This window comes from Aliidiomarina sedimenti (genome assembly GCF_003986955.1).
In the GTDB taxonomy this organism is placed as follows: domain Bacteria; phylum Pseudomonadota; class Gammaproteobacteria; order Enterobacterales; family Alteromonadaceae; genus Aliidiomarina; species Aliidiomarina sedimenti.
In genome coordinates, this window is the sequence record NZ_PIPN01000005.1 from 171265 (window position 1) to 228935 (window position 57671).

Consider the following 57671-nt stretch of genomic DNA (forward strand, 5'->3'; position numbering starts at 1 on the left):
TGAGCCCGGCTTCTGCCAGTACCTCATCCACATAAGGCAGTAAGGCCTGTGAATGCTGGCGTGGGAGCTCTGCCCCACGGCTAATCACGTCAGAGCCCTGACCTAAGGCCACCGAGCAATACTCGGTCGCACTATCAATTGCTAAAAAAGGTTTCATTATTGATTATCTTCCTGCTGTTCAGCTCGCGCATCGTCAGACTCACGAGCCAAAAATTCTTTTACCACCGGTAATGATCGTGTCCGCGCCATTGCAGGCAAACTATTTAAAAAAATCCGTCCATACTGCTTAGTTACCAGGCGATTGTCACAAACCACCAGGGCGCCATAATCATATGCATCACGTATTAACCGCCCTGCACCCTGCTTGAGACTAATTACCGCCTGTGGCAGCTGAACCTGATTGAACGGGTTCTGACCGCGCAATTTACAGTCTTCAATCCGAGCCTGCAATAATGGGTCATCCGGCGCTGCAAACGGTAATTTATCAATAATGACCAGGCGCAAGGCATCTCCGCGTACGTCTACACCCTCCCAAAATGAACTGGTGCCGAGCAATACCGCATCCCCGGCGGCGACAAATTGATCAAGCAACTCCCGTTTACTAGTTTGGCCCTGTACGAGTACGGTGCGGTCCAGTTCGACCTGCAGCACCGCTGCGACCTGATTCAGCATGCGATAACTGGTAAACAATAAGAAGGTGCCGCCATGATTGACCGCAATCAACTCACGGGCCAGCTGCAAAATGTGCTGCGCCATCGCCGGATCACTCGGTTGCGGCAAGTACCTTGGCATGTACAGCATCGCCTGACGGGAGAAATCGAACGGGCTCGATAATACTAAGGTTTGTGCGTCCTGCAGGCCCAGCCGACCACTAAAGTGACTGAAGTCTCCGTCCACTGCCAGAGTAGCCGAGGTAAACACCCAACGCGCTTGCTGACGCTGGATAAATTCAGCAAACTTATCTGCGACGCTCAGCGGAGTCTGATGCACAGTTAAATGGCGACTGGTCGTTTCATACCAAAAGCTATACCCGGTGCGAGCAGTATTTGTTAATTGCTGCCAGCGTGTTTTCAGGGCCAGAATGCGCTCGTAACACTGGTCGAGGACTTTGTTGCGCCCCAGCGACGCTTTAACAATGTCATAGGCTCGCTGCAATGTCGTGGTTAAGCGCTCACTATCCGACGCCACAGCGGTTTGCTTATGCGCATCGCGCCAGTTGCCTCGTTCGGGGTCGCGGGCAAACTGCAAACGCAGGTCAAGACCACCTTTCTCCAGTTGGTCAGCAATACTCTCCAGTTGCTTAAGATCTTTCAATTCAGTGCGATAGAGCATCCGCAGATCCTGGCCAAGCTCGGCAAGCTGACGGGTACTCAATGACTCGCTAAAATAGTTGCTGGCAATATCAGGCACCTGATGGGCCTCATCAAAAATAACCATGTCCGCTTGCGGAATTAGCTCGCCAAACCCCGTGTCTTTCAGCACCGCATCGGCAAAAAAGAGATGGTGATTGACCACCACTACATCGGCTTCCAGCGCCTTTTGTCTGGCTTTGACTACATAGCAGTCGTCGTAAGCCGGGCATTCGCGACCCAGACAGTTGTCAGCGGTGCTGGTAATTTGCGGTAAAATAATCGCATCTTCGGGCAGCTCAGTAAGTTCTCCAAGGTCGCCGCTACGGGTTTGATTGGACCATTGTTTTACCACCCTCGCCTGCTGCTGCATCTGGGCCAGGTATTGGGGGTCAAAGCGAGAAGGCTGCTGCACGAACTGCTCCATTCGCTGAATACACAGGTAGTTGTTACGCCCTTTCAATAGCGCCACCACCGCATCGGCCGCCAGTACATCGCGAACTTTGGGTAAGTCACGATGAAACAACTGCTCCTGCAGATTCTTGGTGCCAGTCGACACGATCACTTTTGGCCGCCTGCCGTCCTCTCCTTTCGCCATTAACGCAGGCGCCAGGTAAGCGAAGGTCTTACCGGTTCCGGTTTCAGCTTCCACAATTAATACAGGGTGGGCATCCGCCATTGATGCAATCGCTTCAGCCATCTGCATTTGTGCAGGGCGAGGCTGAAAGCCCTCAATCGCCTTACTGAGTAGCCCGTCATTGGCAAAAACATTACTTATGTTTGCCATGCTGCTCCCTGATCCATCGTTACCATTGTGTACCCCAGCTAGTTGAAGCTGCATTATTTCACAGCATTTGATTTGCTTCATCCGTTTCATTCAGCTGGCTAACTTTCCAACAACCGTAGATTTCAGATACAATGCAGCGCTAACGTTTGGCATAGGAAGAAGTTTTGGTGCAGGTTGTTCGTCAGTCCCTTACAGCGTGGCTTTTGTCGCTTAGTATGCTCGTGGTCAGCCATTCAGTGCAGGCCGTGCAGCCTGAGCCATTGCCAACGAATGATGACAGCTACAGCCTGGCCGAGATCCGGGCGGCCTATTTAATAAGTGTTATGCGCTATGTCAACTGGCCCAATGAAGAGCAGCGCTCCGAACTGACCATTGGGGTGCTGGGGGATGAAAATGTTTTTGAGCTGCTCGCTTCTATTCCGCTTGGAGAGATGCGTGATAAACCCATTCAGGTTCAACTACTGACCCGTAATTCTCAGGTGGCTCAGGTCGACTTAGTCTACGTCGGACCACGCCATAGCGGTGCCAGCGAACTGATTCTCAACCAGGCCATGCGCAACAATGTGCTGGTGATCACTGAAGACCGCCTGGTTCGCCAGAACATGATGATCAATATCAGTGCAGACAATGCCGGTGCAATCAGTTACCAAATCAATGACCAGCGGATTAATTCTGCCGGCCTTGAGGTGAACTCAGGGCTACTGCAAATCAGTGGGCAGGAGCTGAATACCCTTGCTGCACACCACAGGTCGATGCTTGAGATTGCCAGTATTCAAAGCAGCCGTCAGGAGCTGAGTGAACAGAATAACCTGCTCCGCGAGGAACTCCGTCAGTTGCAGGAGCGCATTTCCAGCCTCGAGCAGGCGCTCAGTGAACGTGATCAGGTACTCCGCGTGCAGGAAGGAACCATCGAAGAAAAGCAGGAAGTGATGGACTCGCAGCAGGCTACCCTGAACAACTTGTTGTCAGAACTGGAACAACAACGCGAATTATTGTTTAACCGTGAGGAACAACTTAACCGGATTCAAAACTTACTTGATGACAGTGAACGAACCTTACGTGAGCAGGAACGCTTGCTGGAAACCAAAGAGGCGCAACTGGCGGCTAAAGAGCAGGAAGGCAATGAGCTGGCTCAGCGTATTACGGCCAATCGCGACATTCTTGCTGCCCAACAGCAGCAGTTGCGTGATCAACGCAGTGCCCTGACGGAGCAGGCTGCACTCATCGAGAATCGCGAACGCACTATCGACCGACAGCGGGAATACCTGATTTATATCCTGATTGCATTAGCGGCGGCCTCAATATTAGGTGTCCTCAGCTTAAGCTTGTACGTCAAAAAACGACGCACCGCGACACAACTCATGGATGCCCTTACCGAGCTGCATAACGCTCAGGACAAGCTGGTAGAGTCAGAAAAAATGGCCGCGCTTGGTAACCTGGTCGCTGGTGTTGCCCATGAAGTCAACACGCCGCTGGGTGTTGCATTAACCGCCACCTCGATGTTGAACGATCGCCGCGAAATTCTGCAGCAGAATGTGCGTGAAGGGCGGCTTACGCGGGAGCAACTGGATCGCTTCCTCGGCCAGTCAGAGGAGTCTCTCAGCCTGACCGAGAAAAATCTGAGCCGGGTAGCGCGGTTAATCAGTAACTTCAAACAGGTTGCTGTGGATCAGATGGTGACCGAACGACGCACGATTGATCTCGGCAACTACATTGAAGAAATCATGTCAGCGCTATCCATTGAATTAAAACGTGCCCACATAGACTTCCAGATTGATGTCGATGGCGAAATCGAAATGGACACCATCCCCGGTGCGATGGCGCAAATCCTCACCAACCTGGTTACCAACAGCATACGTCACGGCTATGCTGCCACCTCGACCCAGGAGGCCGGTGACAGCGATATTCGTGGCACTATTACTATTCGTGCGGCGCGGGCAGATGCAGACTATGTACGGCTGAGCTTTTGCGACGATGGCAATGGCATGGATGACGCAACCCTGCAGAAAATCTTTGAGCCGTTCTTTACCACCAAACGCAACCAGGGTGGTACCGGACTGGGGATGCCCATCGTCTACAACTTAGTGCGCCAGCAATTGAAAGGCGATATCACAGTCAGCAGTACACCAGGACAAGGTACATGTTTTGAGCTGCTGTTACCCCGCCGGGTGCGGATAAACTAGGCTGTCGGCATAACGCCACCTAATCAGATAAAGGTATCCAGATGAATACCTTTATGGGTATCGTCATCGTGGTCCGCTAACTTTTTACGTGGGTCTTCAGCCACCGGAGGCTCTTCGGGCGGCTGATGGCTGGCATGATTATCACCACTCGCCTGCTGTTCCGGCTGTTGCTGGTGGTGCTGTCCCCGTTGCTGCTGGGGGTGACGATAACGCTCCAATACCCGGGCACCCTGAGTATCATCAAAGTCTTCATCATCCTGCACCGCCGAGCCAGCTGGTGCGCTTTCAACCCGCTTTACCCGCAAGTTTGGGTCACGCACATCAATCTGCGTATTGCGCGGTAAAAACGGAAACAAAATATCCTGATTTGCCATAGGTGCCCCCCAGCACAGTGCCACATAGGTTCTGTATCGGCCACGTTACACATTCGTCGAGTAGTTTCTCTGACCAATTTTAGTCTTTAGGGTTGCATTTTGCGTACTAGTCAGTAGAATTTAGACAACTTAATCACTTTACTGCCGTCAACCATAGGTTTTTAGCATGAATAGTCTATACAACTCTATTTCTGTACATCACCACCATCATTCTGACTGACGGCCTTCAGAGTGTGGAAGGTCCGTTATACCGGTACCTTCCAGGAATCTAAAAAAGCCCCCGGAAGCGTACCTTTCGGGGGCTTTTTAATTGTATTTGGTACGCGCCTCGCGCTACGCCCAGCAGACACTAAGGAAATGTTATGAGCAAACAACGTCTAACCATCGCCGTGCAAAAGTCCGGCCGCCTCAGCAAAGAATCAATCAAGCTGCTCAGCGCCTGTGGCGTCAAATTCAACATGCATGAAGCCCGCTTAATGGTGCACAGCACCAGCCACCCTATCGACTTATTGCGGGTGCGTGACGATGATATTCCCGGTTTGGTCATGGATGGGGTTGTTGATCTCGGGCTGGTTGGCGAAAACGTGCTGGAAGAAGAATCACTTGAGCGCGAAATGAGACAACAGAGCAATCAGTTTCGTTCTCTGCGCCGACTCGATTTCGGCCACTGCCGCCTAAGTATTGCCTTACCAACCGAGCAAAATTTTAACGGTATTGCGGATCTGGAAGGCCTTAAAATTGCGACGACCTACCCTCGTTTGCTGGAACGCTACCTCAAAGATCAGGGGGTCAACGCGAAACCAGTGATGCTGACTGGTTCGGTTGAAGTTGCACCGCGGGCGGGACTGGCCAATGCGGTCTGTGATCTGGTTTCCACTGGCGCGACCTTAGAAGCCAATGGTCTGCGTGAGCAGCAGGTTATTTTCCGCTCTCAGGTGCAACTGATCCAGCGCGCCGAAGCCCTCGATCCATCTAAACAACAAATGATGGATAAGCTGCTGGCACGTATTGACGGCGTCCAGTTAGCAAAAGAAAGCAAGTACATTATGCTGCACGCGCCGAAAGACAAGCTGCAGCAAGTGGAAGATATACTACCCGGCGCCGAGCGTCCGACTGTCCTGCCGTTATCGCACAGCGACGACGTGGTTGCCGTTCACGTGGTGAGCACCGAGACGTTATTCTGGGAAACTATGGAACAACTGAAAACACTGGGTTGCAGTTCGATTCTGGTACTGCCGATTGAAAAAATGCTGGGGTAGTGACAATGGCAAGTTATACAATCGCCGGCGCTGTGCGCTGGCAATCCTTGAGCGAAGAAGAACGGCGCCGCCGTCTTCAACGCCCGGCACAGCGCGCCAGCGCGCAACTGATGAGACAGGTTCGCGAGATCATTGAGCAGGTTGAGCAGCAAGGCGACTCTGCCCTGCTTGAACTGACTCAGCGTTTCGACAATGTCAGCCTCGACTCGCCTGTGTTAGCTATGGATCAGGTTGAAGCTCTCGCCGGACGGACCGAGCAAAAGGTCAAGCAGGCCATAGATCTGGCCTACGACAATATTCGCCGTTTCCATGCTGAGCAGCGACCGCAAACCGTGGACATCGAAACCATGCCCGGTGTGCGTTGTCAGCAACGCATCGCGCCATTACGCAAGGTTGGCCTGTATATCCCAGGCGGCAGTGCCAGTTTGCCAAGTACAGTGCTGATGTGCGGCGTACCGGCTCAGCTGGCTCAATGCAATGAGCGTATTCTGGTCAGCCCACCAGACAAAAATGGCCTGTTAAGTCCGGCTATTTGCTATGCAGCGCTCAAATGCGGCGTCACTCAGGTGGTTCTGGCAGGCGGTGCGCAGGCCATTGCAGCACTCGCTTTAGGTACTCAACGTATCAATGCGGTGGATAAAATTTTCGGTCCTGGCAACAGTTACGTCACGGCGGCGAAGCAATACGTCAGCCAGCTCGCCGGTGGCCCTGCTATCGATCTGCCCGCAGGCCCCTCTGAGTTGCTGATTATTGCAGATGACACTGCGGATGCTGAATTCATTGCCGCTGATCTGTTGTCGCAGGCGGAACACGGGCCGGACTCTCAGGTTATCCTGCTCAGTCCTTCAGCGAAGGTGGTGGAAGCAACCCGCGCCGCGCTGCAACGTCAGCTAGCCGAGCTACCACGCGCTGAAATCACTGCGCAGGCGCTGGCATCAAGCAGCTTTATCGTGACCGAGGATTTAACCGAAGCCGCTGCCATTTCACAGCGCTACGCGCCGGAACACTTGAGTCTGCAAATCAAAGACGCCGAGGACTGGATTGAGCAAACCGATCAGGCAGGCTCCATTTTTGTTGGCCACTATGCGCCGGAGTCAGGTGGCGATTACGCAACCGGCACCAACCACGTGCTGCCCACTTACGGTTATGCGCGTAACTACAGCAGCCTTGGTTTAGCCGATTTCTATCGCCGTTATACGGTGCAACAGCTAACCCCACAAGGGCTACGTCTGTTGGCACCAGCGATCACGGCGCTGGCTGCCGAAGAAAAGCTCGACGCACACCGCCTCGCCGTCACCCGACGTCTGGACAGTGCGCGTATGCAAGCAGATCTGCAAACTGCTACAGCAAGTACCGAAGGAGAGCGTCAATGAACCTGGCTCAACAATTACTACGCCCTCACCTGCGCGACGTACAGCCCTACGCCTCGGCCCGCCGTAGCATGAGTGGCGGCCGTATCTGGCTAAATGCCAATGAGTCACCCTATAGCGCCGATTACAACGTCGATACTGCAAACCTGAACCGGTATCCGAATTTCCAGTCGGCGGAGCTTAATCAAGCCTACGCGCGCTATGCGGGCATATCACCTGACCAACTGCTTAGTCACCGTGGCAGCGATGAAAGCATCGAGCTTCTGATCCGCAGCTTTTGCGAGCCGGGGCAGGACAAAATCCTTATTTGCCCACCGACCTACGGCATGTACAGCATTTCGGCCGGGCTGAATAATACGCCTGTCATCAAAGTGCCATTGCAGCAAGCCGATACAGTTGATCCCAGCGACGACTGGCAGCTCGACATTGAAGGCATTAAACAACAAAGCGAACAGGTTAAGCTGGTCTTTCTCTGCAATCCATCGAACCCGATTGGTAACCAGTTACGCAGCGCAGATATAGAACACTTGCTTGAGTACTTTGCTGGCCGTGCCCTGGTGGTAGTCGATGAAGCCTACATCGAATATGCCGATGCAGCGTCTTTCGCCACCTTGCTGACGCGGTTCGATAACCTGGTGGTAATGCGCACCCTGTCAAAAGCCTTTGGCCTGGCAGGTATCCGGGTCGGTTTTACGCTGGCTAATAGTGAGGTAATCAATGCGCTGGTGCCAGTGCTTGCCCCCTACCCGCTGCCTGACGTCAGTATCCAGATTGCCACTCAGGCGCTGAGCCCGGACAACCTAATCGAGGTTCGTCAGAACGTGATTGAGGCGCAGGGTGAACGTGAAAGGCTCAGTGCTGCATTGACTGAACTGCCGTATGTGCGCAGCGTGCTGCCAAGTGCGACCAACTTTATTCTGTTCAGGGTTGCAGACGCAGACGCGGTGATGCAGTTTTGCGTCGATGCCGGTATTTTACTGCGCAACCAGTCAAGCCAGCCCGGGCTGTCCAATTGCCTGCGGGTGACGGTCGGTGCACCGGCTGAAAATGAACAACTGATCGAGGTGTTGGCTGAATTTGCCAACACCTCGCGCTAAGGAGTAGACAGATGCTTTCGCAACAAAAAATTCTTTTTATCGACCGTGACGGCACCTTAGTGGAAGAGCCAGCAGTAGATAAACAGCTCGATCGTCTGGATAAACTGGTCTACGAGCCGGGTATGGTGAGTGCGCTGCTGGCATTGCAAGAAGCCGGTTACCGCCTGGTCATGGTGAGTAACCAGGATGGTCTGGGCACTGACAGTTTCCCCCAGGCAGACTTTGACGCCCCGCACCAGGCAATGATGCAGTTATTGCAAAGCCAGGGCATTAAATTTAGTGACGTCCTTATCTGCCCGCATTTTGAAAGTGATAACTGCAGTTGCCGTAAACCAAAGCTGGGCCTGGTGCAGGAATTCCTGCAACAGGGTTTGGTTGATTTCAGCCAAAGCGCGGTGATCGGCGACCGTGAAACCGATCTTCAGCTCGCTGCCGCGATGGGCATTCAGGGCATTCGCTATGACCGCGACAGCAACGGCTGGAGCGATATTGTGAAGGCCCTGACCCTGAAGCCACGTCAGGCCACTGTCGTGCGCACCACCCGCGAGACCGACATTGAAGTGAAAGTTAACCTGGATGAAAAAGCGCCGGTTTCGATTGCCACCGGCATTGGCTTTTTCGACCATATGCTGGAGCAAATTGCCACCCACGGTGGTTTTTCCCTAAGCGTAAAGGTTTCCGGCGATTTACACATTGATGATCACCACAGTGTGGAAGACACCGCGCTGGCACTCGGTGAAGCGCTGCACAAAGCCCTGGCAGACAAACGTGGCATCGGCCGTTTTGGCTTTGTGTTGCCCATGGATGAATGCCGCGCCGAGGCAATACTGGATGTCTCCGGCCGACCTTTCCTGGTTTTTAATGCCGAGTTTACGGATAGCACGGTAGGAACCTTGTCGACTCAGATGGTTGAGCATTTCTTCCGTTCGCTATGTGACACCATGAAAATTAGCCTGCACCTGAGCACCACCGAAGGCAACGCCCACCACCAGGTGGAAAGCCTGTTTAAAGTATTTGGTCGCGCGTTGCGCCAGGCGATTACTAAACAGGGCAATGAGATGCCCTCCAGTAAAGGGGTGCTGGCATGAAGCTGGTTATCGTCAATACTGGCGTTGCCAACCTCGCCTCCGTCAACTTTGCATTCAAACGACTGGGAGTTGAAGCGGTAGTGAGCTCCGACCCGGACGTCATCCGTAGCGCCAGCCATGTTGTATTGCCTGGGGTTGGTACCGCCAGCGCGGCGATGCGTTCGCTTACAGAGTTGCAACTGATTGACGTACTGCGCGAACTCACTCAGCCGGTGCTGGGGATCTGCTTAGGCATGCAGATGCTCACCAACAGTTCCTCCGAACAGTACAGTCAACAGTCCAGTCTACAAAAAGGGAGCGCCCCTTTACCCTGCCTGGGCGTGATTGATACCCAGGTTGAACGGCTGCACAACAAAGACAATCTGCCACTGCCCCATATGGGCTGGAACGCAACCGAAGTGACCGATCACCCACTGTTCAAAGGCTTTGCTGGTGAACAACCTTATTTTTACTATGTCCATACCTATGCAGCACCAGCTGAGCCGCACTGCATTGCCCGCTGTGAATACACTCAGCCTTTTGCGGCGGCTATTGCCCAGGGCAACTTTATGGGCGTACAGTTTCACCCGGAACGCTCCGGCGACGCCGGCGCACGGGTACTACAAAACTTTCTGGAGATCACATGTTAATTCCAGCGCTGGATATTATTGACGGTCAGGTGGTGCGCCTGAAACAAGGCGATTTCGCACGCCAGACCACCTACCATTCTGACCCGATTGAGGTGGCCTGTGACTATGCGCAAGCCGGTGCTGAGTATCTTCATATTGTTGATCTTGATGGAGCCCGTGACCCCGCCAAACGGCAGCTAACGCTGATTAACCGGATGCAGCAGGAAAGCGGTTTGCCCACTCAAACCGGAGGAGGCATTCGCACCACTGAGGACATCCGTAGCTTACTCGCCACCGGCGTTGAGCGCGTGGTAGTCGGTTCGACCGCAGTCAAGGACCCGGCCCTGGCGGCGCAGTGGCTGAATGAGTTTGGTTCAGAGGCCATTGTGCTGGCGTTAGATATCAACATTGATGCCGACGGCCAACGCTGGTTAGCGACACACGGCTGGCAGGAACAAAGCGATGTGCGCATTGAAACACTGCTCGGCGACTTAATTCCTGCAGGCTGTAAACATGTGCTGTGCACCGACATTAGTCGTGACGGCATGCTCTCCGGCCCCAACGTGCATTTATACCGCGACTTAAAAATCGATTTCCCGGAGGTGGTCTGGCAGGCATCCGGGGGGGTTTCCAGCTTGCATGATCTGAAAGACTTACGTGCGGTAAACTGTGACAGTGTCATTTTAGGCAAAGCGCTGTTAACCGGACAATTTACCCTGGCGGAGGCAACCGAATGCTGGCAAAACGCATAATCCCCTGTCTCGATGTACGCGACGGACAGGTAGTCAAAGGGGTTCAGTTTCGTAACCATGAAGTCATCGGTGATATTGTGCCGCTCGCCAAACGCTATGCAGCCGAAGGTGCCGATGAACTGGTCTTCTATGACATTACCGCGTCCTCCGATGAGCGTGTGGTGGACAAATCCTGGGTGGCCCGGGTCGCAGAAGTGATCAATATCCCGTTTGCAGTGGCTGGCGGAATTAAATCAGTCGACCAGGCACGTGAAATCCTGTCGATGGGGGCCGATAAAATATCAATTAACACCCCCGCCCTGCGTGATCCTGATCTGATTAACCGGATGGTCGATGAGTTCGGCCAGCAGTGTATTGTAATTGGTATCGACAGTTTTTATAACGAAACCAGTGGTCACTACGAAGTACATCAGTTTACTGGTGATGAAAAACGCAGTGGTAAAACTGCCTGGCACACCAGTGACTGGGTGCAGGAAGTGATTCGCCGTGGCGCCGGTGAAATTGTTCTTAACTGCATGAATCAGGACGGCGTACGTCAGGGCTATGACGTGGCCCAGCTCAAAGCGATACGCGAACAATGTTCTGTTCCTCTGATCGCCTCAGGCGGTGCCGGCGCGATTGAGCACTTTATTGAGGTTTTTCAGCAGGCGAACGTCGATGGCGCCTTAGCCGCGTCGGTCTTTCACAAAGGCATTATCGACATGGATGAACTGAAAGCGACCTTAGGCGACAATGGCATTATTATTCGTCGCTAAGACATCCGTGGCCAAAACGACTCTGGAAAACAAGGATATTTCATGCAACTAACCACAGATAATCTGAATTCGCTCGACTGGCAAAAAATGAACGATCTGATCCCATGCATGGTGCAGGACGCCAGCAGTGGCCGTTTGTTAATGCAGGGGTATATGAATCAGGACGCCCTCGCCGCGACCCTGCAAAGCCAGCAAGTCACTTTCTTTAGCCGCAGTAAACAGCGTCTTTGGCGCAAGGGCGAAGAAAGTGGCAACACACTGCAACTGGTTGAATTAGTGGCTGACTGTGACAACGACGCCATTCTAGCCCTGGCTCATCCGCAGGGGCCTACCTGCCACCTTGGTACTGAGAGTTGCTGGGTACCACAGCAGCAGCCGATGATTAGCGAACTCAGCGAGTTACAGCGCACTATAGAGCAACGCAAACAGCAGGCCGACGGCAGTCAAAGTTATACCGCCCAACTGCTTGAATCCGGCATTCGGCGCTGTGCACAAAAGGTCGGTGAAGAAGGGGTTGAAGTGGCACTGGCCGCCGTCGCTCAGGACGATGACGCGCTGCTGAATGAAAGTGCTGACTTAATGTATCACCTGATGGTGGTGCTAAGTGCGCGCGATCTCAGCATTGATGACGTGTGCAAAGTGTTGCAGCAACGTAAGGGCTAATCCCCAGCGGCCGCTTGCATCCATTGAATTCAATATTCAAGCCCCGCGCTTGCATTCATTGAATTCAATGTTCAAGCCCCGCGCTCGCATTCATTGCGCGTTCAGTGTTTGCCGGTGGACACGGAATAGTCGGATGGTTAAGAGCACGGCTGCAACGCTAAGGCCACTAATAAAGCCTATCCAGAAGCCCGCCGGACCCATCGCCGGGACCAGCAGGTCGGTGCGGCCCAGCACCACGCCCACGGTCAGGCCAAACGGCCAGTAGGAGACCAGAGTCACCACCATTGCAGCCCGGGTGTCTTTGTAGCCACGCAACGCCCCGATGGAAATCGCCTGGAACGTGTCAGAGACGGTAAAGATCGCGGCTAAACCAAGTAAGGTGCCGGCAAGCTCGATAATCGCGTTGTCCTCAGTATAGAAACCAGCTAAATAACGGCCACCCAGCCACATCCCAAGGCCATTCACCACCGCAAAGCCAACCCCAAGCACCAATGCGACTTTGTAGCTTCGCATCGCGTCCATGACCTGAGCAGAGCCAAGCGCAAAACCAACCCGCAAGGTCACCGCCATGCTCAGACTGAGCGGAAACATATACACCAGCGATGAAATATTCAACGCAATCTGATGGCTCGACACCATAATTGAGCCAAGTGGCGCGATTAAAATCGCCACTGCTGCGAACAGGCTAACTTCGAAGAACAACGACATCGAAATGGGAAAGCCAAGCCGCACAAAATGCCAGATATCATCCCAACTAGGCAGGTAAATCTGACTTAATAGCATCAGTTTGCGATAGCGCTTCGCCACCAGTACATAGCCAAGCAGTGACAGCCCCATGCCCCAGTAAACCAGAGCGGAAGCCACACCAGCGCCTGCCCCGCCCAGCGCTGGAGCGCCAAAACTGCCGTAGATAAAGATATAGTTGGCGGGAATATTGATCAGCAGCCCGATAACGCCGATTACCAGTGACGGCATGGTATGCGAGAGACCTTCGCAAAAGTTGCGCAGCACCATGTAGAGCACAAGCCCCGGGGTGCCCCAGAGAATATAGGTAAGGTAATCAAAGGTTTTACGACGGAAGTCTTCTTCGACGTCCATCATGTTGAGGAACAGCGGCGCCAGGTAAACTAAACCCACCACCAGCAAGGCGCTGATGGCGCAGGTATAAAAGCCCTGCTGCAGCATGTTGGCCATGCGCTTATATTCACCAGCACCATGCGCGTGTGAAATAACCGGTGCCAGAGCCAGCGCGAAGCCAAACACTAACAGGGTCGCAGGGGTCCAGATTGAACCACCCACAGCAACTGCAGCTAAATCAGTTGCACCGACCCGTCCAGCCATCAACGTATCGACGACACTCATCAGCATCTGGGTTAACTGGGCGATCAGGATCGGTCCGGTTAGCAGCGATAATTTGCGAACTTCAGACCACACCCCTGCGGATGCAGCGGGCAGATTCCCGGACGTTTCAGACACAGCGCAGCTCCAATCAGCTCCAAAGTAATAGGCGCGCGCATCATAGCACATTGTCACTGATCAGGGGCATGATCAAAATTCGTCAGGGCTTCAACTTACACTCACGCAGCCCGCGTGCCAGCCGTTCAATATCAGCCTCATTGGAGTGCAGACCGAGCGAAAAACGTAAACACCCATTGCTGGTCAGTTTGTCCGTTAATGGCTGCGCACAGTGTCGACCAGCCCGCGCCGAGACGCCGTCCTGATCCAGACATATCGCCAGCTCACGCGGGTGAACCGCCGGGTTGTGAACACTAATAACCGGGATCCGGCCACCGCTGTGCGGCAACACGGTCAACCAACTGACATCGGCCAGCACCGCTTCCAGCTGCTTAAACAGACCTCTCAGGTATGCACTGCTACCATTCGCCCGTGCGTCCTGAAGAAACTCCACCGCGGTGGCAAGGCCCGCCGCCCCGACCAGGTTTGGAGTACCCGCTTCAAAGCCCTGTACGCCACTGTGAAAGGTGGAATCCTGCTGATACACCTTATCTACCATACCGCCGCCCACCTGATAAGGAGGCATCGCAGCAAGCACGTCGGGGCGCACATACAAGGCACCAATACCCGTTGGCCCATATAATTTATGGCCGGAAAATGCCAGTGCGTCACAGCCCAGCTGGTTCACATCAATCGACATATGAGCAGCGCTTTGCGCGGCATCGACCACACTCAGTACGCCTTGCTCACGCAACTGATGACAGATTTCCGCGATCGGGTTAATAACCCCTAGTACATTGGATGCGTGATTTAACGATACCAGACAGGTTCTTTCATCAACCAACTGCATCAGGTTGTCGACTGTTCCGTCATCTTTCAGGTCAGCGACACGAAACTCCGCGCCGACCTGTTCGCAGACCCGCTGCCAGGGCAACCAGTTGGCATGATGTTCAGATAAGGTCACCACCACATTGTCACCGCGCTGTATACGGGGACGCAACAGTGACTCAGCGAGGAGATTCATACTTTCGGTGGTACCACGGGTAAAAATCAAACTGTCGCTGGTCGCGCCAACAAAGCCGGCCACCTTGGCCCGCCAGCTTTCATACAGTGCGGTGGCATGCTGACTTTGCTCATAACTGCCGCGGTGTACGTTGGCGTGATAATGGTGTTGATAGTCGCAAATGGCCTCAAGCACAACATCCGGCACCTGACAGGAGGCGGCATTGTCAAAATAGGCCCAGTCGGGACGTTGTCTGAATACGCTAAACTGCTCGCGCCACTGGCTCATAATCACCTCATTATTTGTTTGCATCAGGGGGTAGCATCAGCTGCTGGTACCCAAACCACTTAGAAGATACCAATATAACTTATAATGAAATCGAATAAAGCCTTTAGCGCACTTGTTGCTGTAAAAATTTAACCAAACCTGGGGTAATGAGATCGGGTGCAGTCAGAGGTGCCATGTGGCCGGCATCAACAGATTGTGATTCAACCTGGGGCAAACCAGCCAGAATTTCAGCAACCCGACGGCTTGAGGCAGGCGACTGTTGACCATGCATCAAAAAGATCGGGCAATTCAGAGTGGCATAGTCATCGAGCTGAGCTGGTTCACCCAGTAAGGCCGCGAAATCAGCCTCAACCTTCGGCTGCTTTTGTACCATCCCAGCCTGTACCCGCGCAGGTAAAGCCGCAAAATACCCCGGGTGATTCCAGTAGTCGACAAACGCCTGTGCGGCTTCGGCTTCAGATGTGGTGTCCATCTGCTCAGCAATCGCGATAATTTCGGCCCGCGCAGGGTCTGCGGCGGGTAACAGGTGAAAGGCGACTGGTTCATACAACGCAATACTACTAAGCCGTATCCCCCGCTGTTGTAACTCGCGGCCGAGGCGAAGCGCGAGAGCCCCGCCGTACGAGTGACCGACCAAATGAACCGGTCCGTTCTCAAGCGTCGCCAACAAGGGTTCCAATGCAACCAGTTCATGGTCAAAACAAAATGCAGAGGGAGCCCCCGTAGGTAAAGGGTTAGCACCATAACCAATTAAATCAGGCGTATGAAGATGGGCGTCAGGAAGGAATTCAGTGAGCTGCTTAGTCAGCGGGCGCCATTGGGCGCCGCTGCTTTGTGAGCTGTGTAAACAAATGATATGCATGAGATTAGCAGATTTTATCTGTCGCGCCTTACAGGCTTGCGAGTACGCTACCGAGTAAAAAGCCCGCGCTGATAATCAGCATCGCAAAGGTTCCGAGCACGCCAATGGTACGGTAAATGCTGACCCCGATACTCTTGGTCAATCCGATTGCATGGAATATACGCGCCACAAACAAAAGGCCACCGAGGGCAAACATGAGGCCTTCGGATGCGTTATTCAGTTCCATTAAAGCAAGCAGGATAAGACCCAGCGGTACGTACTCTGCAAAATTGCCATGTACACGGACCGCAGCTTTCAACGGCAGACTCTCGCCCGTGCCAAGACCGACCCGCTCTTTCCAGCGTAAACGAATAATCCGGATCGCCAGAACAATGTACAACAGCGTTAACAGCGCTGCGAACAGGCTGGTTAATGGCAAGGTATTCACGATAAAACGTCCTTCAATTCATTACTGATTTCATTCACATCGCGGGTACCGTCAACACTATGGTATTTAACAACACCTTGTTCTGCCAGATTCTGGTAATAGCTCACCAGTGGTTCTGTCTGCTCATGATAAACACTGAGACGGTGACGAACGGTTTCTTCTTTATCGTCATTCCGAACGATAAGATCTTCACCGGTGACATCGTCTTTACCATCTTCTTTTGGCGGATTATAACTAACGTGATAAACACGGCCAGACCCGGGGTGCACACGACGGCCCGCCATACGCTCGACAATAACGTCGTCCGGTACATCGAACTCAAGCACATAGTCAATTTCTATGCCCGCTTCCTGCATCGCGTCTGCCTGAGGGATTGTCCGTGGAAACCCGTCCAGCAAGAAACCGTTCTTGCAGTCTTCCTGAGCAACACGCTCCTGCACCAGGCCGATCATGATATCGTCAGAAACCAGTTTGCCTTCGTCCATGACTTGCTTGGCCTGCTTGCCAAGTTCGGTACCTTCTTTGATCGCCGCACGTAGCATGTCGCCGGTGGAGATTTGCGGGATATTGAAGGTGTTCATCAGAAATTGCGCCTGGGTGCCTTTACCAGCCCCTGGAGCGCCTAGCAGAATAATCCGCATGTCGTGTCCTCAATGACTTTTTTAAAAAATGTAATACGAATGGGACAAACTTTACCTCTCAGGCCGAAAAGATACAAGGCTCGCGATGCGAGCCTTGTACCATAGTCGTAGTTGAGGTTACTTGTTAGTCAGCGCTAACATCATCTCATTGAGCTTGCGCACGTAGGTGCCAGGATCTTTAAGACTACCGCGTTCAGCCAGTGTGGCCTGCTGCAATAACAGATCAGCCCAGTCGCTAAAGCGCTGTTCGTCGCTTTCTTCGGCAATGCGTTTAACCAAAGCATGCTCCGGATTAACCTCAAAAATATACTTGGTTTCCGGCACTTTCTGTCCCGCTGCTTCCATCAGCTTAGCCATCTGCGTGCTCATATCGTTCTCATCGGTCACAATACAGGCTGGTGAATCAGTCAGACGATGGGTAACACGCACGTTCTTAACCTGCTCGCCCAACGCCTTCTCGAACCGTTCTACGGTACCAGCAAATGCCTTTTCCGACTCTTCCTGTGCTTTCTTCGCTTCCTCGTTATCCATGTCGCCTAAATCAAGGTCGCCACGGGTCACTGACTGGAAGCTCTTGCCTTCATACTCGTGTAAATGGTTCATCAACCACTCATCAATACGATCGGACATCAGCAGCACTTCGATCCCTTTCTTGCGGAAAATTTCCAGCGCAGGGTTGTTCTTCGCTGCTTCGTAGCTGTCCGCCACGATGTAGTAAATTTTTTCCTGATTCTCAGCCATGCGGCCAATGTAGTCATCCAGACCCACCCGCTGCTTGGCGCTGTCTTCATGAGTAGACGTAAAGCGCAGCAAGGACGCAACTTTTTCACCGTTGCCCTGGTCTTCCGCCGGGCCTTCTTTCAGCACCTGACCAAAGTTATCCCAGAACTCTCCGTATTGGTCCGCATCACGTTTCGCCAGTTTCGACAGCATGCTTAGCACTTTCTTGGTGCTTGCAGAGCGCATTGAACGGGTGACCCGGTTGTCCTGCAGGATTTCACGCGAGACATTGAGAGGCAGATCATTGGAGTCAATCAGGCCTTTTACAAAACGCAGGTAAGTCGGCATGAATTGCTCAGCATCATCCATAATGAAGACGCGCTGAACATAGAGCTTAATGCCTTTCTGGCTATCCCGGTTCCATAAATCCCACGGCGCGCGTTTCGGGATATAAAGCAGGCTGGTGTATTCGTGCTTACCTTCAACTTTGTTGTGGCTCCACAGCAATGGATCTTCAAAGTCATGCGCGACGGTTTTGTAAAACTCTTTGTAGTCCTCGTCACTAATACTGTCTTTATCGCGGGTCCAGAGCGCCTGACCCGAATTAATGGTTTCCCACTGACCTGGTTGCGCTTCCACTTTCTCGCCGTCCGGACCTTCACTTTCTTCAGTCGGCTCTTTCCACATCTGTACCGGAATACTCAGGTGGTCCGAATAGGTATTAATAATTTGACGCAACTTCCACTCGTCTGCGTATTCTTTTGCATCGTCTTTCAAATGCAGAATAATGTCGCTTCCACGGGTCGTTTTCTCGATATCCGCAACGGTGAACTCACCGTCACCATCTGACTTCCATTCGACGCCGTGAGTGGTATCTGCACCTGCTGCGCGGGTGCGCACGGTCACGGAGTCAGCAACGATAAAGGCTGAATAAAAACCAACACCAAACTGGCCAATCAGTTTAGAATCTTTACTCTGATCACCTGATAACTGGCTGATAAATTCTTTGGTGCCTGATTTCGCAATGGTGCCCAGGTTGGCCATCACTTCGTCACGGGTCATACCAATACCATTGTCGCTGACAGTGATGGTATTAGCGTCCTTGTTTACACTAACCCGAACGTGCAGGTCCGCATCGTTTTCGAATAACGCATTGTCTTCCAGTGCTTTAAAACGCAGTTTATCGGCTGCATCTGAGGCGTTGGAAACCAGCTCGCGGAGAAAAATTTCCTTGTTTGAATACAAAGAATGGATCATCAAATGAAGCAGTTGCTTCACTTCAGTTTGAAAGCCATGCTTTTCAGCCTGGGTAGTGTCAGACATCGGTGTTCTCCCAACTCTTATCAGTTATACGCAAAATAAAAGGTTAACCAAGAGATGGGGATACCCATACCAATTTCAAGGGCAAATGAGGATTTTCCTGCGTCAGGTAGGGCCAGCCTTAGACCTGTTTACGGCCAGAGAAGGCATGACTAAGGGTGGTATGGTCGACGTACTCAAGTTCACCACCGACCGGGACACCATGAGCAATACGCGAAGCCCTGACGTTGTTACTACGGGCAAGGTCGGCAATATAGTGCGCGGTTGCATCGCCTTCCACCGTCGGATTGGTAGCAAGAATGACTTCTTCTATACCACCTGCGGCAAACCGGGTAGCCAGTTTATCTAAGCCGATATCATTCGGTCCAATTCCATCCAGGGGTGACAAATGGCCCATTAAGACAAAATACTGACCTTGATACTGCGACGTCTGCTCGACCGCGATCACATCGGCTGGCGACTCGACAATGCAGAGAATACCGCTTTCAATTCGTTGCGGGTCACTGCATATTTGACAGCGTACCCCTTCAGTCAGCGTGCGACAGGTATCGCAGCGGCCAACCACCTCAACCGCATGGGTGAGCGCCTCAGCAAGCTGACTGGCGCCATCGCGTTTTTGCTCCAATAACTGAAAGGCCATGCGCTGAGCCGATTTCTGGCCAACGCCGGGCAACACTTTCAGCGCGCGAATCAAATTCGCGATAGCGGGACTAAGTTGCATAAAGTATCTGCTGGCTTATCTGCTGGCTTAGAAAGGCAGCTTCATGCCCGGCGGTAAACCCATACCGCCAGCCAAACCAGACATGTGCTCTTTGTTGGCTTCTTCGACCCGGCGCACGGCATCATTGGTCGCTGCCGCAATCAGATCTTCGAGCATTTCCTTTTCTTCTTCATCACCCACCAGCGACGGATCAATCTCAACCCGTTTCACATTGTGATTACCATACATGGTGACTTTTACCATGCCAGCGCCGGCTTCGCCGACCACTTCCATTTTCGCAAGCTCTTCCTGCATCTGCTGCATCTTTTCCTGCATCTGCTGCGCCTGCTTCATCATGTTTCCTAAACCGCCTTTAAGCATGGGGTATCTCTCTCTTTGCTAAATTAAACTGGTTTTACCGAGCTTTCATCCAGCTCGGCATTAAAACGTTGCACCAGGTCCTGGATACGTTCGTCATTGCGAACCAGATCCAGCGCTGCCTGAGCGCGTTGTGTATCTATCAACTGCTGAATCAAAAATGGCGTCGCCTCGGGTGTCGCGTAGTCAATGCTCAACGCCACATCGCCGACCAACTGACGCAGTCGGCTTTCAAGTTCGCTTAATAGCTGCTGCGAACAGAGCACTTGTTGCTGGCTATCAACAATAAGTTGGTAGCCGTCACCCTGTTTTTCAAGGACTGAATGCAATAATACCTGGCGCAGCCGCCCTGTCGCCTGCATTCCATCCACCGACGCACTCCAGGCGTCGATCTCAGCAGCAGTGCGAACGTCAGCGGTTACTTCTGGCGCTTTTTTTTTTGCTAACAACTGCTCGCGCGTTGCCATTAAACTTGCGATTCCACTGTCTGGATTCGGCTGTGGCTCTGGCACCGGCGCTTGTCTGGGCTCTGGTTCCGGCTCTGGTTCTATCTGATGCTCAGGTTCCGGATCCGGATCGGGCTCCGGGTGAATCTCTGCCGCTCCCGGGTTCAAACCCTGCTGCGCCGCTTGCTGCATAACAGACGCCTGTTCCTGAGCCAGCGCAGACGCTTCATCGGGGCTCAGAAAGTCTTCGTCCGCGTCATCGTCAGCCAGCTGAGGCTCATAGTCTGAGGTATCGTGCCGCGTCGCCTGCTTATCAGCAGACGTTTGGGTCGCAGCAGGCTCAGCCACTATCGCTTGCGCCGGATTGGCCTGTGCCGCATTGAGGCTTGCAACACTGGCCTCTGCAAGCGGCATCTCCTGCATAGTTGCAGGGCGAAACGCGAGCAGCCGTAACAGCGTCATTTCGACAGCACTAAATGCGTCCACCGCATGAGGCAATTCACGGCGCCCTTCGAGGACGATGCGATACATGACCTGAACCAACTCTGGTGATAGTGTCGCTGACAGCGACTGAATACTTTGCTGGTCACGAAACAGCTCGACCTCGGCAAAAGCCGGGCTAATCTGCAGCAATGCCAGCTGGTGCAGTAAATTTTGCAGTTCAGGCAATACCACTGCAATATCCGGCACTTTATCCTGCATTTCGCGCAGTGTTTGCAATACTCTCGCGTGGTCGCCGCTTACGATAAGCTGAAGCAATTGTACGATCCGCTGCCCTTCGATATGACCGAGCATGGCCCGCACTGAATCGAGCTCCACGCTCTGGTTGCCCTGAGCAATCGCCTGATCGGTTAAACTCAACGCATCACGCATACTGCCGCGGGCAGCACGTGCCAGAAGCTGAATCGCTTCGGCGTCGAACGACAACGACTCAGCCTGCAAGATATGGATCAATTGAGCAGAAATTTCTTCACGGGTTAGCGCCCGCAGATGAAACTGAAGACAGCGTGATAACACCGTGACCGGCAGCTTCTCAGGATCTGTGGTAGCCAGTAAAAATTTGACGTGTTCAGGCGGCTCTTCAAGGGTTTTCAAAAGAGCATTAAAGGAATGACGAGACAGCATATGGACTTCGTCAATCAGGTACACTTTATAACGGCCGCGGGTAGGACGATACTGCACGTTATCGAGCAGTTCCCGGGTGTCTTCCACTTTAGTCCGTGATGCCGCATCGATTTCAAGCAGATCGACGTAGCGCCCCTGATCGATTTCCTGACAGGTATCACATTCGCCACAGGGCGTTGCACTGATGCCCTGCTCGCAATTCAGGCTCTTTGCCAGAATCCTTGCGATGGTTGTTTTACCTACCCCTCGGGTACCGGTCAGCAAGTAAGCATGGTGCAAACGCTGATTGGTCAGCGCGTTGCTCAGAGCCTGCAATACATGCTGCTGCCCGACCACCTGAGCAAAGCTGTGTGGTCGCCATTTTCGAGCCAGTACCTGATAGTTCATGAATGTGCCCCTGCGCTTGCTAAATCGTCGTTTCCGGATGCGCTAGTAGTCTAATCGTACGCGCAAATGGCGTAGCATGGAACACCTGATTGCTCAATTCGCTGGCGACCCGGCAAGCCTGTCAGTTCAATCAGAAAGGCAGCCTCGATGACCTCAGCCTGAGTACGTTGTACCAACTCAGCGGCAGCACACATGGTGCCGCCGGTAGCAAGCAGGTCATCCACCAGCAGCACCTTGTCAGTGCTGCTGAGTGCGTCCTTATGCAACTCAAGGGTGTCATTGCCATATTCCAGGCTATAGGCCTGTGAATGCACGGCGCGAGGCAATTTGCCCTGTTTACGCACCAAAGTCACTCCACAATTGAGTCGATCAGCCAGTGCCGCTGCAAAAATAAACCCGCGCGCTTCAATGCCGGCAATTTGCGTTAGTCCTTTGTCCTGATAACGTTCCGTCAGTAGATCAAGGATCAGATGCAACGCCTTTGCATCAGCCAGAGTACTAGTGATATCACGAAAAATAATACCGGGCTTCGGGTAATCCTGAATACTGGTTACTGTGTCGCGAATATACGCAATCCGAGGTTCAAGCGACATAACGAGGTGCCAGACGTTTGAGTTCTTCGAGCAGGGTTTCACGACTCAGCGGTTTCGCCAGTACACGGGTTGCCCCTAACCGGGATGCTTTTTCAGCTACCTGACGGGGATCTTCAGTGGTCATAAACAGCAATGGAGTTTGCCCATAAGCATCCAGCTCCCGCAGGTTACGCAGCAGACTTAATCCGTCCATCAGCGGCATCTTATGGTCAAGCAGAACAATATCATAGGTGCTCTTCTTAGCATCTGTCAGCCCGCCCAGACCATCTTTCGCCCGCGTCACCTGAAATGGCGTATCGGCGAGGATCTCCGTGATCTGCTGAGCAGTGCGGTCGTTATCTTCAACCAATAAAATTTGCAGGGCCATGCATACCTCGGGTAAAAAATTCGACGCAGATCTTACAAGATCCAGACGCAACTTAAAAGCAATCGAACTCAGTTTAGACCAGCTCTCTGCCAACGAATTGTAAAAACGCAAAAGCCCGGGATTTTCCCAGGCTTTTTAAGCAAAAAACGTCAGGTGCAGCGCACCAGAACTTATCAGTATGGTACTGATCGCTTTAAACGAAGAACTGAAGAACGGCAATCACTACCGGCAACAATGCAACCAGTACAAATGCACCCGCTCCCAGCAGCAAATGCCAGTTAGTGCTTTCTTCACGATAATTTTCGTTGTCAGCCATGGCTAACTCCTTTGCTCAGTCACTTTAGTTGGATGGATTTTACTGCATCCACCAGCAACTGAAAAGGCATCTTTCCCACCTCTTTGCGATAGGACAAAAAAAGCCCCGCTGATGCGGGGCTTGTCCTACCAAATTATCCAGGGAGGGATAGCTTAGAAGTTGAAAGTAACTCCAGCGAAGACGCGGCGACCAACAAGGTCATACAGCGCGTTGCCTGTAAAGCCTGGTGGAACCTTATCCAGCACGTTACGGATACCAGCATTAAATGTCAGGTTTTCACCGAAGTAGTAGGTGCCTGAAATATCATGCGTGGTAATTGACCCGATGTAAGCCGGACTGACGTTCTCATAGCTTTCGAGACGTGGGGTCACGTTAAACAACGCTGAGCGGTCAATAAAGCGCATCGTCCAGTTTGCTGACCAGTCGTCTAAACGATAGGTATTGGTCAAACGGAACTGCCAGCTTGGATCACCCACCTGACCGTCGTTGACGTTATCCAGCTCTGGTTGGTCCTGGAAGTCATAACGTACCCACTTGTCCAGATGGTTAACAAACAGTGAGCTTGAAAGTGAACCAGGTAAGTCCCAGCGCGCCAGATCGGTGCGGTATCTTACGTCTAACTCAATACCACGGGTTTCGATTGCCGCTGCGTTCAGATAACCCGAGGTTACTGCAGTTAACTGCAAGTCATCGCCACGGGTAACCTGAGGACAGAAGTCAGTCGATAAACCACCTTCTGAGTCCACGCAGTTATTGATAATGTCCTGCGGCTGAATGAAGGTAATCGCGTCTTCAATCTGAATATCATAGATGTCCAGTGTCAGGCTCAGACCTTCGACGTAGGACGGTGTCCAGACAACACCTGCGGTCCATGAGTCAGAAGTTTCAACAGTCAGGTCAGGGTTACCACCTGATACCAGGTCGATACTCGCATTGGTAACTGACTCGAAATCAGCAGGAATACCCAGCTCGGCACAGTTGGCCGGACGGTTCGGGTTCATATCCTGACGCGTTTGGTCACATGGGTCTGTTACGTTAACAAAACCTGGTGATTGCGGATCGAATGCTTCGGTGATATTCGGAGCACGAACCGCTTGACCGATGGTACCACGCAGACGTACATCCGGAATCGGCGCATACATAAATCCGACTTTCCACGCATCAGCAGAACCAGCATGCGAGTAATCCGCAGCACGATATGCAAGATCCACAGTCAGCTCTTCAACGCCCCGTATTCCGGCAAGAATTGGCAAGTTAACTTCGACAAAACCTTCCGTCACGTCATAACTACCAAATGCATCAGGTGTCGCAGCACTGCCGCTCAAGCCTGCTTTGGTAAAGGCGTCAGTGGTAGTCGCAGAGGTCTCTTCGCGCCATTCAGCACCAAATGCCAGGTCGATAGCACCGCCTTGTAATTCAAAGAAGTTGGCGGTGTCGGTTACAAAGCTGGCACCAACGTATTCTTGGGTAATTACGTCCTGACGGTTTGAGTCATGCGAAATGAACGCAATAGCTTCTGGGGTCGCATTATCACCAAATGGGTTATAAGGTACACATTCGCCACCTGCGTTGACCAGACCGGCGTCCGGGTCACGACATACGATATTACCGTCACCATCGCGAATAGTATCGATAGCCGCGTTAACGTTGCTGACACCCGCTGCGTTACGGATAATTTCGTTTTGCGTGGTACGGCTGTTACGAGTCTCGCCATAGCCGTAATACACATCGTACTGAAGGAAGCTACGATTCAGATCAAAAATACCATCAACACCCATTACCGTACGGAACGTCTGGCGGCGGTTGTCTGCAGTACGAGGACCCCAGTCGTCAAACCACTTCCACAGCGGCACTTCTTCAATGCCTGCACCCTGGAATACCGCGCGCAGGTCTTCTGGCAAATATGGGTTGTCGTCGACGTTGATGACCATGCCCTGTTCAAACATCGGCTGGAACTGCTGAGTTACGTCCCCTTCAACGTATTTGAAGTCGGCGTAAAAACGGGCATTGTCATTCATCTCAAAGTTTAACGATGAACCTGCAGTAACCCGGTTCAGACCTGGCTGGAAGTTTACCCAGTCGTCTGGGTAGCCACAGGTTTCACAGCCATCAGGGAACCAGCCAAATAGCGCTGAGTTACTGCCCTGACGCTCAGGCTGCTCCTGCCAGCTACCATCCGGAAAGAAGCCGTAAAACGGCCCTAATGGAATAACACCAGTACCAGAAAGATATTCAGTACCTGTACCCGGAGCGTAAAAGCGATCAGGAATACCATCTAAACGACCAGTATCCTCTGGATTCAAAACCGTTCCCCAGTTATCAAACTGGCGAATATCTGATGACATGGTTTCCTGAATACGGTTCAGGCCTAAATTGAAGGTCGCGTTACCACGGCCGTTCATAAAGTCGCCGCCACCGACCAGGCTGAATTCGTGAGTCCGCGCGCCAACACCTTCAGTTGAGGTGGTACCACGGGCATTGAATTCAACGCCTTCGAAGTCACGACGGGTAATCACGTTAATTACACCAGAAACCGCGTCTGAACCATAAATGGCCGATGCACCACCGGTCATAATTTCAATACGTTCAATCATGGCAGACGGAATAGTTGATAAATCCACCTGCGCCGAACCCGGATCCCCGGCTACATGGCGCTTACCATTTACCAGTACCAGTGTACGAGCGGCACCCAGACGACGTAAGTCGGCCGAACTAATACCAGCTGAGGCATTACTTTCGCGGTTACCGATTAATGTGTCAGTAGCACCAATTGCTGGTAATTCAGCAAGAATCTGACCTAAGTCAGGCGAGCCAAAATTAGCCAGCTCTTCCCGACCGATTGACACCACAGGTGCTGCTTGCGACAACTCTGGACGAGCGATGCGCGACCCTGTGACCTGAATTCGTTCTGTGCGATCTTGAGCTTCTTGTTCTTCAGCTTCCTGTTGTGCAAATGCAGCAGGCGCAGCCAGCAAACCTGCCCCCAAAGACACAACTAAAGCGCTCCGGATAGAGCTCGCTAAGAATGATTTGCGACTCATAAGTCTTCCCTTGTGTGTATGAATAATTGTTGTAGTAAGAAGTGAACCGGGTTACTTGTATACATTATTGTTTACGCTACCCGCACCGCTTCACGTTTAATTTTTAACACTTAAAAAACATTTACGCAACATTAACGCGTCATATTATTCTGAGATCAGTATAAATATGTTTCCATAATTAACAAATTGAACTATTTGTTGCAGAAAGTAAGATTGTTGCTATCCGGATACAGAAAACTTGTACAAAAAAAGGCGCCCGGAGGCGCCTTTTTAGATTCTGAGATTAAATCAGAGTTGGTTTAGAACGAGTAGCCTACACGCACATAACCAAAACGGCCGATGTTATCGTAATAAGCAGCTCCGGCCGTAGTACCTGTTGAGTTGCGTGGCATATCGCGGTCAAACAGGTTATCCAGACCTAATGTCAGACGTACCCCATTATTGAAAAAGTACGAGCCTGTCAAATCAGTTACTGCGTACGAACCATAATCCATGAAGTTGCTTGGATTTGGGTTCTGTGACAGCTGGGTTGGGTTATACAGGTTTACACCGTTACTAAAACGAGTGCGGGTGCCGACCGACCAGTTGTCACGTGAATAATCCAGGGTAAAACGTAACTGCAGGTCCGCGTCACCCAACACACCGGCATAATCCGTGTAGTCGTCTGGCTCGTTCTGGAACGGGTAGCTCTTTGCATCGACCAGGTAAGTACCCAGTAATGCGGTGCGGAAGCGCCCTTCCAGCGCGTCAAAGTCATAACCAAATTCGAAATCAACACCGCGATTGAAGCTGCGCGCAATATTCAGCGATAAATTTTCAATCTGCGTAATCTGGCCCTGATTTGGTCCGTCCTGCTCGCGGGTAATACGAGCACAATACTGGTTGTTAATGCTGCCCGCATCCAGGCACTCAGTCAGAATACGTTGTGCCTCCAACGATGAAATCGTATCAGTGATATCGATTTCCCAGTAATCCAGTGTGGCAGAGAAGCCTGCCAGCCAATCTGGCTGATACACCACACCCACCGTATACGAACGTGACTCTTCTGGTTGCAGATCAGGGTTACCACCTGAACGACCTTCCAGACGCGCACTGTCGTAGTTGTCGTCAAACCCTTCCGGTACTCCCAGAGCCTCACAGGCAGCGCGACGTTGAGCGGCGGTTTCTGCGGTTACATTGGCAAGTTCAGATGCTTTGCACGGGTCATCAACACTATAGAATGTCTGGCTCTGGGCCGAGAACAACTCGTTAATGTTAGGGGCACGCAAGGCTTCAGATGCAGTAAAGCGCGCACGTAGCTCGTCGGTGATGCTCCAGTCCAGACCTACTTTCCAACTGGTGGCATTGCCCACAGTCGAGTAATCGGCCAGACGAACTGCAGTATCCAGTAGCAGATCACGCACCAGGAATACGTCTGCCACCAGCGGGATGGAGAGCTCAGCGTACACTTCAGTAACGTCGAATTCACCGTCGACTTCACCTAAGGCATTGAAAAAGGTCGCACCCGTGGCTGCGAACGCGTCTTCGTTGGTCACTGCACTTTCTTCACGATACTCAGCACCACCGGCAAAACCAACATACCCTGCTGGTAAGGTGTATAAGTACGGATTCTGTACGTTAAAGGTTGCGACGCGCTGTTCGACTTCAGCGGTACCCGTTGAGGTGGTGGTGATGTAGTCGGCTGCTTCCTCAGAAATACCTTCGCGGCCCATGATGTTGATCGGCACACAGCCTTCAGCGCCACTGGCACAGACAATTTCACCGGCGTCGTTATAGACTGCGTCGATCGCATTTTCGTAGTTTTCAATGATAACGTTAGCGCCGTTAACACGTTCAATGTCCGTACGACCCCAGACCAGAGATGCATCATAGCTCCAGTCGTCGGTGAAGTGACCTTCAACGGCCGCCACAAATCGCATGGTTTCACGCGTATTGTCTTCAACACGACGACCCAGGTCGTTGTGGAACTTGTTGACGTTCAGGTATTGCTGCCCTGCATCGTCCATCATCCCACGCAACTCATCATTGATGAAAGCGTTGTTGCGGGCGAGACGGTAAGGGCCGGCTTCCGGGTTATACCCATAGTGAAAGAACGGCTGACCAATATTCTGCCCTTCAGTGCGGACATACTTGGCTTCTACAAATGCAGTCAGGTCCTGATTAACTTCATAGTTACTCTTAACATTAACTCCAACCCGCTCAAATTGCGGTTGTAACTCGGAATATTGACGCAGGTTGATATAGTCACAGGGTTCCTGACAGTAGCTATATCCCGGATCGACCAGACCGCCCATAGTGTTCTTACGGAAGCTGCCATCGTCTTCAAATACATACCAGTTATCAGGGTTACCAGCATCACCAACAAAGAACGCGCCCGCTTCTGACATATCGTAATAGCCTGCGTTCGGCACCGTATAGCGGTCAGGAAAATCTGGGTTGGTTGCTTCACTGTCTGGTCGTGGACCATCCGGCATATACTGATGCCCAATGGTAGCCCAGGAGGTGTTGGCATAGTGATGATCCATTGCATTCAATGAATCCTGCGCATTGTACTCTAGCGAGGCCGCAACGTTACCGCGGTTATCAGCGAAATTTGTACCATATGACAGCGTGAAACGTTCGTTATTGTAGCCGTGATTTTCGGCCCGGCCTTTGGTCACTGTGGCATCGAAACCTTCGATATCACGCTTGAGGATAAAGTTAACTACGCCTGTTACAGCATCCGCACCGTAGACGGCAGATGCACCACCGGTAATAATCTCAACACGTTCAATCCAGGTACTTGGAATGGTATTGGTGTCAACCGCCGCTGAGCTTGCTGACCCTGCAACATGACGACGCCCGTCCACTAACACCAGTGTACGGCTGGTACCCATACCACGAAGGTCGAGCAGGCTGGCACCGGCGGTACCAATGAAACGCCCGGAATTCGCCAGAGTGTAGGTATTCGCCATTGCTGGTAAACGGGACAGCACTTCACCAATGTTCATAGCCCCGGATTCAAGCAGTTCATCGCCTGAAATGACCGTAACCGGCGCTGGTGCAACGGCACCCTCGCGAATAATGCGTGAACCGGTAACCTGAATACGTTCAGTTCCATCGGCGACCGCATTGGTATTTGTGTCCTGCGCAACCGCCATCCCCGGTAACGCGATACTTAGCGCACTACCCGCGAAGAAAACGCGGCGTACACTATTGCTAAGAGAGTTATTTTTAAACATGACTTGTATACTTCCTAACTACAATTTTTATTATGTCAGTTGATAAACCACTGATATGGACTCAAAAGAGTCAATGAAAAGGAACCACGCATCCTATAACAAGCCATTATCTATGATCAATGGCTTATGCTGATTGAATTATGATAACCATCATAGACGAATAAAATTCTATTTATTTATCAAACAGTTGCAAAATTAAGGAAATCGAAGGGATGCGCTGAAATGCGGAAAATATAGGATAGGAATAAAAAAGCCCGCCAAAATGGCGGGCTTTGATAGTTGTATAATTACAAAACGTTAGATGTCGACGCCACGGCGTTCGGCAGCCTCACGAATGTAATTTGCCCAACTTTCAGCGTTGCGACGTTGATCAGCGTATCGTGCAGCGCGTTCTGCAGCACGAACCGCGTCAGAATAACGCTCTGTGTAGAAGTAAGCTTCAGCCAGCGACATGTAAATACGACCAAGGCCGTCGTCGTCTGATTCAGCAGTTTCCAACGCAGCGTTAAACGCGCGCGCAGCTTCTGAATAGTTATCCGCTAGCAGCAACGAGTTGCCGCGGCGACGGTGATAGTCATGACGGTCTTCACGTGACTCAGCATTCTCGGCAGCTAACACGTACATCTCGTTCGCCTGCTCAAACTCACGGGCGCTGTGGTATGCACTTGCCGCAATCGAGTAATTACGAGCGGTCTTTTCAATATCATCAGATTCCAGATGACGACGTAACACTTCCGCCGCACGATAAGGGATCATGTTGTTACTGAACATCTGTGCCAACGCACGAAAGTCATTCTGCTGCGACAGGAAACCAGCGCGGTACGCCAGATCCATCGTTGCAAGTGCTTCGTCAGAGCGTTCCTGCTGGAAGTACAACATTCCCAGCTGCGCCCACCAGCGTTCTTCAGTTGGTATCGTCTGCACCGCTTCTTCAAGAACCTCTATCGACTCGTCCATACGCTGCAGCTCATATAAAGAGGCGAACTGTAAAATGAACGGATTACGATTTGGTTCCATCTGATAATGACGGGCCTTACGAGCCAACGGAACAACCTGCTCGTAATTCTCCACTTGCATATGCGCATTTGCCATGCGAACAAACACATCTGGATCCATACGGCCAGTGAACTGAATCCAACGACGATAGTTTTCTATTGCCTGCTGAAAGTTCTCTTCCTGAAGGTGCAAGTTAGCGACCAATAGCATCGCAGCTTCCTGGTCATTAAAGCCCAGGATATCAGGCTGAATTGCCTGCTCAAGACGATCAATTGCATCCTGAGCTCGCTCGCCAGCAGCATAAAGGTTACCCAAGAAGCGATTCACATAGGCAGTGTCATATTCAGTCCGGGTATTTATCCCTTCCAGAATTTCTATTGCCCCTGGAATATCTTCTTCTTCATACAGTTCAAATGCCTGCATGATACGGCGACCAACTGCCTCACTTGCGGCCTGGTTTCGACGGCTGTCGCGCGCTTGCTCGACCTGCTCAGGCGACGGAATACGGAAACCAACATCAATGTCATCAGTTCGACGCTGACGCTGAATAAAAGATTCCTGAGCCGCTCGTGCTTCAGCTCTTGCTTGCGCTTCTGCTTCAGCATCACCTTCTTGCAACGCGTATGCACCAGAGGATACGAAGCCAAGGCTTAATGCTACTGCCCCGGCAAGTAATGTCTGTTTAAAATTCATTACTTACTCCCCCATTGTGAAGTCAAGTTGAACCGTCATGCCTTCCTGACGCTGTGGCACGCCGTCAACAACTTGCGGCGCATAACGCCAGCGAGCCAATGCCCGGCGAGCTTCCTGGTCAAACACACGGCGTGGTTCGGATTCAATGATTTCGATATCAGTGACTCCACCGGTTTCGTCAATAGTGAACCGCAGGCGTACCCAACCTTCAATACCATCACGCGCTGCGGCGGCTGGATAACGAGGTTCAATACGAACGATTGGCTGTGCATCACCATCACGACCTAGCCCACCACCTGGACCTTGCAGGCCAGTATCGGTTCCACCTACATCTACACCACCCATGTCCATATTGAACCCAACAGAGTCGTCAGATGTATCTGGCTCACTGTCCGGCTGTTCAGGTGGAGCCTCAGGCGGTTCCGGAGGAGGCGGCGGAGTACGGCGACGCGTATCCACGTCCTGCTCTGGTGGCTCAGAGACAATATCGATCCGGGTGGGTGGCTCAGGGGCTTCAGCACGCTGAGCCCCACCACTGATCAAGAAAGCCATAAAGACAAACAGAGCAAACGTGACTGCGGCGCCTAGTAATATTGATACTATTACGCGCACCATATTAGTCGTTCTCCGCTGCTATCGAAATTTGAGCAATGCCAGCTTCTTTAACTTGGTCCATCACCTCTACTACAACACCATGACGCGCCCCTTCATCAGCCTGAATAACCACCATATCGGTTGGTTGTTCCGCCAGAAGGCGCTCAAGGTTAGCTGCAACACGTTCGACGTCGACCATTCGACGGTCCATCCACACTTCACCATTCTCACGAATAGCGATGAAGATATTTGCCGAGGGTTTGTCTGAAGCTTGAGAGGCTTCCGGACGGTTTACGTCAATACCGGCTTCCTTCACAAACGAAGTTGTTACGATAAAGAAGATCAGCATGATGAATACGATGTCCAGCATCGGAGTCATATCCGCTTCGGCTTCTTCTTCAACGCGTAAACGATTACGTGCCATAATTCTTCTCTCTTAGTGATGTGGCAAGCTGTCTAGCAGTTTGTCCTGCTCGCGACGAATACGTGCATCGAGACGAGAAGCAAAGAACATTCCGGACAATGCCGCCACCATTCCAGCCATTGTTGGGATGGTTGCCATTGAAATACCGCCGGCCATCAAACGAGGGTTACCCGTTCCCTGTACCGCCATAACTTCAAATACTGCAATCATACCTGTTACCGTGCCTAACAGTCCGATCATCGGACACATTACGATCATGGTTTTCAACAACAGCATGCGTTCGTTCAGTTTTACTGAAACCTCGGAAACCCAGGCCTCACGGATTTTATGTGCATACCAGGATGTCGTATCTTTCCGCTCATCCCACTGCTTGATGATGCGTTCCCGATCCTTCGGGAACACACCAAACAGGTACCAGTAGCGCTCAATCATTACAATCCACATAACTAAGAGCGCTATAAAGACGAGGTATAAAACATCGCCACCTGTCGCAATAAAATCCCTGACAGTTTCCCAAAGCCCCATCAGGTAGAATTGCATGCTTACTCTCCCTTCTCCGCGTGAGAAGCAATGATTCCAGCAGCTTGCTCATCAAGAATCTGAACAATCGACTTAGCGCGGCCAGCAACAATGCTGTGCACAACAATCAATGGCAACGCTGCAATCAGACCCAAGGCTGTTGTAACCAACGCCATTGAGATATCACCTGCCATGATACGCGGGTCACCGGTACCGAACAGAGTAATTGACTGGAAGGTTCCGATCATACCGATAACGGTACCCAACAGACCCATCAACGGTGAAATTGCCGCCAGCACTTTAATAATGCCTACGCCGGAATCAATCTTCGGTGTTTCACGTAAGATTGCTTCGTCGAGCTTAAGTTCAAGCGTTTCGACGTCAACATTCTTGTTGTCGTTATAAACCGTGAGGATACGACCCAGTGGGTTGTTACCCGGGTTCTGAGGGTTCTTCAGCTGTGAACGAATCTGTGCACCAGCCATGGTTAAGGTTACCAGTTTATAGATAGCGATCAGTAGACCCACTATTAATACAACAGTAATCGCATAACCAACGGTGTCACCTTCGTGATAACGCTCAGACAGAGTCGCTTTTTGCGTCAACAGGCTTAAGATACCGCCACGAGCAGGGTCAAGATAGACGCCAGCATAGCCTTCAGAGGTATTCTCGAAATCACTTGCAGCATCCAGGATATAGCCGTCTGGTTGACGACCCAATGGTTGAATCTGCTCAAGGTCTTCGTTGTAAAGTAAGTATTCACCATCTGAAATCAGGTTAAACGCACCAACACGGACGATTTCGCGTGTTTCAGTACCACCTTCAAGCAAAGTAACTTCACCTTCAAAACGGCTTACGCGACCAGATTCACGCATTTCAGTCAGTAACGCGATCCACAGATCTTCCAGTTCGCTGATGTTTGGCAGTTCCTGAGCTTCCGCCAGGCTTTCCAGTACATCTTCACGACCACGATATTCTGCGCTCACTACTGAAGTCGAAATACGACCAATGGTGTCAGACGCTGCACCACGAATAACACCGAAGATTTCACCTAAGGTGCCAACCATGTTATCGAGTTCAGTTTCTTTGTTCGCAATGTCGATTTCGTTTTGAGCGAATTCTTCCTGCAAACGTTGACCGCGCTCTTCTTCTTCCTGCATCTCTGCTTCAGCCTGACTCAGCATTTGCTGACGGTCGGCACGCTCGTCCATAAAGCGACGTTCGCGCTCTTGGTCGATTTGCTGAGCTGAGGCACGGTTTTCCTGCACAATGCGCAGTAAATCGTCTAACGAAGTTGCGTCCTGCGCACTTGCAGAGAACGCAAACCCGGCAACCAGAGATAAACCGGCCGCAGCGGATACTAATTGCTTAACTACCTGTTTCATTCTGCATTCTCCGGAGCTGGTACGGGTAAGCGCACGATGTCGACTTGTGTCTGGTTACGCGCCATACGAATTGCTTGAGTCAGCGGGTTCAGATAACTGCTGTCTAACTCAACCCATTCACGAGCGTCGTTGTCCCAACGCCATGCATTACGCTGATCCAGTGACTGTGCGAGGAAAGTAACACGGCCGAGGTGGAAGAAATCAACCGATATAGTTTCACCGTCAACTTCCAGATCACCCTGATACGCATTCAACGCAACACCGTAGTCCATTTCAGCCTGATAGGCTTCCATGATCTGACGGAATTTCTCAGAGTCAGTCACATTAGACTGAGTCATGATGCCACGCAGGCGTTCAACGCGATTCGCGCGATTTTCGCTACGAATTGGAACATCCAGTTGCACAAACTCGTCCAGTGAGTCAATCATACGGTACATCAGAGGAACCACGCCACGACGAGTCTCTTCGATGCCGTCGATTTGACGTTGCAACGACTCCATAGTCTCGTTCTGGTCGTTCACCAAACGCTGTACGTGGTCATTGTAGACACGTAAAGCTTCAGTTTGGCTAACTACAGCGCGATAGTCGGCAAGCAGCTCACGGCTCTGTTCGAACAGCGAATCAATGCGCTCTTGAGACTGAGCAGAGCTGCGATGAGTTTCAGTTTGCTCCGCTTGCAGGCGAGACAAGTCAACGTTGGCAGCAACTGTAGCGCTGCCCGCGACTGCCATAATACCTACTACGGCGGCGGCAATTTTGCTTCTATTGATTACTTTGGTCATAGTTCCCAACCAATTTGACTTAACTTTATGCTTCAGGAGCGAAACGCAAAACACCATTGTTCGGTGCTTGCGAGCCATCCGAAGCCCAGTTTGTGTGAGTGATGAAATATACGTTTTTCTACACTTGCAGCTGCCCTTAGGCGAAAGGGCAATAACTGAATACTCCCATGACATGCTAATACTGTCAACAGGGGATTCGGGCCCCGTTCAGAGCGAACCTGAGCCATAATTAACCTATTTTTAACAGCTTCAGTGTACCTACTTTATATAGCAGAGATTGGCTGTGCTGGGTACTTTCGATTCAAAATACCAACCGTTTCCACAAACTTGCTGATAGCCGCTTTTTCGCTGTCTCGCAAAAACGGATTCCAGATATCCGCAAGTAACACGTAACGACTTTCGTCACTTCGGTTCCATGCTTCATGTAAGTAATTGTCATCAAAGGCAAATACTTTACCAGGCTGCCAATTCAACTGCTCAATATCGACCACATTTAAGGCGCAATTTGGCGGGATTTGTAACCCCATATGTAAGACTGAACGGCTGTTAGTAATACCGCGATGAGGCAGCAAATGAGCACCTGGTTGTAACACCGAAAAGCAAACCTCAGGACTATGATCATTTATATGAACTAACGGTAAGTTACTTAACACCTCTGATGTCTTCGGACACTGACTATGGGTATCGTCATAGCGTTGTCCATGGCGGTAGAAAAACTTCGCATCCCAGTCCCCGCCTTCGGTCAAACCGTGTTTGTCTTCATCACGATAATTCTCAATATGAATATTTTGTGAAATAAGCGCATCCAGTTCACTTTTAATGGTTTCAAACTGAGATTCGTAATAGTCAATAAAATCGAGGTCACTACGATCGAACACTGGCTTGGCCGGCAGGCCCGGGATATAGAGAAAGCCAGGCTGTTGCCGTGGATCTTCATAAACCTTCGGGATCTCGCCGCTGTACATGCGGATACCTTTGCTTACGCGTTCTATCTCATCGGCCCCAAACTCCTTTTCAAGATCGTTTATCCAGCCGCCCATCACATCCCGTCGATGTTGCTCCGCATAGTCAATCGCCCGCGCGACCAAAGCATGGGCCCAGGGAGCGGTTGACTCACGATTAAGCCAGAAACCTTCGCCATTTGCCGTGCGTAAAGCAAACACATAATGTTTGAAGGCGCCCTCAACATTTTTACGGCTGTCGTAATAACGTCCCAGCATCAGATGGGTATTGTACGCGCAGGGAACTTCATCAACGACCCGGGTATAGAGCGCCTGCGGGTCCATACTCGATTCGATTAGTTCGTACAAACGCCCAAGCATTAACAGTAACCGCTCGTCTTTTGCGTTTCGTGTCAGTAAACGCTCAGTCACCATCAGCGCAGCGGCATAGTCTTTCGCATGTAATAATTGTTTGAGGCCTTCCTCGGTGGGTGGCTGTTGTTGTGTTGTCATAAGGTTACCTTGTACTACCTGGCAAGGAGGAATTTAATGATTCAAAGTATCTGCATTCAATCATCCGGGGATCAGGTCAAATGCGACCGTAATTCGAAAATTGTTATCGGTAAATGCTTGCGTGCCGTGCCACATATATGAAGGGAAAAATACCACGTGGCCTGCACGCGGCCGAACCATGAAGTCGGCCGTATCGGTAATAGTCTGGACAGATTCTATCTGGCCAAATTTAATCCAGCCCTGCCCTTCTTTTTCAACGGCATTCGGGATTTGCACGTAATAGCACCCGCTTATCCAGCCTTCATTGTGAAAATGGTTCTGGTGGAATCCCTGCTCACGCAATTTCACCGACCAGGCCCCGGTAAACAAAATGTCTTTCGCCTTACGGCTCAAAAATGGATGCTCAGAATCATCAGCGAGGCTTTCGATGTAATGCGTCAGTTGCTGCCGAATAGCATTTTCCAGTGCTTCTACATCCGCTACCCCCTGGCGAAACAGATGGCCCTGAGTTTGCGATCCTGACCGGAGTGACTGATTCAAAGGGTGATTTTTATCACGGTGCAGGCTATCAAGCTGGCTAATCAATGACTGATGAAAGTCGTCCAGCGAGTCATAGCCGGGAGGGCATTCGATCGGCATTACCCGCACGAAACGGTCGAAATCATATAATCGACGATACTCATCGTCACACTGACTGAACTTAAGCGCAGTTGCCAGCAAAGCCCAGTCTCCTTGTTCGACCCGCTTGCCCGGCGACGCCTTTACCCGGTCACGGGCTAACGTCAGCGCCGTATCAGTCTCTCCGTTTGCCAGTAACACCTTGATACGCAGTTCACCAATCGCGTAACTGGCTAACCAGGCTGGTGGCAGTTTGGCCAACCAGCTCTGTGCATCGACAGGCCGGCCCTGTTGATAACAAAGCAATGCCGCACAATACTGATAATAAGGACTCGAGGCGTGCTCCATGCCGCGCCCGGCATAGTTTGTCAGTACCTGTTGCGCCTGTTCGAGTAAGTTGAGACTGGTTAATTTCTGGATATACTCGACCAGAATGGTTTCGTGCCCAGGCACCTGTAAAGCAGCATCATAAGGTCCGGACCAGTCGCTTTCGTTCTGTAGCCAGCGAGTTTCCGCCCATAGTTGCAGCGCTTTGCGATTGAGAGGTTCTTTCTTTAACAGCTGTTTTAACGCAACCAGCGCAAGCTTGATGTCCTTGTCGGTTCCCCGTAGAAGCCTTACCTGGGTTAGCAGTTCAGCCGACCGCTGATGTGCCGGGTGAGCCCGTTGAACCTTGCTTAACGCATCGATACAGGGCGTCCACTGTTGGCGTTGGAAATAAATCAGAGCGAGGTTAAAACGGTAACTCAGCGCCCGGGGGTCTTGTATACGCAAATGCGACAGAGCAAGATTGAATAACTCTTCCGCCGCTTCCAACTGACCCACCCGGTAGGCACAATCCGCCGCCTGACCGGTAATATTCATTCGGGTCAGCTCTTCATAAGTAAGAACGCTGAATTTAGCCCAGGCCTGCGCAAACTGTTGTTGCTGATGAAAATAGCACGCCTGTTGTGCACTTTGCTGAATAGTAGATGTAGCTAATTGCATACGAATGGCACCACGCGAATCAACAAACCGATACAAATAGTCAAAACTTAATTAACAAATTGTATCAAAATTCGTTGCCACCATCCTAATTAAGATCAATCTTTATTAAAAATAACCAACATTAATGCATAAAAAAAAGCCAGTCAGCAAGCTGACTGGCTTTTCATTCTTAGCAAACTACATCGAAATATAGCTTTGCCCTAAGGCTGCTTAGAAACGGTAGTTTACACGACCGTACATGTAGCGACCTGCAGTGTCATACGACGAGTTCAGGGTGTTCATGTCCTGGTTCGCGGTAACATATGGAGGCTGCTTGTCGAACAGGTTACGAATACCAACAGTTACTGTCAGGCCTTCGTTCACATAGTAGCTACCCTGAAGGTCATGGTAGAAGTAGCTGCCAACAGAGTCAGACAGGTTCCACTCACCTGGACGCAGGTCATCAACACCAGACTGATAACGAGTGATTAAGCTCGCGTCCCAGTTGTCCATCGCATAACCAACGTGGAAGTTAGCACGGATGTCGAAGAACGCCGCACGACGGCCACCGAAGTTTGGATCCGCTGCATACTTACCAGCCAGGTCCAGTACGTCAGTACCGGCTTGAGACTGGTATTTGTACTCGTTCAGGTAGGTACCGTCAAAGCGCAAGCGCAGTTGACCGCCAGCCAGTTCAGTTGCCCAGTTCGCATCGAAATCGATACCAGAGGTTTCGAAGGTTGCGATGTTAGCAGTGGTCAACAGGATACCAGAAACGATACCGTCGTTAGCACGGTAGTCAGAACCTGGAAGCGACGGACGACCGATGATTGGATGGCCAGGGCCTTCAATCAGATCACACGACGGGCTAGAGAAGTTTTCACTTGCATAGCAATCCTGAACAATTGTGGTTGAGTCAGCTGAACCCAGACCATCTTCAATTTCGATGTTGAAGTAATCAACCGCTAAACTGAAGTTCTGAATATTGCTAGGCGACCAGACAAAACCGGCTGTGAAGCTGGTAGAGGTTTCTGGTACCAGATCCGGGTTACCACCACTGATAGACGCTGACTGGTTGTTCGGTAAATCAAAGTCCTGTGCCAGTCCTTCAGCAGCACAGTTCGCACGAATATTGTCGTTTGAGCTGCTTCCCCAGTTCAGACACGGATCCGTGTATGAAGTATTGGTTTCTGCCTGTGGAGCAAACAAGTCTGAGATACCTGGCGCACGGAAACCGTCCGCATAAGTAGCACGAATCAGAATATCCTGAACCGGCACATACTCGATACCAAATTTGGTCGTAGTGTCAGAATCAAGGAAGTCATAATCGGTGTAACGAACTGCAGCTGACAGGTCCAAACGTTCAACGCCCGGCATACCAGCTAATAACGGAACCGCTAACTCACCATAGACCTCGTCTACCACATACTGGCCTTCACTTGGCGCAGCGACTACTGAGTAGATTTCACCAATGGTAGCACCACCGTCTGGCGTACTTTGGTACTCTTCCCAGCGACGCTCATAACCAGTTGCCCAGCCAATTGGACCAGCTTGCAGGCCAAAGCTACCGGTATCACCAGTTAAGTTCGCCATGAACTGTTTGGTGGTACCTTTAATGAGTGGCGAGTTCGGAATTGATGCGAACGCGATCATCTCTGGCGTCAGTGAATCTTCTTCCAGCGGGTTCCAGTAGCCAGTGCCACCAGTTGCCGTAGTACACTCCGCGTCATCTAAGCAGGCTTCAGGGTCCAGCATCATGTTGTAACGGTTCGGGTTGGCACGGCCAATATCCAGACGCGAGTCAACATAGCGTGCGTAGTTGAATGAAGCATCCCACGCCCAACCGTTGTCCAGGTAGCCTTCAAGGCCCATCACCATGCGGTAGTCTGAGAAGTCCTGCTGGAAGTTACGACCACCAGTTTCATACAGACGACGCGCTACAGAAATGTCCTCACCGATAGGGTTATCAGGGTGATCAGCAACCATGGTTGCACCCCAGAACGTACCATCTGCTGCCATTAACTGGTCTGACTGACGGTTAGTGAAACCACCTTCCAAAAATGCAGTAATGTCCTGAGTCAGGTCATAGTTTGCTGCGGCGTTAATTGAGAATACTTTTTGTGGAGTAACCATGTACGAAGCAGGTGCGTAGTTGTACGCATCGCCTTCAGCTGCACTGAACTGACGAACCTGACCCGTCTCTTGGTCAACTACATATGGGCCGCCAGTTGCATACGGAGAGCCTTCTTCTAATGAAGACCAGCTACCATAACGGTTCGCAGTTGAACCTGCGATGATACGCTCAGTGCCTACACGGTTAGGAACCGGGTCACCATCATCATCCAGCACCGGATCGCCATTTTCGTCAGTTTCAAAGCCATCGTTCACTGCAACTTCAGCAAATGGGTTACGTGAGAAGTCACGGTCGCCCTGCCAGATTGGCTTACGCTCAGAGTACTCAAGTGACAACACAGTGTTACCACGGTTGCTTGAGTTACCAATGGTGAAACCAACACGAGAAGTCTCGCCGTCGCCTTCGCCAGTTACGTCGTACTGAGCTACAACCTCAGCGCCTTCGAAATCACGACGGGTGATGAAGTTAACCACACCAGCGATTGCGTCAGAACCATAGATAGTTGATGCACCGTCACGCAGTACTTCAACACGCTCAATGAACGACATTGGAATTGAGTTCAAGTCGCCTGATGCATAACGACGACCGTTAATAAGAATCAGAGTACGTGAAGAACCCAGACCACGCAGTGACGCAGATGCGAAACCTGCAGAGCCGTTGTTGGTTGCACGACCGTTCATACCACCACTCATGGATGGGATGCTGTGAATAAATGCTTCTACAGTAACGTGACCTGAAGCTGCCAGATCTTCAGCACTGAATACTGTAATTGGGTTAGCTGATTCGATATCAGTACGTTGAATGCGTGAACCAGTTACCTGGATACGCTCAACATCTGCACCCTCTTCTTGTGCAATAGCCGAACCTACGAACGCCGTTGAAGAAGCGCCGAATAGCAGCGCGTAGCGCACAGAGCTGGCTAATTTATTATTTCTGTACATAGTCGTTCTCCCTGGAACTTTATGGTTTTAATTTTCGAATGTTTGCAATTTCCCCTGCGCTCATTCTGGTGCCAATTATTCTGGCTGCAGATAGAGCTAGCAAGCCTTGCCAACATTACAGCTAGGTAATTTTTGACCTGCTCGTTCCATCCTAATTAATGTTAGAGACTAAATCAACAACGATTTTAACAAGTTCCCTTTACGTCTTTACCTTTGACTAACACAAAACCAACTATTTTAACCGTTTTTAATCAAAAGCTTAGAGCTAAACCCCACTATTGATGCGGGTTCAGGGTCGGTTAACCCTTACAAAAAATATTGCATTTGACATAAGAACTGCATGAGAAATGAACAACGCTGGAGCGAAAACTTATGGCTAAACCTGTTATCTATATTAAAAATTATAACGACAACAAACGAGTTATTAGAAAAAAACGGCGGTTTTCATGCTAAATTGACATCTTCCCAGGATTAAATAACGTCGGTTTTTTATGTCACCACCTGCACATTCATTTCAAACGGTACTTGAGCAATTGCTAACCCGCCTTCGTAACGAAGGCCGGCAACTACCTAAAACATTGCCCAGGGCCTGGTTTAGTGATGAGCTTTTTCACTGTCGCAGTGAATACAGCGCCGATTATTTACGTGAAATTGAAGAGAATGCCCGCACCCTGGATAAACTGTCACCCCAGGCAAGTAGCTACGGCTACCTGAGCCAACGCGTAGAAGCCCAGCTACTGGCTTATACCCAGGCTATTCTGCGCGCCCGAAAGCCAGCCGCAAACTCCCGTCCGGCGACTGCACGAAGCGGCCCATCAGCTAAACAGGACAGCGCCCGTAAGACCCTGAGCACGCTCCATCAGGAGCTCGCTGAACATCACGAGTACGAGCGCCGGCTGCAGGATAACTTACGCGAAGCACAGCAAAAGGCTGTCGCAGGAACCGGCAAGCATGACGTCATTATCAAATGTCAGCAGCGCTTATTGCGCTGCCAACGGGCGATTGCCGCGATTGAAAAGAAGATAGAAAGTAACTAGGCAGAGCCGATACCTGGCTTAGCCCCGACGCAATGCATGCTTCACTTCATCAGGCAGCGGCGGTAAAGCGGATTTAGGCAGCAAATAGGTTGCCAGGTTAAGCAGGTCGGTAAAGATGCGATTGCGTTCAGTCGTTTTACGCAGATAATCATGCCCGGAGGAACCGCCGGTGCCTATCTTTGAACCCAACATACGCTGCACCATCATTGCATGGCGATAGCGCCAAATGGTCATATTGTCGTCCATATCGGCGAGACAATTAAGAACCTGAAACGGCAGGTTGAATACAGGCTCCTCGCGGTAAAGATTAATAAACAAAGCACCCTGCAACGCGCGTTGTGACAATCGCACCCGCCCTTCATCCTGCATTTTTTGATACAGCGTCTGGTCGAAAAGTGCGGCGAAATTTTCGCGCGTGCCCTCCAGCTCTGTCAGTTCAGCCTGCAGTTCATCCGCACTAAGTAAGTCGTTGTTTCGCAGAATCGCTTCGTCTTTTGCCAGATTATCTTCGATGGTCTGCTTAAAATGGTCCGCAAAAGCAAAGTTATCGAGGCGTAAAAATGGCATGCGCGCTAACCAGTCATCGACACATTCAAACAGTCCGGGTTGTTGCTCCAGCCCAGTCAGGTAGGCTCGATCGGCATCATTAATTCGATTGTAGAATGACTGCTGGTCAAACTTAATCCGACTGTCCCGTTTGAGGCCGAGACTGATCTCAATTTCTTTAAACTGGATACTCTGAAAGCCCGACGCTGGCACCAGATAATCACGAAACTCAAGAAAATCCTGTGGTGTCATGGTTTCCATTACGCCAATCTGCTGATTCAACAACTGCTGGATTTTACCAATCCGGTTTAAACGGTGAACCACCGTCATCAGTGACTCATCCGCGATATGGTCGGCACGGAAAATACTCAGTACAGAGCGCAGTTCATGTAAAACCTGCTTAAACCAAAGCTCATATGCCTGGTGCACAATAATGAATAAGGTTTCATCATGAGCGGGTGGCCCGTAGTGTTCGCTCTGTAAATGTTGCGCGTCAAGCAGCTTGTCCAGCTGCAGGTAATCGCCATAATAGACTGCGTCTTTATTCTTTTTCATCGTTAGTTAACCGCATCAGATGTATATACAGCACATTTAAACAGCCCTGCCCACACTTCGCAAGGTGGCACTGCGTAGCGCGCTGAATTTCTTTACCTATACTCAGGGGTAGTATAGGTTAAGGACAGCCATAGCCTGGCCTCAGGCACACTGGCAGAAACCATATAAGGGGAACTATCATGAAATGGGACGACGACATCCATAATTATTATGAAAAGCTGGTAGTAGAACATATCGATGCACTGGAGCTGGATAAGCGACACGACAGTAGCTTTTTAGCTGACCTCTGCTGCATGGTTCTGAACCAGTTACCGAGTCGTTATATTCGCCATGAAGTGGATATGGAATTCTATCTGTCAGATCAGGAACGTCAGGATATGCAAAACAAAGTTGAGCGTGCCATTGAGAGAGAGTACGGGGAACTAAAAGAAAAGTTAAAAGGGCAGAAAAGCGCCTAGAAGAAAAAGGTGGTGACCCCACCAGCCACACCCCGGCACACACATCCCTGACTACGGCTGCTCCCTTCCGGGCCTGACCGGGTTCGCCAGTTCGTGTTGCGAGGGGACCCGTGGGGCCACCGCTGCGCATTATCTATGATGCCCCCTGCAAATGCAAGGCAAGTCCCCTGGTTTACAGCCGGAATGCCTTCATTTGCTTGCTTTTCAAGCAATTTAACGAGCTTTGTTGGTGGTCGCCTTGCCTGCCGCTTTTTCAGCAATTACCCGCTGCGCTTCATCGCTTGCTAATGCCTGCATAAACACTTCCAGTTCACGGTCAATGCGTGCAGACGTACTCTCAACCGGCTGCTTTAATAGGGCTTTGCTGCGACGCAGTGCTTGCGGCGGCTTGGCTGCCAGTTTAGCGGCTACTTCAGCAGTCACTTCCTGCAGTCTGGAGTTCGTCACCACCCCATTTACTAAGCCCATTTGCAGCGCTTGTTCCGCGTTGAAGGGTTCGCCGATTAACAGCAGTTCCGCCGCTTTAGGGTAGCCAACGGTTTGCGGCAGCAACAGACTCGAGCCAGCTTCCGGTACCAGCGCCAGATCGACGAAAGGCAAGGCAAATACAGCATCCTCGGCGGCGTAAATCAGATCGCAATGGAGTAACAGCGTGGTCCCGATGCCTATCGCCATACCCTGCACCGAAGCCACTAAGGGCACCGTTAACTGAGGTAAACGTTTCAGCAACTGAAAAACCGGGGCTTGGGGGGTTAGCTCACCGTGACGAAGAAAGTCACCAAGATCATTACCAGCGCAGAATGTATCACCTTCGGCGCTGAACACCACGGCATGAATACTGTCATCAGCCTCCGCGTCATTAAGCCCATCGAGTAAGGCCTGGTACATGTCCTGAGTCAGGGCATTTTTTTTGTTGACGCGGTCAAGACGCAAATGGAGGATCGCGCCCTCACGTCGGGTAATAACAAAGTCGCTCATGAGAATCCTATAAGGTTACTGGTTGTACCTGTTAACCCTACCAGTAAACAGCATCTATGGAAACCAGCGCTTTGTACGGGTGCAATGATACTGCTTAGTGCTGTTCGAGGTAGTCAAATATCGCGTTGGCGCGATTGATACACTGCTGTACCCGGCGGGTCGCTTCACAGGCCGGTTCGCTTAGGTCGGGGTTGCCAGCGACATTCGGCAAGCTGGTGCAAAGGCGCTGTTCGACCTGGCCCTGGACTCTGATCCTAAAGTGCTGATACGCCTCATCAACCAATTCTACACGCAGCCCGTCGTCGCCCCGATTGGTTAATGCCCTCAGCCCTTCGTTCATTTGCTCTGTGACTGGCGCTCTGTGCCATTGCGGCGCCGGGCCTTCATCCATTAAATACCGCTCCAGTTCGGTTTCCAGCGTATCGATCTCTGCCAGACAATTGTCGGCGGCAGCACCTAACCCCTGTAACAGCGCCTGGGTATTGGTCTGCTGACGGCTGGCCCCAGCGAAATAATCCCGTTCACTCAATGCAGTAAGCCTGGTCATATCCATAGTGGCGATGATCGCTGCAAACACTAATTGCTGGGCGTAGTGTCGGCCTTCGTACTGGTCCAGCGTCTCCATTTGCTGACGTACAAATGCAGTCTGCTGGGCCAGATCCTGAGCCGGGATCCAGCCAATTTGTAAGGTCGGCGGAAAATAGGCCTCGACCCAGTACTCTCCGGATTCCTGCAACATAACCACATCCACCAGATACACCCGTTCGTCTTCACTCAGCCCTTCCAGTACCGCCGCATCCAGATCAGGCTCAGCCAAGATTACCGACCCGGAGGACTGTACATATAAAGGTTGTGCCTGGTTTACACGTGGCCAGTTTACCTCTTCAGCAAAACTCTGTTGTTGCTGAGCACGTTTGATCTCATAGCGCAAATACGCAGCATCGTCCGCCAGCTCGCCCTGGGGACTATGCAGTGCCAGCAGTCGGTTAAGTGCTTCGCGCGACCCGGAGTCCTGATACCCTTGTTCATACCAGTGCACTGCAAGCTCATACTCATTAACACCTTCCAGTTGCCTGGCCAGGCGGAGACGAGTTTCTTCGCTACCGTCATCGAGCTGAGTCAGCATGGTCGAAAAGGAGGTGTTGCAGTCACTGCCGCGTAATTCAAGCGCATGCTGAAACGACGAAGGCGTTGCACATGCAACGCCTTTACTTGCGGTACTCGTACAGCCGCTGACCAATGCCACGGCTGCTAAAAGCAGCGTTGCCATCGGCATGGCCTTGGGTAAACCAGCCATTTTTTTCTCAGTCCTTGCGGTTACGTTTTGCCAGGGCTTCTTTTGCACCTTTATGCAGTGGCAAAATTAAGTCCAGTGCTGATTGACCGTTACCTTCCAGAGTTTTCTGGTTATTGCGCAGGGGCTTAACCCGTTTGCCCCATTTAATAATACCGGCGCCGCAGGTAAGTCCACCACCGAATACCGCCGACACAATCGTGTCACCTGGCTTGACCATGCCATTTTCTACTGCTTCAGCAAAAGCAATGGGCAAGGTCGCAGACGAGGTATTGCCGTACTTTTGAATATTCAGCATGGTCTTGCCTTCCGGCACTTTGCACATCTTGGCAAGGAAGTCGATCAAGCGTTTATTGGCCTGATGCGGAATCAATGCATCGACATCGTCCATGGTCATACCGGTTTGCTGAAAGACATCTTCCACCGCCGCGCTCATACCTTTCACCGCGCGTTTGAAGATTTCCTGCCCTTCGAAGTTAAAGTCCATCACACCGTCAAAATTGTAACGGTCAAAACTTAACCCAAAATCGAGCGCCAGCACGTCACGTGCGTCGGAGTCACAGCTTATCTTCGAAGCCAGTAAGCCACATTCTTCATCACTCGCTTCAAGCACCATAGCGCCGGCACCGTCGCCAAAAAGCACGGCGCTTTCGCGTTTGGTCCAGTCCAGAATCCGGGTCAGTCGCTCAGCACCGATAATCAGCACTTTTTTATGCATACCCGTGCGAATACCGGCTGTCGCATTATGCATGGCATAGAAAAAACTGCTGCATGCTGCATTTAAATCATAGGCCGCCGCGCCTGTGGCACCCAGTGCTTTCTGTACTTTCGACGCTACGTTAGGAATGATTTCATCCGCGGTGCAGGTGCCGACGATAATCAAATCCAATTCAGAGGGGTCCAGATCGGCACAGGCTAAAGCATTTTCTGCCGCGATCTGAGCCAGTTTCGATGTCCCTACTGCACTCACCCGCCGTTCAGCGATGCCGGTGCGACTCTGAATCCATTCATCGGACGTATCGAGGAACGTTGCCAGATCGTCATTGGTCATGACGGCTGGTGGAACGCACTTACCCCAACCTGTTATTTCTGCGTACTTCTCTAATTTCATCTGTGAGACCTTAATATTCTTTTCTGCTTGCGGCTCGGCGCTTTTAGCGTCGCACTCAACGCAACTTTTTGCACCCAGGAGGTGACTGTAACTTCTCAATCGTATACCTTAACAGCATTGAAACCCAGGTATTTTGTCCCCGCCCTGATCTAAGCAGCGGGTAACAGACCTTGGGGTACAACAATAAGCAACGAGGGAAAGAATGATTAAACGACTTATTACTGTTACCAGGAATGCTACCAGAACTGCGACCCTGGCTGTCTGCACTATATTTACTTTAGCAGCCTGCCAAAGTGCGCCAGACCCTGTCGTTTTAAACCCACAGGTGGATACCACAGCGTCCGGAGCCAGTATCGCACTGAACATACGAGACCAGCGAGCCCATAATCACGTTCTTCGCTTAGAACATAGTGATCAGACCGCAGATTTTGCCACGGCTGACCCAAGTTTGGCTAGTCTGATCAGTGATCGCGTTGCGCAGCGCTGGGCACTCGACGACGCCTCGGGTACACAACTGCAGGTAACCATTGAGGAAGCTGTTTTTGTGGTGAAACAAGGTTCACTGCGCCATGACACAGAACATCGTGTACGTCTGCAAGCCACATTAACCACTGCCGACGGTGAAGTCGAAAAGACATTTTCCGGCAGTCGTGAGTCCAATGGGCCATTGCGCGCCGACGTGAAGAAGATCGAGGGCGAATTTGCCGCCTTACTGGCCAGCGTTCTGAATGACCTGGTCAAGGATGACACCCTGAATCAGCACATTGTCGGTGAGGCAGAGTAAGCCATGCAACCTATAATCAGCGCCTGGGCTCGCCGGGCATCCCGCCTCATGCTTGCTTGCGCATTGTTGTTTAGCGCCAGCATTCAGGCCCAGGATATTCAACCCGATAACCTTTTTCCCCAGGTCAGAATGGTAACTGATCAAGGGGACATGGTGATCGAGCTAAACCGTATGCGCGCGCCAATAACCGTTGATAACTTTTTGCGCTATGTGGTCGCTGGAGCCTACGACAACACCCAGTTCCACCGAGTGGTGGCAGACTTTGTGGTTCAGGGTGGTGGCTATAAGCCTGACTTCGAGCCCATCGACACCGATGAGCCTATCTTCAACGAGTCTGGCAATGGTCTGACGAATGACTTCGGTACGATTGCGATGGCCCGGGAACGCGGTCCGCACACAGCAAAGAGCCAGTTCTACTTTAACGTAACCGACAACGAGAGCCTGAATCCAAGCGCACGCCGGTGGGGTTACGCCGTGTTCGGTCGTATTGTTGAAAATGACGAGTTACTCAGCAGCTTAGCGGCAGTAGAAACCCACACCCATTCGGAAACAGGGTATCAAGACGTGCCAGTGCAGCCACTGGTGCTAAAACGGGTCGAGTTGCTGCCCCGTTCATCGCGTTAAGGGCGCCATGATTTCCGCTCAACCGAAAGGCTGGCGCGAAGCTCTGGCGTTTTATACCCAACGTCGACTGCTTATTATCTTTCTGTTCGGGGTCGCCAGCGGCTACCCCTGGCTGATGATTGGTTCGTCCATGTCAGCCTGGCTCAACGAAATTGGCATCAACCGTACCAGTATTGGTTACTTCGGTGCTGTGTTTGCGGCCTATTCAGTCAACTTCCTGTGGTCACCACTAATTGACCGCGTTCGCCTGCCCTTCATGCATAAATGGTTAGGTCAGCGGCGCAGCTGGATTCTGCTCTGTCAGCTGGGGATTGCCTTTGGCTGTTTTCACCTTGCCAGCGTGGATTTAGCAGAAGGGCTGCGTTACGCCGCCATGGTCGCACTTTTTATCGCCGTCTGTTCTTCCACTCAGGATATAGGCATTGATGCCTACCGTATCGATTCAATCGGTGAGAACGAGGCCCGGGTGCAGTCCGCTGCTGCCGCTATGGCAACCGCCGGCTGGTGGACAGGGTATGGCGCCATCGGCGCGATTCCGTTTTTTCTCTCGGATCTACCAGGCTGGGACTGGCCCCTTATCTATCAGGGCATGGCGGCGTTCATGCTGGTATTAACCGCGGGTGTCTGGCTTGCCCGCGAACCGCAAACCGCGCGGCGGGCCCTGCAGATTGAGTCCGAGCACAAATATCAGCGAATCGCCCGCGCCCGGCCCGGCAAAACATTAGCGCTGACCCTGCTAAGCGCGCTATTTATCACCTCAGCATTGCTTGCCTGGAACTTTCTGCCGGGCGTTCTTTCTGCCATTAGCGCCTGGGCGTTGTGGCAACTCGGATTATTGACCCTGATTATTCGCCTGTTGGTTCAATTACATTTAGAGCAGGCGCCAGCTGGTGAGCCATTATCGAATTCAGTTAACAACAGGGCTGCCCCAGCAGTTAAACGATCTCACCGTATGATCGCCTGGATTATGGTAACCACGATCGAGCCCATTTATGAGTTCTTTAACCGCAATGGCGTGCGCATGGCGCTTACCGTGCTGTTATTCATTACCTTGTTCAAAGTGGGCGAAGCCTTCCTCGGCCGCATGTCGATCGTCTTTTATCAGGAAATTGGCTTTACCAATACCGATATCGCGATCTTTTCCAAATTGATGAACTGGTGGGTGACCATTTTGTTTGCGCTGATTGGCAGTTACGTCAATATGCGTCTGGGAATTATCAAAGGGCTTATCATTGGCGGCAGCGCGATGGCCTTAAGCAATCTTTTATTTGCCGCTCTTGCTGTCGTCGGGCCTGATAAATCGCTGTTCGTCGTTGCGGTCATTTCCGACGGGTTTACCTCCGCCTGGTCGACGGTCGCCTTCGTTGCATTTATTAGTCTGCTCGCCAACCGCGCCTTTACCGCCACTCAGTATGCGTTAATGGCCTCCCTCGGTACATTGGGCCGCACTCTGCTTGGGACATACAGTGGTGCTATGGTCGACTGGCTTAACGGCAACTGGGCGGTTTTCTTCCTCCTGACCACTGTGATGGTTATCCCCAGCCTGTTGCTGCTTTGGACTATCCGCCATCGAATCTATGCCTTAGAAAACGAGAACAATCAGCGCCAGGCAACTGCAGACTTTGAACGCGACCAGGCAGCAGCGGCGAAAAGGGACCGACAATGAACTGGCTAGTCGTCGGTCACGGTGCGCTGGCCAGCCTGTGGGCTCATCACCTGCACGCAAACGGTGAAAGCGTAAGCCTTATTACACGGGAGCCCAACACGGCGTCATCGGAGGAGGACTTTGTTCTCGAAACAAACAGCGAGCAGCAACATCAGCGCCTCGCTACAACCCCCTGGGGTCAACTGGATAACGCCACGCTCCAAGGTGCACAGCTGCTTATCATGGTCAAGGCCTGGCAACTGGACGCTGTTCTGCAGCAGCTGGCTGATGTGTTAGCGCAAGGTCACGCCAGACCCAATGCGGTTATCCTTAGCCACAACGGCCTGGGTGCCGCCGAGGCGTTGGTACAGCGCCACCCGGAATGGCCGCTATACGATCTGGTGACTACCCAGGGGGCCTGGCGCAAAAACCCCAGACACACGGTTCATGCCGGCCAGGGGGAATCTGTGATTGGCCCGCGGCAAACCGCTACAAATAATGCCTGCGCGGCTCCGCCAGCATGGTTTACCCCGCTCGCCAACGCGCTTCCACCATTAAACTGGGAGCCGGATATCCTGCTGCGACGGTGGCAGAAACTAGCCATCAACTGCGCCATCAACCCACTGGCTAGCCTCGCCGGAAGTAGCAATCAGGTATTACAAGACAGTCAATATAATGCAGACATTCAGGCGATTTGCGCGGAGGTGGCCGCGGTGGCTGACGTTGTACTTGGTCAGGGCCGCTTAATAGCGGCAGAACTTGAGGCGCGGGTCTATGCGGTAATTACAGCGACGGCAAATAACACCTGTTCGATGTTACAGGACCTGAAGCAGGGCAACCCAACTGAAATCGACTACCTCAACGGGTACATCGTTCAGTTAGGTGTAGCCTATGGCATTCCTACCCCAGTCAATCAGCGTTTATATGGTGCTGTCAAAGCGCTTCAGGTTTAATGCTGATCTTCAATGAACTCAGTCACTTCAAGGCCAAAACCAGAGAGCGCTGAATAACGTTTCGGCGAGCTCAGCAGACGCATTTTATGCACACCCATATCAGCCAGGATCTGTGACCCGACCCCGACATTACGCGACTGCTGGCTAAGCATCGCACTTGGCTTAGGCTCACCTTTGTCTTCACGTTCGAAATGGCGAACCTGTTCAATCAGGTCCAGTGGCGTTTGCTGCCGACCCAACAAGACCAGTACCCCACCTTCGTCGGCGATTTTACGCATCGCCCGGTACAACGGCCAGCTGCGACGTGTAGCGCGTTCAGTGGCCAGTAAATCATTAAAAGTATCCTGCAGGTGGACACGCACCAGAACCGGCTCATCCGCTTTCACTTCACCACTACGCAATGCAAAATGGACCTGACCATCCACGGTGTCCTGGTATGTAACCAGGTCAAAGTCGCCATAGGCGGTCGGTAACTTACACTCGCCAACACGTTCGACGGTGCGTTCTTTAATTGAACGGTATTCGATTAGATCAGCGATGGTGCCTATCTTGATGCCATGTTCTTTGGCGAAAATTTCAAGATCCGGACGACGGGCCATGCTGCCGTCTTCTTTAAGTATCTCGACAATCACAGCGGCTGGTTCAAAGCCTGCCAGACGAGCCAGATCGCAGCCTGCTTCGGTATGACCAGCACGGTTCAGCACACCACCATCTTTTGCCTTAAGTGGGAAAATATGGCCCGGCATCACCAGGTCACTTGGTTGCGCGTCTTTTGCAACCGCTGCCTGCACGGTGCGTGCGCGATCGGCAGCAGAAATGCCGGTGGTAACCCCTTCGGCCGCTTCAATCGAGACCGTAAAATTGGTCGCATAAGGGGCGTTGTTCTGATTCACCATAAGCGGTAAGCGCAATTGCTGACAACGTTGTTCAGACAGCGTCAGGCAAATCAAGCCACGCCCATAACGGGCCATAAAATTAATCGCATCCGGATTCACGCATTCGGCGGCCATAATCAGGTCGCCTTCGTTTTCCCGGTCTTCATCGTCCATCAAAATCACCATCTTGCCGGCTTGAATGTCAGCAATGATTTCTTCTGTCGTGTTCAGTGTGCTCATAATTTACCTGTCAGTTTGTCGGCAGGCTAGGTCGCCTGCCCGTTGCTATGGTTGCCAAGCCGCTCACTTACGTGGGCGCAGCACCAGCTTAATGTCTTCGCCTACCTGCTGCACCGAGTGAAACTGCCATTCCGGCAAATCTGTCATCCGGGTAAACTCAGGAAGGTCTATCAGGCCCTTTGCATCCGGGCCCATTAATTTCGGAGCCTGGTAGACGATCAGTTCATCCACCAGGCCTTGTTGCAGTAACGCACCACTCAATCGCGCACCCGCTTCCACCCAAACGTCATTTATATCGCGTTGAGCAAGCGTCTTCATAAGCGCCGTTAGATCTATACGTGACGCGTTGCTTTTTGTATCGCCTTCGACACTCAGCACCTCGCCGTGAACTGGCAAAGGCGTCTTTGGCAAGCCATGAGGGCGAGCCAGCCAGACCGGACTGGCTGCTGACCAGAGCTTGAATGAGTCTCCGATAGCGCCGCTGTTGTCGACTACAATCCGCACCGGCTGACGTATGTCTATATCGTCGCTTAGCTCGGTGGGATACTCGTCCCGGGTCAGACGCACGTTTAATAACGGGTCATCGGCCAGCACGGTTCCCGCGCCGGTTAACACTGCCGAGCTTAACGCCCGGCCCAGTTGTACATCCTGCCGTGCTGCCACGCCGGTGATCCACTGGCTGTGGCCGTTACTAAGCGCGGTACGTCCGTCTACCGAGGCGGCCAGCTTGACCCGCACATACGGCAAGCCCTGCTCTGCGCGCTTAATAAAGCCTAAATTCAACTCGCGTGCTTCAGCCTGCATCAGGCCTACATCGACAGCAATGCCCGCTTCACGTAAACGCTGAATGCCACTTCCGGCAACCTGGTGATAGGGATCTTCCATCGCGACCACAACCCGCGCGACTCCCGCTTTGATCAAGGCATCAGCACAGGGCGGTGTGCGCCCGTAGTGACTGCAGGGTTCTAAGGTGACATAGGCTGTGCTTCCGGCGGCTCTGGAGCCAGCTTGGGCCAGGGCATGAACCTCCGCATGGGGCGTGCCGGCCTGAGCATGAAAGCCACGACCCAGTATGTGTTCATTGGCATTCACGCTTTCGTTACTGTGTTCTGTTGCGCTCTTTGCTGCAACAAGAACACAGCCGACATTGGGATTTGGCGAGGTGGTAAAGCGGCCAACGGCGGCCAGCCGCAGCGCTTCCTGCATACAGGAATAATCAAAGGGTGAGAATTCAGCAGCGGTCTCAGTCATCGAGGCGGGCGATCTCCTCGCCAAACTCACGGATATCCTCAAACGAGCGATACACAGACGCAAAACGAATATAGGCGACTTTATCCAGCGTTTTCAGTTGCTCCATAACCAGATTGCCAATCACATTGCTGCTGATTTCGCGCTCACCGGTTGCGCGCAGACCGGACTTAACGCGGCTGATCAGTTGCTCCATTGCCTCCAGACTAACCGGACGCTTTTCCAGCGAACGGAGCAACCCGTTGCGCAGCTTTTCTTCGTTAAATGGCTCGCGGGCACCATCGCTTTTGATCACCCGCGGCATGATAAGCTCAGCACTTTCAAAGGTCGTGAAACGCTCTTTGCAGGCATTGCACTCGCGGCGTCGGCGAACCGACATGCCGTCGCCCACTAACCGGGAGTCAATGACTTTAGTATCCTGCGTGTTACAAAATGGACAGTGCATTTGCTGCTTTCATTACCTGTATGTAAGAACCTGTATGTAAGAACCTGTATGTAAGACGGGCAGGCAACGCCTGCCCGATGGTAGTTAACCGTAGACCGGAAACTTAGCGCACAGTGCTTTGACCTGCTCGCGCACGTTGTTTTCGACCGAATCATCACCCAGGTTGTCGAGTACATCACAGATCCAGCTCGCTACCTGCTTAGCCTCATCAACCTTGAAACCACGACGGGTTATCGCTGGCGTACCCAGGCGCAGACCTGATGTAACAAAGGGTGAACGCGGATCATTGGGCACCGAGTTTTTATTCACGGTAATGAAGGCGCGTCCAAGCGCAGCATCAGCGTCTTTACCTGAGATATCTTTATCAATTAAATCAACCAGGAACAGGTGGTTCTTAGTGCCACCTGAAACAATTTTATAGCCGCGCTGCTGGAGAACTTCAACCATCGCATTGGCGTTATCCAGTACTTGCTGCTGGTAGGCCTTGAATTCAGGTTGCAATGCTTCTTTGAACGCCACCGCTTTAGCCGCAATCACGTGCATCAGCGGACCGCCCTGATTCCCCGGGAACACTGAGCTGTTAAGCTTTTTATGCAGATCCGGATCATCTTTGCCAGACAGGATCAGACCACTACGTGGGCCAGCCAGCGTTTTATGGGTCGTTGTGGTCACTACATCGGCAATAGGCACCGGGTTCGGATACAGACCAGCCGCTACCAGACCCGCCACATGCGCCATGTCAACCAACAGGTAAGCACCTACTTCGTCTGCGATATCGCGGAATTTCTGCCAGTCGATCACGCCTGAGAAAGCCGAGAAACCAGCAATAATCATTTTTGGCTTGTGCTCACGCGCCAGCTCGGCAACCTGTTCGTAATGAATATCACCGCTCTCAGGATGCAGCCCGTACTGAACAGCATTGTAGGTTTTACCGGAGAAGTTTACATGCGACCCGTGCGTCAGGTGCCCGCCGTGATCCAGGCTCATGCCTAACACGGTATCGCCTGCATTCAACAATGCCATGAAGGCGGCGGCATTTGCCTGCGACCCCGCATGCGGCTGCACGTTGGCATAGGTTGCGCCAAACAGCTCTTTCGCACGTTCAATCGCCAGGTTTTCAGCGATATCAACAAATTCACAGCCGCCATAATAGCGTTTGCCCGGATACCCTTCCGCATATTTGTTGGTTAGCTGAGAGCCTTGGGCTTCAAGCACACGAGGGCTGGTATAGTTTTCTGAGGCAATCAGTTCGATATGCTCTTCCTGACGTTTTTCCTCAGCCTGCATGGCGTCCCATAACTCGGCATCAAAATCAGCAATATTCAAATCACGGCTTAACATGGTTACTCCTGGCTGCATTGGAAGCGGCTACGCCTTAGGCGAAACCGCGTAAGCTAAATGAACAGGCGAGCATTATAGCGGTTAATAGCGCCAGGTAAAACCTAAACGCAGCTGGCGACCGGGTTCAAACCAGTCGCGTCGTTCCGCATAACGCTGGTTGCCCAGGTTACTCGCGTGCAGGCTAAGCTCAGCACCCGGTCTCAGCAGCCAGGCCAGTTCGGCGTCCAGGCTCAGGTATCCCGGCAAGGCCTCCCCCTCGCTGGTATACAAGCGGTTCCGGCCATGCCCGCTGAGCGACCAGCGCAGTCGCTGCCCTTGCTGAGTAAGGCGAAGCTGAGCATGGTGACCTGCGCGGTAGGCTAATCGCTGGTTGCTGTCATCGTCACGTGCCCGCTGCCAGGTTAAATGCCCGTGCAGCGACACCGACTCACTCAGTTGCCAGTCACCCGCCGCGGTTACGCCGCGGCTGCTGGCCCGGTCAATGTTCTGTGGCGCCCATAATCCGTTGTCCCCCGGCGCCCAGGCAATTAAACGGCGCCAGCGTTGATAAAAGGGTTGTAAGCGAAACTGAACGCCTTGCTTTACCCTGGTTTTCAGGGTGACCTGAACGGACTGGCTCTTTTCACGCGCTAAATCAGGATTCCCGGCACCTGGCCAGTAGAGGTCATTAAACCCTGGTTCGCGGTAGCCGTTCGCCAGCGCAACGGCACCGCTCCAATGCTGGGTAAGCTGGGCCTTGACCTTTGCCTGAGCAGTTACCACCCAGCTCCCTGACCCCATTCGTTCAACTCGCCAGGCAAAACCAGAGCCTTGACTACTTTGCCATTGGCTAAACAGTGCCAGCCGGGAACGTTGGCTGCGCTGGTAGTCCACCACATTGCTCTGCGCCCGCTCGCGCTGCCATTCAAACCCTCTGCTGATGGTACTTCCAGCCGTGGTTTGTAACTCAGTCAGATAGGCCGCGCGCCAGCGTTTAGTGGAGAAGAGATCGCCCGCACCGGACCAGCTTGCAGCTGAGCTTAGGTGATCGCTGCTGATTGCTTGATCAGTGAAGTGTGACAGGCTCAAACGTCGTTGACGGTTGCCCTGCTCACGAACATGCTCAACCTGGGTCAATGACTGCTCGTTGTCGAGCCACGGCTGGCATCTGAGCGGGGCAAAGGTGACTGCATCGACGCAGTCCTGCTGATAGTCCGCGTCTGTATACTGGCGCTGGTGGCGAACACGTAACGCATTGCCACTGTTCAGCAAACGCTCAAAGTTAATGCTATAAGTCCCAGCCTGGTAGCCGGCTACCGTGCTCCGCTCCGATGACGCCCCTACAAGCGGCGGACTGCGCCGCTGCAGAGCGTAACGCTCGTCACGCAACGCGGCGCTGACCGCGAACTGACTGCGCCCCAGTTGCTGTGACAGACGCAGATACCCGTGACCACCGGCGGTGTCGCCGTCGCCCCTGAGCTGACTTGCTGCGATAACGTTGTCACCATCCGCGCGGGTACGGATATGAACCACCCCGCTCATCGCGCCACTGCCATAAGCGGCAGCCGCCGCGCCCGATATGACTTCCACCGACGCCACCTCGGCAGGGTCGAGAAACTGCAGCAATGGGGTGCCCAGGGTGGTGCTGGTTAACGGCACTCCGTCGAGCAATACCAGCACCTGGCTACTACCACTACCCTGCATCGATAAACTAAGAGCCCCGCCGGGGCCCCCGGTTTGGCGAACCTGCAAACCAGGCGCATGGCGCAGTATATCCGCCATCGTCTCACCGGAGCGATACCCGGATGCCACATTCAGCACCACAGCATCATGCTGCGCCGCCCGCCCGTGGACCTCGATTCGCTCAATATCCGCCGCCGCAAGCGCCAGCAGCATCGCCCACATCACAACCTCATTTAGGTGATTGGCTTGTATTTGATGCGGTGAGGTTCCATTGCATCGGCGCCGAGCTTGTCCTTCATGTAAGCTTCGTAGTCGGTGTAGTTACCTTCGTAGAAGTTAACCTGACCTTCATCACGGTAGTCCAGAATATGGGTCGCGATACGGTCAAGGAACCAACGGTCATGCGAGATCACCATGGCGGCACCGGGGAATTCCAGCAGCGCGTTTTCAAGCGCACGCAGGGTTTCGACGTCAAGGTCATTGGTGGGCTCATCGAGTAACAATAAGTTGCCGCCAGCTTTAAGTAATTTCGCCAGGTGGACGCGGTTACGTTCACCACCGGACAACTCGCCAATACGTTTTTGCTGGTCGTTGCCTTTAAAGTTGAAACGCCCACAATAGGCCCGACTGGGGACTTCATAGCCACCGATAGAAAGAATATCCATCCCTTCGGAGATTTCTTCCCACACGGTTTTCTTGTCATCCATGCTGTCGCGGAACTGATCCACGCTGGCCAGCTTAACGGTTTCACCCACTTCAATGTGGCCGGAATCCGGCTGATCGGCGCCTGAGAT

General features: G+C 52.0%; 51 protein-coding genes, 1 other RNA gene and 1 other annotated feature (2 of these 53 only partly in view). Of the genes, 15 read left to right on the forward strand and 37 right to left on the reverse strand.

From position 1 onward, the window contains the following. Both tsaB and CWE12_RS11535 read right to left on the reverse strand, forming a co-directional pair. Positions 1 to 157, reverse strand: partial view of a tRNA (adenosine(37)-N6)-threonylcarbamoyltransferase complex dimerization subunit type 1 TsaB gene (gene tsaB, locus CWE12_RS11530; protein ID WP_126789853.1) — the beginning only. Its footprint begins 560 nt before the window's first position; only the first 157 of its 717 coding nucleotides appear in the window; it begins with the start codon at positions 155 to 157; its stop codon lies beyond the left edge, outside the window. Continuing rightward, entirely contained in the window at positions 157 to 2136 is a 1980-nt protein-coding gene (locus CWE12_RS11535; RefSeq protein ID WP_126789854.1) for a DNA repair helicase YoaA, read from the reverse strand. The genes tsaB and CWE12_RS11535 overlap by 1 nt, the downstream gene beginning before the upstream one ends. Positions 2137 to 2303: 167 nt before the next feature. Between CWE12_RS11535 and CWE12_RS11540 the strand changes: the two genes are divergently transcribed. Further along, complete coding sequence (locus CWE12_RS11540) at positions 2304 to 4319, forward strand: YfiR/HmsC family protein (RefSeq protein WP_126789855.1); 2016 nt, start codon at positions 2304 to 2306, stop codon at positions 4317 to 4319. Between the two features lie 23 nt (positions 4320 to 4342). Here the strand turns inward: CWE12_RS11540 and CWE12_RS11545 are convergent, their stop codons facing one another. Continuing rightward, positions 4343 to 4693: a hypothetical protein gene (locus CWE12_RS11545; RefSeq protein ID WP_126789856.1), complete on the reverse strand. Its 351-nt coding sequence runs from the start codon at positions 4691 to 4693 to the stop codon at positions 4343 to 4345. Positions 4694 to 4888: 195 nt separating this feature from the next. Then, positions 4889 to 5004: a sequence feature (His leader region), on the forward strand. Between the two features lie 51 nt (positions 5005 to 5055). Here CWE12_RS11545 and hisG point away from each other — a divergent pair. The 8 genes from hisG to hisIE are packed head-to-tail and all read left to right on the forward strand — an operon-like array spanning position 5056 to position 12285. Further along, positions 5056 to 5952, forward strand: a complete 897-nt coding sequence (gene hisG / locus CWE12_RS11550) for an ATP phosphoribosyltransferase (RefSeq protein WP_126789857.1) — start codon at positions 5056 to 5058, stop codon at positions 5950 to 5952. A gap of 5 nt (positions 5953 to 5957) precedes the next feature. After that, on the forward strand, positions 5958 to 7325 hold the full coding sequence (gene hisD / locus CWE12_RS11555; RefSeq protein WP_126789858.1) for a histidinol dehydrogenase: 1368 nt from the start codon (positions 5958 to 5960) through the stop codon (positions 7323 to 7325). Continuing rightward, positions 7322 to 8419, forward strand: a complete 1098-nt coding sequence (gene hisC, locus CWE12_RS11560; RefSeq protein ID WP_126789859.1) for a histidinol-phosphate transaminase — start codon at positions 7322 to 7324, stop codon at positions 8417 to 8419. Before hisD ends, hisC begins: the two co-directional genes overlap by 4 nt. 11 nt (positions 8420 to 8430) lie before the next feature. Further along, positions 8431 to 9507, forward strand: a complete 1077-nt coding sequence (gene hisB, locus CWE12_RS11565) for a bifunctional histidinol-phosphatase/imidazoleglycerol-phosphate dehydratase HisB (RefSeq protein WP_126789860.1) — start codon at positions 8431 to 8433, stop codon at positions 9505 to 9507. Further along, on the forward strand, positions 9504 to 10136 hold the full coding sequence (gene hisH / locus CWE12_RS11570; protein WP_126789861.1) for an imidazole glycerol phosphate synthase subunit HisH: 633 nt from the start codon (positions 9504 to 9506) through the stop codon (positions 10134 to 10136). Before hisB ends, hisH begins: the two co-directional genes overlap by 4 nt. Continuing rightward, complete coding sequence (hisA, locus tag CWE12_RS11575; protein ID WP_126789862.1) at positions 10130 to 10867, forward strand: 1-(5-phosphoribosyl)-5-[(5-phosphoribosylamino)methylideneamino]imidazole-4-carboxamide isomerase; 738 nt, start codon at positions 10130 to 10132, stop codon at positions 10865 to 10867. The genes hisH and hisA overlap by 7 nt, the downstream gene beginning before the upstream one ends. Further along, a complete protein-coding gene (hisF, locus tag CWE12_RS11580; protein ID WP_126789863.1) occupies positions 10849 to 11622 on the forward strand; it encodes an imidazole glycerol phosphate synthase subunit HisF in 774 nt (257 codons plus the stop codon). Before hisA ends, hisF begins: the two co-directional genes overlap by 19 nt. Before the next feature lie 42 nt (positions 11623 to 11664). After that, positions 11665 to 12285: a bifunctional phosphoribosyl-AMP cyclohydrolase/phosphoribosyl-ATP diphosphatase HisIE gene (gene hisIE, locus CWE12_RS11585; RefSeq protein ID WP_126789864.1), complete on the forward strand. Its 621-nt coding sequence runs from the start codon at positions 11665 to 11667 to the stop codon at positions 12283 to 12285. 90 nt (positions 12286 to 12375) lie between these two features. On the opposite strand, the gene CWE12_RS11590 is transcribed toward hisIE, so the two are convergent. From CWE12_RS11590 to CWE12_RS11695, 23 genes are all read right to left on the reverse strand, one after another. Further along, positions 12376 to 13719, reverse strand: a complete 1344-nt coding sequence (locus CWE12_RS11590) for an MATE family efflux transporter (RefSeq protein WP_241972362.1) — start codon at positions 13717 to 13719, stop codon at positions 12376 to 12378. A 124-nt stretch (positions 13720 to 13843) separates the two neighbouring features. Further along, positions 13844 to 15031, reverse strand: coding sequence for an aminotransferase class V-fold PLP-dependent enzyme (locus CWE12_RS11595; RefSeq protein WP_157981971.1), 1188 nt, complete (start codon positions 15029 to 15031; stop codon positions 13844 to 13846). A gap of 103 nt (positions 15032 to 15134) precedes the next feature. Continuing rightward, positions 15135 to 15893, reverse strand: coding sequence for an alpha/beta fold hydrolase (locus CWE12_RS11600; protein ID WP_126789867.1), 759 nt, complete (start codon positions 15891 to 15893; stop codon positions 15135 to 15137). A 28-nt stretch (positions 15894 to 15921) separates the two neighbouring features. Then, positions 15922 to 16320 (reverse strand): MAPEG family protein, encoded by a 399-nt coding sequence (locus CWE12_RS11605; protein ID WP_241972346.1) that lies wholly within the window; start codon positions 16318 to 16320, stop codon positions 15922 to 15924. Continuing rightward, the gene (adk, locus tag CWE12_RS11610; RefSeq protein ID WP_126789869.1) at positions 16317 to 16961 is read right to left on the reverse strand and encodes an adenylate kinase; all 645 of its coding nucleotides are present in this window, start codon (positions 16959 to 16961) and stop codon (positions 16317 to 16319) included. Before adk ends, CWE12_RS11605 begins: the two co-directional genes overlap by 4 nt. A 117-nt stretch (positions 16962 to 17078) precedes the next feature. Continuing rightward, positions 17079 to 19004 (reverse strand): molecular chaperone HtpG, encoded by a 1926-nt coding sequence (htpG, locus tag CWE12_RS11615; RefSeq protein WP_126789870.1) that lies wholly within the window; start codon positions 19002 to 19004, stop codon positions 17079 to 17081. 118 nt (positions 19005 to 19122) lie between these two features. After that, positions 19123 to 19722, reverse strand: a complete 600-nt coding sequence (recR, locus tag CWE12_RS11620; protein WP_126789871.1) for a recombination mediator RecR — start codon at positions 19720 to 19722, stop codon at positions 19123 to 19125. A 27-nt stretch (positions 19723 to 19749) separates the two neighbouring features. Further along, entirely contained in the window at positions 19750 to 20082 is a 333-nt protein-coding gene (locus CWE12_RS11625; RefSeq protein ID WP_126789872.1) for a YbaB/EbfC family nucleoid-associated protein, read from the reverse strand. 23 nt (positions 20083 to 20105) lie between these two features. After that, on the reverse strand, positions 20106 to 22037 hold the full coding sequence (gene dnaX / locus CWE12_RS11630; protein WP_126789873.1) for a DNA polymerase III subunit gamma/tau: 1932 nt from the start codon (positions 22035 to 22037) through the stop codon (positions 20106 to 20108). A 50-nt stretch (positions 22038 to 22087) separates the two neighbouring features. Further along, positions 22088 to 22630: an adenine phosphoribosyltransferase gene (locus CWE12_RS11635; protein ID WP_126789874.1), complete on the reverse strand. Its 543-nt coding sequence runs from the start codon at positions 22628 to 22630 to the stop codon at positions 22088 to 22090. Then, positions 22620 to 22997 carry a response regulator gene (locus CWE12_RS11640; RefSeq protein ID WP_126789875.1) on the reverse strand — a complete coding sequence of 126 codons (378 nt, stop codon included), beginning with the start codon at positions 22995 to 22997 and terminating at the stop codon, positions 22620 to 22622. Before CWE12_RS11640 ends, CWE12_RS11635 begins: the two co-directional genes overlap by 11 nt. 193 nt (positions 22998 to 23190) lie before the next feature. Beyond that, on the reverse strand, positions 23191 to 23313 hold the full coding sequence (locus CWE12_RS13720) for a hypothetical protein (RefSeq protein WP_275540983.1): 123 nt from the start codon (positions 23311 to 23313) through the stop codon (positions 23191 to 23193). Between the two features lie 152 nt (positions 23314 to 23465). Further along, the gene (locus CWE12_RS11645; protein WP_126789876.1) at positions 23466 to 26354 is read right to left on the reverse strand and encodes a TonB-dependent receptor domain-containing protein; all 2889 of its coding nucleotides are present in this window, start codon (positions 26352 to 26354) and stop codon (positions 23466 to 23468) included. Positions 26355 to 26653: 299 nt separating this feature from the next. Further along, entirely contained in the window at positions 26654 to 29575 is a 2922-nt protein-coding gene (locus tag CWE12_RS11650; RefSeq protein ID WP_126789877.1) for a TonB-dependent receptor domain-containing protein, read from the reverse strand. Between the two features lie 297 nt (positions 29576 to 29872). Continuing rightward, entirely contained in the window at positions 29873 to 31264 is a 1392-nt protein-coding gene (locus CWE12_RS11655; RefSeq protein WP_126789878.1) for a tetratricopeptide repeat protein, read from the reverse strand. A 3-nt stretch (positions 31265 to 31267) separates the two neighbouring features. Then, positions 31268 to 31879 (reverse strand): energy transducer TonB, encoded by a 612-nt coding sequence (locus CWE12_RS11660; protein WP_126789879.1) that lies wholly within the window; start codon positions 31877 to 31879, stop codon positions 31268 to 31270. Between the two features lies 1 nt (position 31880). Then, positions 31881 to 32282, reverse strand: coding sequence for an ExbD/TolR family protein (locus tag CWE12_RS11665; protein WP_126789880.1), 402 nt, complete (start codon positions 32280 to 32282; stop codon positions 31881 to 31883). A 12-nt stretch (positions 32283 to 32294) separates the two neighbouring features. Next, positions 32295 to 32822 carry a MotA/TolQ/ExbB proton channel family protein gene (locus CWE12_RS11670; protein WP_126789881.1) on the reverse strand — a complete coding sequence of 176 codons (528 nt, stop codon included), beginning with the start codon at positions 32820 to 32822 and terminating at the stop codon, positions 32295 to 32297. A 2-nt stretch (positions 32823 to 32824) separates the two neighbouring features. Beyond that, entirely contained in the window at positions 32825 to 34186 is a 1362-nt protein-coding gene (locus CWE12_RS11675) for a MotA/TolQ/ExbB proton channel family protein (RefSeq protein WP_126789882.1), read from the reverse strand. Then, positions 34183 to 34968: a DUF3450 domain-containing protein gene (locus CWE12_RS11680; RefSeq protein WP_126789883.1), complete on the reverse strand. Its 786-nt coding sequence runs from the start codon at positions 34966 to 34968 to the stop codon at positions 34183 to 34185. Before CWE12_RS11680 ends, CWE12_RS11675 begins: the two co-directional genes overlap by 4 nt. Positions 34969 to 35231: 263 nt before the next feature. Then, the gene (locus CWE12_RS11685; protein WP_126789884.1) at positions 35232 to 36422 is read right to left on the reverse strand and encodes an aspartyl/asparaginyl beta-hydroxylase domain-containing protein; all 1191 of its coding nucleotides are present in this window, start codon (positions 36420 to 36422) and stop codon (positions 35232 to 35234) included. 60 nt (positions 36423 to 36482) lie between these two features. Next, a complete protein-coding gene (locus tag CWE12_RS11690; RefSeq protein ID WP_126789885.1) occupies positions 36483 to 38027 on the reverse strand; it encodes a 2OG-Fe(II) oxygenase family protein in 1545 nt (514 codons plus the stop codon). A 210-nt stretch (positions 38028 to 38237) separates the two neighbouring features. Next, positions 38238 to 41081: a TonB-dependent receptor domain-containing protein gene (locus CWE12_RS11695; protein ID WP_126789886.1), complete on the reverse strand. Its 2844-nt coding sequence runs from the start codon at positions 41079 to 41081 to the stop codon at positions 38238 to 38240. A 491-nt stretch (positions 41082 to 41572) separates the two neighbouring features. On the opposite strand from CWE12_RS11695, the gene priC reads away from it, so the two are divergent. Beyond that, positions 41573 to 42118 carry a primosomal replication protein PriC gene (gene priC / locus CWE12_RS11700; protein ID WP_126789887.1) on the forward strand — a complete coding sequence of 182 codons (546 nt, stop codon included), beginning with the start codon at positions 41573 to 41575 and terminating at the stop codon, positions 42116 to 42118. An 18-nt stretch (positions 42119 to 42136) separates the two neighbouring features. Here priC and CWE12_RS11705 read toward each other — a convergent pair whose 3' ends face one another. After that, positions 42137 to 43219 carry a tryptophan 2,3-dioxygenase family protein gene (locus CWE12_RS11705; protein WP_126789888.1) on the reverse strand — a complete coding sequence of 361 codons (1083 nt, stop codon included), beginning with the start codon at positions 43217 to 43219 and terminating at the stop codon, positions 42137 to 42139. Between the two features lie 179 nt (positions 43220 to 43398). On the opposite strand from CWE12_RS11705, the gene CWE12_RS11710 reads away from it, so the two are divergent. Beyond that, entirely contained in the window at positions 43399 to 43677 is a 279-nt protein-coding gene (locus tag CWE12_RS11710; protein ID WP_126789889.1) for a late competence development ComFB family protein, read from the forward strand. A 16-nt stretch (positions 43678 to 43693) separates the two neighbouring features. Here CWE12_RS11710 and ffs read toward each other — a convergent pair. The 4 genes from ffs to CWE12_RS11730 all read right to left on the reverse strand — a co-directional run bounded on the left by ffs (position 43694) and on the right by CWE12_RS11730 (position 47060). After that, positions 43694 to 43790, reverse strand: an RNA gene (ffs, locus tag CWE12_RS11715) — signal recognition particle sRNA small type. 100 nt (positions 43791 to 43890) lie between these two features. Next, positions 43891 to 44655, reverse strand: coding sequence for an enoyl-CoA hydratase-related protein (locus CWE12_RS11720; RefSeq protein ID WP_126789890.1), 765 nt, complete (start codon positions 44653 to 44655; stop codon positions 43891 to 43893). Between the two features lie 94 nt (positions 44656 to 44749). After that, entirely contained in the window at positions 44750 to 45952 is a 1203-nt protein-coding gene (locus tag CWE12_RS11725; RefSeq protein ID WP_126789891.1) for a hypothetical protein, read from the reverse strand. A gap of 7 nt (positions 45953 to 45959) precedes the next feature. Beyond that, positions 45960 to 47060 (reverse strand): ketoacyl-ACP synthase III, encoded by a 1101-nt coding sequence (locus CWE12_RS11730; protein WP_126789892.1) that lies wholly within the window; start codon positions 47058 to 47060, stop codon positions 45960 to 45962. 202 nt (positions 47061 to 47262) lie between these two features. On the opposite strand from CWE12_RS11730, the gene CWE12_RS11735 reads away from it, so the two are divergent. From CWE12_RS11735 to CWE12_RS11750, 4 genes are read left to right on the forward strand one after another with little or no spacing between them, the layout of a single operon-like run. After that, positions 47263 to 47844 (forward strand): YajG family lipoprotein, encoded by a 582-nt coding sequence (locus CWE12_RS11735; RefSeq protein ID WP_126789893.1) that lies wholly within the window; start codon positions 47263 to 47265, stop codon positions 47842 to 47844. Positions 47845 to 47847: 3 nt separating this feature from the next. Beyond that, positions 47848 to 48468 carry a peptidylprolyl isomerase gene (locus tag CWE12_RS11740; protein ID WP_420836640.1) on the forward strand — a complete coding sequence of 207 codons (621 nt, stop codon included), beginning with the start codon at positions 47848 to 47850 and terminating at the stop codon, positions 48466 to 48468. A 7-nt stretch (positions 48469 to 48475) separates the two neighbouring features. After that, positions 48476 to 50134, forward strand: coding sequence for an AmpG family muropeptide MFS transporter (locus CWE12_RS11745; protein WP_126789894.1), 1659 nt, complete (start codon positions 48476 to 48478; stop codon positions 50132 to 50134). Then, complete coding sequence (locus CWE12_RS11750) at positions 50131 to 51066, forward strand: ketopantoate reductase family protein (protein WP_126789895.1); 936 nt, start codon at positions 50131 to 50133, stop codon at positions 51064 to 51066. The genes CWE12_RS11745 and CWE12_RS11750 overlap by 4 nt, the downstream gene beginning before the upstream one ends. Here CWE12_RS11750 and ribBA read toward each other — a convergent pair. The 6 genes from ribBA to ettA all read right to left on the reverse strand — a co-directional run. Then, positions 51063 to 52181, reverse strand: a complete 1119-nt coding sequence (gene ribBA, locus CWE12_RS11755; protein ID WP_126789896.1) for a bifunctional 3,4-dihydroxy-2-butanone-4-phosphate synthase/GTP cyclohydrolase II — start codon at positions 52179 to 52181, stop codon at positions 51063 to 51065. The genes CWE12_RS11750 and ribBA overlap by 4 nt on opposite strands. A 63-nt stretch (positions 52182 to 52244) precedes the next feature. Next, entirely contained in the window at positions 52245 to 53432 is a 1188-nt protein-coding gene (gene ribD / locus CWE12_RS11760; protein WP_198675747.1) for a bifunctional diaminohydroxyphosphoribosylaminopyrimidine deaminase/5-amino-6-(5-phosphoribosylamino)uracil reductase RibD, read from the reverse strand. Continuing rightward, the gene (nrdR, locus tag CWE12_RS11765; protein WP_126789897.1) at positions 53425 to 53874 is read right to left on the reverse strand and encodes a transcriptional regulator NrdR; all 450 of its coding nucleotides are present in this window, start codon (positions 53872 to 53874) and stop codon (positions 53425 to 53427) included. The genes ribD and nrdR overlap by 8 nt, the downstream gene beginning before the upstream one ends. Positions 53875 to 53958: 84 nt before the next feature. Beyond that, entirely contained in the window at positions 53959 to 55215 is a 1257-nt protein-coding gene (glyA, locus tag CWE12_RS11770; protein WP_126789898.1) for a serine hydroxymethyltransferase, read from the reverse strand. A gap of 81 nt (positions 55216 to 55296) precedes the next feature. Beyond that, entirely contained in the window at positions 55297 to 57099 is a 1803-nt protein-coding gene (locus tag CWE12_RS11775) for a TonB-dependent receptor plug domain-containing protein (protein ID WP_126789899.1), read from the reverse strand. Between the two features lie 11 nt (positions 57100 to 57110). Beyond that, positions 57111 to 57671, reverse strand: partial view of an energy-dependent translational throttle protein EttA gene (ettA, locus tag CWE12_RS11780; RefSeq protein ID WP_126789900.1) — the 3' end only. The gene runs 1104 nt beyond the window's last position; the window shows 561 of its 1665 coding nt (coding positions 1105-1665); its start codon lies off the right edge, out of view; its stop codon occupies positions 57111 to 57113.

Excerpts from the sequence above, each read along its gene's own strand:
- CWE12_RS11535 (WP_126789854.1), bottom strand. The coding sequence starts at position 2,136 with ATGGCAAACATAAGTAATGTTTTTGCCAATGACGGGCTACTCAGTAAG.
- CWE12_RS11545 (WP_126789856.1), bottom strand. The coding sequence starts at position 4,693 with ATGGCAAATCAGGATATTTTGTTTCCGTTTTTACCGCGCAATACGCAG.
- hisG (WP_126789857.1), top strand. The coding sequence starts at position 5,056 with ATGAGCAAACAACGTCTAACCATCGCCGTGCAAAAGTCCGGCCGCCTC.
- hisD (WP_126789858.1), top strand. The coding sequence starts at position 5,958 with ATGGCAAGTTATACAATCGCCGGCGCTGTGCGCTGGCAATCCTTGAGC.
- hisC (WP_126789859.1), top strand. The coding sequence starts at position 7,322 with ATGAACCTGGCTCAACAATTACTACGCCCTCACCTGCGCGACGTACAG.
- hisB (WP_126789860.1), top strand. The coding sequence starts at position 8,431 with ATGCTTTCGCAACAAAAAATTCTTTTTATCGACCGTGACGGCACCTTA.
- hisH (WP_126789861.1), top strand. The coding sequence starts at position 9,504 with ATGAAGCTGGTTATCGTCAATACTGGCGTTGCCAACCTCGCCTCCGTC.
- hisA (WP_126789862.1), top strand. The coding sequence starts at position 10,130 with ATGTTAATTCCAGCGCTGGATATTATTGACGGTCAGGTGGTGCGCCTG.
- hisF (WP_126789863.1), top strand. The coding sequence starts at position 10,849 with ATGCTGGCAAAACGCATAATCCCCTGTCTCGATGTACGCGACGGACAG.
- hisIE (WP_126789864.1), top strand. The coding sequence starts at position 11,665 with ATGCAACTAACCACAGATAATCTGAATTCGCTCGACTGGCAAAAAATG.
- CWE12_RS11595 (WP_157981971.1), bottom strand. The coding sequence starts at position 15,031 with ATGAGCCAGTGGCGCGAGCAGTTTAGCGTATTCAGACAACGTCCCGAC.
- CWE12_RS11600 (WP_126789867.1), bottom strand. The coding sequence starts at position 15,893 with ATGCATATCATTTGTTTACACAGCTCACAAAGCAGCGGCGCCCAATGG.
- adk (WP_126789869.1), bottom strand. The coding sequence starts at position 16,961 with ATGCGGATTATTCTGCTAGGCGCTCCAGGGGCTGGTAAAGGCACCCAG.
- htpG (WP_126789870.1), bottom strand. The coding sequence starts at position 19,004 with ATGTCTGACACTACCCAGGCTGAAAAGCATGGCTTTCAAACTGAAGTG.
- recR (WP_126789871.1), bottom strand. The coding sequence starts at position 19,722 with ATGCAACTTAGTCCCGCTATCGCGAATTTGATTCGCGCGCTGAAAGTG.
- CWE12_RS11625 (WP_126789872.1), bottom strand. The coding sequence starts at position 20,082 with ATGCTTAAAGGCGGTTTAGGAAACATGATGAAGCAGGCGCAGCAGATG.
- dnaX (WP_126789873.1), bottom strand. The coding sequence starts at position 22,037 with ATGAACTATCAGGTACTGGCTCGAAAATGGCGACCACACAGCTTTGCT.
- CWE12_RS11635 (WP_126789874.1), bottom strand. The coding sequence starts at position 22,630 with ATGTCGCTTGAACCTCGGATTGCGTATATTCGCGACACAGTAACCAGT.
- CWE12_RS11640 (WP_126789875.1), bottom strand. The coding sequence starts at position 22,997 with ATGGCCCTGCAAATTTTATTGGTTGAAGATAACGACCGCACTGCTCAG.
- CWE12_RS13720 (WP_275540983.1), bottom strand. The coding sequence starts at position 23,313 with ATGGCTGACAACGAAAATTATCGTGAAGAAAGCACTAACTGGCATTTG.
- CWE12_RS11645 (WP_126789876.1), bottom strand. The coding sequence starts at position 26,354 with ATGAGTCGCAAATCATTCTTAGCGAGCTCTATCCGGAGCGCTTTAGTT.
- CWE12_RS11650 (WP_126789877.1), bottom strand. The coding sequence starts at position 29,575 with ATGTTTAAAAATAACTCTCTTAGCAATAGTGTACGCCGCGTTTTCTTC.
- CWE12_RS11655 (WP_126789878.1), bottom strand. The coding sequence starts at position 31,264 with ATGAATTTTAAACAGACATTACTTGCCGGGGCAGTAGCATTAAGCCTT.
- CWE12_RS11660 (WP_126789879.1), bottom strand. The coding sequence starts at position 31,879 with ATGGTGCGCGTAATAGTATCAATATTACTAGGCGCCGCAGTCACGTTT.
- CWE12_RS11665 (WP_126789880.1), bottom strand. The coding sequence starts at position 32,282 with ATGGCACGTAATCGTTTACGCGTTGAAGAAGAAGCCGAAGCGGATATG.
- CWE12_RS11670 (WP_126789881.1), bottom strand. The coding sequence starts at position 32,822 with ATGCAATTCTACCTGATGGGGCTTTGGGAAACTGTCAGGGATTTTATT.
- CWE12_RS11675 (WP_126789882.1), bottom strand. The coding sequence starts at position 34,186 with ATGAAACAGGTAGTTAAGCAATTAGTATCCGCTGCGGCCGGTTTATCT.
- CWE12_RS11680 (WP_126789883.1), bottom strand. The coding sequence starts at position 34,968 with ATGACCAAAGTAATCAATAGAAGCAAAATTGCCGCCGCCGTAGTAGGT.
- CWE12_RS11685 (WP_126789884.1), bottom strand. The coding sequence starts at position 36,422 with ATGACAACACAACAACAGCCACCCACCGAGGAAGGCCTCAAACAATTA.
- CWE12_RS11690 (WP_126789885.1), bottom strand. The coding sequence starts at position 38,027 with ATGCAATTAGCTACATCTACTATTCAGCAAAGTGCACAACAGGCGTGC.
- CWE12_RS11695 (WP_126789886.1), bottom strand. The coding sequence starts at position 41,081 with ATGTACAGAAATAATAAATTAGCCAGCTCTGTGCGCTACGCGCTGCTA.
- priC (WP_126789887.1), top strand. The coding sequence starts at position 41,573 with ATGTCACCACCTGCACATTCATTTCAAACGGTACTTGAGCAATTGCTA.
- CWE12_RS11705 (WP_126789888.1), bottom strand. The coding sequence starts at position 43,219 with ATGAAAAAGAATAAAGACGCAGTCTATTATGGCGATTACCTGCAGCTG.
- CWE12_RS11710 (WP_126789889.1), top strand. The coding sequence starts at position 43,399 with ATGAAATGGGACGACGACATCCATAATTATTATGAAAAGCTGGTAGTA.
- CWE12_RS11720 (WP_126789890.1), bottom strand. The coding sequence starts at position 44,655 with ATGAGCGACTTTGTTATTACCCGACGTGAGGGCGCGATCCTCCATTTG.
- CWE12_RS11725 (WP_126789891.1), bottom strand. The coding sequence starts at position 45,952 with ATGGCTGGTTTACCCAAGGCCATGCCGATGGCAACGCTGCTTTTAGCA.
- CWE12_RS11730 (WP_126789892.1), bottom strand. The coding sequence starts at position 47,060 with ATGAAATTAGAGAAGTACGCAGAAATAACAGGTTGGGGTAAGTGCGTT.
- CWE12_RS11735 (WP_126789893.1), top strand. The coding sequence starts at position 47,263 with ATGATTAAACGACTTATTACTGTTACCAGGAATGCTACCAGAACTGCG.
- CWE12_RS11740 (WP_420836640.1), top strand. The coding sequence starts at position 47,848 with ATGCAACCTATAATCAGCGCCTGGGCTCGCCGGGCATCCCGCCTCATG.
- CWE12_RS11745 (WP_126789894.1), top strand. The coding sequence starts at position 48,476 with ATGATTTCCGCTCAACCGAAAGGCTGGCGCGAAGCTCTGGCGTTTTAT.
- CWE12_RS11750 (WP_126789895.1), top strand. The coding sequence starts at position 50,131 with ATGAACTGGCTAGTCGTCGGTCACGGTGCGCTGGCCAGCCTGTGGGCT.
- ribBA (WP_126789896.1), bottom strand. The coding sequence starts at position 52,181 with ATGAGCACACTGAACACGACAGAAGAAATCATTGCTGACATTCAAGCC.
- ribD (WP_198675747.1), bottom strand. The coding sequence starts at position 53,432 with ATGACTGAGACCGCTGCTGAATTCTCACCCTTTGATTATTCCTGTATG.
- nrdR (WP_126789897.1), bottom strand. The coding sequence starts at position 53,874 with ATGCACTGTCCATTTTGTAACACGCAGGATACTAAAGTCATTGACTCC.
- glyA (WP_126789898.1), bottom strand. The coding sequence starts at position 55,215 with ATGTTAAGCCGTGATTTGAATATTGCTGATTTTGATGCCGAGTTATGG.
- CWE12_RS11775 (WP_126789899.1), bottom strand. The coding sequence starts at position 57,099 with ATGTGGGCGATGCTGCTGGCGCTTGCGGCGGCGGATATTGAGCGAATC.